The sequence below is a fragment of the Pseudomonas sp. ML2-2023-6 genome, from assembly GCF_037055265.1.
GTDB lineage: Bacteria > Pseudomonadota > Gammaproteobacteria > Pseudomonadales > Pseudomonadaceae > Aquipseudomonas > Aquipseudomonas kulmbachensis.
Genome location: NZ_CP146347.1, coordinates 921,649 through 979,091, shown reverse-complemented (window position 1 = coordinate 979,091; position 57,443 = coordinate 921,649). Strand labels below are relative to the sequence as shown.

Sequence of the window (57,443 nt, the reverse complement as noted above, 5' to 3'; positions counted from 1 at the left end):
CGAGCACAAGCTGCAATCCTTGGCCGAACTCGACGGCAAGGCGCCCAGCCATCGTGAGCTGGACGTACAGACCTGGAAAACCGCCGAAGGCTCCAAAGTACTGTTTGTCGAAGCCAGGCAACTGCCGATGTTCGACCTGCAACTGACCTTCGCAGCAGGCAGCAGCCAAGACGACTCCACCCCCGGCCTGGCCCTGCTAACCAATGCCATGCTCAATGAAGGCGTGGCCGGCAAGGATGTCGGCGCCATCGCCCAGGGTTTTGAAGGCCTGGGCGCGGAATTCGGCAATGGTGCTTATCGCGATATGGCCATAGTTTCGTTGCGCAGCCTGAGTGACGCCGACAAACGCACCCCGGCGCTCAATCTGTTCTCTGAGGTTGTGGGCAAGCCTGCGTTCCCGGCCGACTCATTGGATCGGATCAAAAACCAGTTGCTGGCCAGCTTTGAATTCCAGAAGCAAAACCCCGGCAAACTGGCCAGCATCGAGCTGTTCAAGCACCTGTACGGCGACCACCCGTACGCCCACGCCAGCGATGGTAATGCCCAAAGCATCTCTTCAATTACCATCGACCAGCTCAAGGCCTTCCACAACAAGGCTTACACAGCAGGCAACGCGGTGATCGCGATTGTTGGCGACTTGTCTCGCGCTGAAGCCGAAGCCATCGCGGCCCAGGTCTCTGCCGCCCTGCCAAAAGGCCCGGCCGTCACCAAGACTCTGCAGCCTGGCGAACCAAAAGCGGGCCAGACTCATATCGAGTTCCCGTCCAAGCAAACCCACCTGCTGCTGTCTCAGCTGGGTATAGACCGTGCTGATCCGGACTACGCCGCGCTCGCACTGGGTAACAGCATCCTCGGTGGTGGCGGTTTCGGTACACGCCTAATGACTGAAGTCCGTGAAAAACGCGGTCTGACTTACGGCGTATACTCCAGCTTCACACCCATGCAGGCCCGTGGTCCGTTTCTGATCAACCTGCAAACACGTGCCGAATTGAGCGAAGGCACGCTCAAACTGGTGCAAGACATTTTGGCTGACTACCTGAAAAACGGTCCGACGCAAAAAGAACTCGACGATGCCAAGCGTGAATTGGCGGGCAGCTTCCCGCTGTCCACTGCCAGCAACGCGGCCATCGTCGGCCAACTGGGCGCAATGGGCTTCTATGATTTGCCTTTGGACTATCTGGAAACCTTCATGCAGAAGTCCCAGGACCTGACCACCGAGCAGGTCAAGGACGCCATGAACAAGCACCTGAGCGCCGACAAAATGGTCGTAGTGACCGCCGGCCCTACCGTGCCGCAAAAACCACTGCCACCTCCTACCGACAAACCTTCAGAGCAACCTCTTGGGGTTCCGGAGCATTAATGGCAAAGCCAAAAAACACATCGCACTCGGGTGCGGGTCAGTTACGCATCATCGGCGGGGAATGGCGCAGCCGCAAGCTGGACTTCCCCCATGTAGAGGGCCTGCGCCCTACGCCGGATCGCGTGCGTGAAACCCTGTTCAACTGGTTGGCCCCGCATATCGGCGGCGCCAAAGTACTGGACGTATTCGCCGGTAGCGGCGCGCTGTTCCTCGAAGCCATGTCCCGCGGCGCGGCCAAAGGCGTGGCGCTGGACAGCAACCGCGATGCGATCTCCAACATTCGCGAGAACATGGGCATCTTGCGTTGCACTGTTGGCGAAGTGCAGCAAACCGACGCCCTGCGCTACCTGGACGCGACCCCGAGTGACACCTTCGACGTGGTGTTCCTCGACCCGCCGTTCAACAAGGACCTGCTCAAGCCTGCCTGCGACCTGCTGGAGCAGCGCGGCTGGCTGGCCGAGGACGCCTGGGTTTACACCGAAAGCGAGTTGCGCCCGTCCGAACTGGGCCTGCCCGCCAACTGGCGTCTGCACCGCGAGCAAAAAGCCGGAGGCGTGAACTACGCCCTGTGGCAGCGCGAGGCAATCGCACAGTAACAGCTAAACCTGTAGATACTCTGTAGCCGCTGCCGCAGGCTGCGATAAGGGCCGAAGGACCTTCGCTTTTGAAAAAGAGCGACCCCTACGGGCTCAATCGCAGCCTGCGGCAGCGGCTACAGATTTTGGACGATTCATTAAACGCGCCTTAGTACACAAGATACCTGTGTAACGCCCTCACCTGCCCTCCCAAGCCCAACCTGTTCTAACGATCAGAAGACCATCGCGCAGCCGTGGTTCACTCGCAGCTCTGGTATCGCGTCGGCTCGAGCTATGAGCCTGCGGGCCAATCCGGGCTGTCCCATGCCCTGGCTGTCGCACTTGAAGTGATGGCCGACCAGATGAGCACTGCGCAACTGGACGACATCAAGCAGTACCTGCCGCGGGCACTGCCAGAGGTTATAGCGCCTGATCCGATACTGGCGAACATTTGTATGTCAGCCATCAGTTGAACACGCAGCACTTGGGTGCAAAGCTCTGATGTGGCAATTTAGAAACCCGCCGTACCTGTAATCCGATGAGAACCACCGTGCCTTTTTCAGCCAGCCATGCTCTACCCCTCAAGCCATTCACCCCGGCTTTGGGCCTCGGCAACCCCCATGTACAAACGTTATGGGGACCGTTATGGCGCACCAAACCTGCCATTGAACATCGGCGTGAACGCTTGTGGTTGAAGGATGGCGACTTTCTCGACCTGGACTGGCACGGCACGCCATCGGCCCATGCACCCGTGGTGTTGGTGCTGCACGGTTTGACCGGCTCATCGGGCTCGCACTATGTACTGGGGTTGCAAAACGCTCTCGCCGCACGTGGCTGGACCAGTGTGGCGCTGAACTGGCGGGGTTGTTCGGGTGAACCCAACCTGCTGACCCGCAGCTACCACTCAGGTGCCAGCGAAGATCTGGCCGAGGCCGTGGCACATCTTCGCGCCAGCCATCCACTGGCACCGTTGTATGCCGCAGGCTATTCGCTTGGGGGCAATGTGCTGCTCAAGTATCTGGGCGAAAGCGGTCCCGACAGCGGCCTGCAAGGTGCCGTCGCCGTATCGGTGCCGTTCCGGCTTGACCAGTGTGCCGACCGAATTGGCCTGGGATTTTCCAGGGTCTATCAAGCGCACTTCATGCGCGAGATGCTGGCCTACGTCAAAGACAAGAAACGCCGGTTCCAGCTCGATTCCCAACACGAAGGTCTGGCCAGACTGGCCCAGTTGGGCTCGGTGAAAGCATTGAGCAAAATGCGCACTTTCTGGGAATTCGATGACCGCGTGACCGCGCCCCTTAACGGCTACCTCAATGTCGATGACTACTACCGCCGCGCCTCCAGTCGTTACTTCCTGGGCGCCATCCAGACCCCAACGCTGATTATCCAGTCCGAAGACGATCCGTTCGTGTTCAGGCACAGTATCCCCGAGGCCAGCGAGCTGTCGGCCTGCACCCAACTGGAATTGCACTCCAAGGGTGGGCATGTCGGGTTTCTGGAGGGCTCGCCAGGCAAACCCGCGTACTACCTTGAACGCCGCATTCCGCAATGGCTGGCCGCGCTTGGGCATGAGTCTGCGTAATGGACGGCGCGCAGGGTGAATCGATCCATTTCTGGCAAGCGCCGCCCCTGAGCGGCGTCGAGTTGCTCACGGCACGCTACATCGAACACCGCTTCGTACCTCACGTTCATGATGGTTTTGTGATTGGCATGATCATCGCGGGTGCCCAGCGGTATCGCTATCGGGGCGCCGAGCACCTGGCCGCCACCGGCACGCTGGTTCTGATCAATCCGGACGAAGTGCACAATGGCCACAAAGGCCACGATGCTGGGTGGCGCTACCGGGCGTTTTACCCGGACAACGCGCAACTGCACCAGTTACTTGACGAACTGGAGCTGCCCACGACGCACTTGCCAACCTTCAGCGACACACTGCTGTATGACTGCGACCTGTTCCACGGGTTGTTCCAGTTGCATCAGTTGCTCGAAGGGCCAGAAACCGCGCTGCACCAGCAAACCGTATGGCGCCAGATGATGCTTGCCTTGCTCAACCGTCATGCCCGCCTGCCGCTACCGGCAAAGCCGGGGATCGAGCATCGCGCCGTGCGCCAGGCCAAGGAACTGCTCCACGCCCGACTGGCGCAGCCGCCATCACTGGAAGAACTTGCGGCGGCGGTCAATCTGTCACCGTTCCACTTTGCCCGAGTGTTTCAACGGGCCACTGGCATGCCGCCGCACACTTGGCTGATGCAACAACGCATTGCCCATGCACGGGCCTTGCTGCAACAGGGTTGCTTGCCGCTGCAGGTCGCGACGCAATTGGGGTTTGCCGACCAGAGCCACCTGAGTCGGCAATTCAAGAAGGTGTACGGCGTTGGCCCCGGGGCGTATCGACTGGCCAGCGCCAATAGGGTGTAGGGGCAACGGCTCAATCCCCTGTAGCAATGCCCCGCGCAGGATCGTTGATCCACTCACTCCAGGAGCCGGCATAGAGCCTGCCCAATGGATAGCCCGCCAACCCCAATGCAAACAGGTTGTGGCACGCCGTCACCCCAGAGCCGCAATAAGCCACCAACTCCTCGGGCGAACGGCCCGCGAGCTTTTCGGCGAAACGCTGCCTGAGCTGCTCGGCAGGCAGAAAGCGCCCGCTGCTGTCGAGGTTTTCGCTGAATGCCGCACATTGCGCACCCGGAATATGCCCGGCGACCGGATCAATCGGCTCGACCTCGCCACGAAAGCGCGGTTGAGCGCGGGCGTCGATCAAGGTCAACTCCGGTTTGGTCAGGCGTTTTTGCAATTGTTCGGCACTCAGCAACATATGACTGTCGGGTTTACCCATCAGCGTGCCACGCAAGGTCGGTGCCGCATCCAGACTCAAAGGGAAACCCGCGCCATGCCAGGCCTTGAGCCCACCATCCAGAATAAACACGCCGTCACGCTTGCCCAGCCAGGTCAGTAACCACCATGCCCGAGCGGCATAAGCGCCCGGGCCATCGTCGTACAACACCACATCGCTATCGGCATTCACACCCCAGCTGCGCAGTCGCTCAAGCAAGGTCTGCGGATCGGGCAGCGGATGACGGCCAGTCACGCCTTTAATCACTGGCCCGCTCAGGTCACGGTCAAGATCGGCAAACTGCGCGCCGGCAATATGCCCTTCGGCATAGCTGCAACGGCCATAGTCAGGGTCTTCAAGGGCAAAGCGACAATCCAGAATAACCAGACCGGGCAGCGCCTGACGTTCATTCAGGGCTTGCGGGCTGATCAGTTGCGCAACGGGCATAGTGAACTCCTGTGAGGGGGTGAAATGCAGTTATTGAGCGTACAGCGCATGTTCCAGAGGCACGTAATATTCCTTGATCAGCTCATCGACCGCTTCACGGGCCTGGTCGGTGACAAAACCCGACTCCAGCACCAGCAGTTGATACACCCCACGCTTGATCGCCTGCTCGCTGAGCTGATCACTGTTCTCACGGGTAGTGCACAAAAAACCGACCCACGAGGTGAGAATAATCCACGCATTCAAGCTCAGGGATTCGATTTGCTGGGGGGTCATGCGCAATATTTCGGCCTCGACAAACCCGGCATAGATCGCCTGCGCCTGCACCAGGCAGTGCTGTGAAAAACGTCGATAGCGGATGGCCAGCTCCGAGTCACTGTGCAATAAATGCTCAATGTCGCGGTACAAAAAACGGTAGCGCCACATCGCATCCAGCAGTTGCTGCAGGTAATGACGCTTGTCGGCCACGCTCGGCAAACGCCCTTCGGGTGGGTGTAAAAAACCCGATACCAGCGCTTCGTACTCACTGAACAAGACCGAGATAATCGCCTGCTTGTTCGGGAAGTGGTAATACAAATTGCCCGGCGAAATCTCCATATGAGCCGCAATGTGGTTGGTGCTCACACTGCGTTCGCCCAGCTGGTTAAAAAGCTCCAGGCTGCTATTGGCGATGCGCTGGCTGGTTTTTAGTCGTATGGCCATAGGCTTGGGCTTAAATTAAAAACGAAAGGCATCTTACGGCCTAACCTTGAATCGATAAACAACACGGCTGTCAGGCCCTTCGATTGACAACTTAGAGCATAGGCTCTAAAAACATTACTGCTCTCCAACGATAAAAACCGATAAAAAAACCGCCTGGAGCAACCATGTCTGTCGACAGTACTCACGTTCACGACACCTCAGCCCTGCAGGGAGATCTCCAGGCCCTGCTCGACAAACAGCGCCTGGCCTACACTTCTCATCCATTCCCGCCACTTGCCCAGCGCCAGCAATGGCTAAAAAGCCTGCGCCAGATGTTAAGCGCCGAGCGTGAAATCCTGATCGATGCCATCAGTCAGGATTTCAGCCACCGCAGTCCCGACGAAACCCTGTTTGCCGAACTGATGCCTTGCCTGCACAGCATCGATTACACCTTGCGACACCTCAAACGCTGGATCAAACCCACGTCACGTAGCGTGGGCATGATGTTTGCGCCCGCCAGCGCCAAGGTCATGTATCAACCGCTCGGCGTGATCGGGATTATCGTGCCGTGGAACTACCCGCTGTATCTGGCGATAGGCCCTTTGGTCGGCGCGCTCGCCGCCGGGAACCGGGTCATGCTCAAACTCAGCGAGTTCACCCCGGCCACAGGGCGCTGGCTCAAGGATTTGCTGGGGCGCATCTTCCCCGAAGACATGGTGGCCGTGGTCCTGGGCGAAGCCGATGTCGCCGTGGCGTTTTCCGGCCTGGCGTTTGACCACTTGTTGTTCACCGGCTCCACCCATGTGGGCAAGCAGGTGATGCGCGCCGCGTCTGAAAACCTGACGCCTGTGACCCTGGAACTGGGTGGTAAATCCCCTGCCATCGTGTCGGCCGATGTACCACTCAAAGATGCCGCACAGCGCATTGCCTGGGGTAAAACCCTGAACGCCGGGCAAACCTGTATCGCACCTGATTACGTGTTGGTGCCGCACGACCGGGTCGACGGTTTTGTCGACGCCTACCGCCAGGCTGTGCACAACTTTTATCCGACGCTTATCGACAACCCGGACTACACCGCAATCATCAATGAACGCCAGCTGGAGCGTCTTGAACGACTGCAGGCCGACGCGACGCTCAAGGGCGCACGCCTGATCCCGCTGTACGAACAGGGCCAGGGACGGCGCATGCCCCACACCTTGGTGCTGGATGTGAACGACGACATGCAGGTCATGCAGGACGAAATATTCGGTCCGCTGTTGCCCGTTGTGGCCTACACCAATCTCGAACAAGCGCTGGCCTACATCAACACTCGACCTCGCCCCTTGGCGCTTTATTATTTTGGCTACAACAAGGCCGAGCAACAGCGCGTCATCCAGCACACCCACTCAGGCGGTGTGAGCATCAACGAAACGCTGCTGCACGTGGCCATCGACGACCTGCCCTTTGGTGGCGTCGGGCCCTCGGGCATGGGCCATTACCACGGCCACGAAGGCTTCTTGACCTTCAGCAAAGCCAAAGGGGTATTGGTCAAGCAGCGCCTGAACAGCTCACTGATGATCTACCCGCCCTACGACCGACAATGGGTGCGGCTGATCCAAAAACTGTTTATCCGCTAGCGGAGCCTTGGCCATGCCCGATTTCAGTATCGAAAGCGCCCTGCTATCACGTCGCGGGGTCTTGAAGGTCAGCGTGTGCGCCAGTGCATTACTGGCCACTGCCGGGCTGACTGCCAGCCTCAGCGGCTGCTCAGCCAGCGCCAGCGCTCGCGGGTTTTCTGTGTTGCGCAGCAGTGACCTGGCTTTTTTGCGGGCACTGATCCCGGTCATGCTCGCTGGCAGCGTGGTCGCAGCATCAATGCCCGACGCGGCGAAGGCCACGCTGAACAAACTGGACAACAACCTCAATCACTTGTCGCCTGCGCTGCTCGGCCTTACCCAACAACTGTTCGACGTATTGGCCATGCCCGTGACACGCGGTCCGTTGACCGGGGTTTGGGGCCGATGGGAAAACGCCAGCCCGGAACACATTCAGCACTTTCTGCAGCGCTGGCAAAACAGCAGTCTGAACCTGTTGAAAATGGGCCATGGCTCGCTGGTGCAACTGGTCATGATGAGTTGGTACGAATGCCCGCAATCATGGGCCGTCTGCGGCTATCCCGGCCCGCCAAAAATCTGAGCAGAGCCTTGTAGCCGCTGCCGCAGGCTGCAATGGGCCGCGTAGCGACCCCGCGCATTCAAGTTAGTACAAAGGTCCTGCGGCCCTTATCGCAGCCTGCGGCAGCGGCTACAAAAACAGAGCTTTTCAACAATAATAATTTCACTCCAGAGCACTCCTTTATGCCCGTAACCGATCCGTTCCGCGAAGGCCTGGCCCGAGGCTGGAAAACCTATGATGGCTCGCAGCTGGAGAACGACCTCACACTGGAGGCAGACGTCGCCATTGTCGGTAGTGGCGCGGGCGGCGGCACCACGGCTGAAATTCTCAGCGCAGCGGGCTACAAGGTTTTGCTGATAGAAGAAGGGCCGCTTAAAACCAGCAGCGATTTCAAACTGCTCGAAGACGAGGCCTACGCCAGCCTGTACCAGGAAGGCGTCGGACGCATGAGCAAGGACGGCGCCATCAGCATTCTGCAAGGCCGGGCGGTGGGTGGCACCACACTGGTCAACTGGACCTCAAGTTTTCGCACCCCGGCGCCGACCCTGGAGCACTGGGCCCGTGAACACGCGGTCGTGGGCCACAGCGAAGCGCAGATGGCTCCTTGGTTCGAACAGATGGAACGGCGCTTGGGTGTTGCGCCCTGGCAAGTCCCGCCCAATGCCAACAACGAAGTGATCCGCAACGGCTGCGAAAAGCTCGGCTACAGCTGGCATGTGATCCCGCGCAATGTGCGCGGCTGCTGGAACCTGGGCTACTGCGGCATGGGCTGCCCGACCAACGCCAAGCAATCGATGCTGGTCACCACCATTCCCGCAACCCTGGAAAAAGGCGGTGAGCTGCTCTATCTGGCCCGCGCCTGGCGGTTATCGATCAGTGGCGATCACGTTACCGGCCTGGAATGCCAGGCCATGGACAGCCGCTGCGTAACCCCTACGGGCCGCAAGATAACGGTCAAGGCGCGGCATTACGTGCTGGCCGGTGGTGGCATCAACACGCCTGGCCTGCTGATGCGCTCCGACGCGCCCGACCCGCACAAGCGACTGGGCAAACGGACGTTTCTGCATCTGGTCAACTTCTCTGCTGCGCAATTCCCTACCGCCATTAATCCTTTTTACGGTGCGCCACAGTCGATTTACTCCGATCACTTTCAATGGAAAGACGGCACCACAGGGCCCATGGGCTACAAACTCGAAGTACCACCGTTGCACCCGGCATTAGCTGCAACCTTGTTTGCCGGTTTTGGCCAAAGCAGTACCGCCCAGATGGCCCAACTGCCTAATACCCACATGATGCTGGCGCTGATGCGCGACGGGTTTCATCCCGACAGCCCCGGCGGCAATGTGCAATTGCGCAGCGATGACAGCCCGGTGCTCGATTACAACCTCACCGACTATGGCTGGGAGGGACTCAAACGCGCTTTTCAGAGCATGGCCGAAATCCAGTTTGCAGCGGGCGCCAGCGCGGTCATGCCGCTGCACTGCGATGCGCGTTACATGAAAAGCCTGAGCGCAACCCGTGAACTGATAGACAGTTTGAGCCTTGAGTTGTATCGAACACGCTTGGCCAGTGCCCATGTAATGGGTGGGTGTGCAATGGGCGAAAATTCTCAAATGGCCGTCACCGACAGCCTCGGACGCCATCATCAATTGCGTAACGTATCGATCCACGACGGCTCGTTATTCCCCACCAGCATTGGTGCCAACCCACAATTGTCGGTGTACGGACTGACGGCAAAACTCGCGACACAATTGGTCGAGCGCCTGAAAAATTCATGAAAAAGCAGTTAATTCGTCGCGTCTATAGTGCTTTCTTCTTCGAATGGCGACTTGGCCGACCGGGAATGCTGCGATACCATCCGATTCCCCAACGGATTCCCGCCAGGACGACGCGATGAACCGAGTGTTGTACCCAGGTACATTCGACCCTATTACCAAGGGCCATGGCGATCTGGTCGAACGCGCCTCGCGCCTGTTCGATCATGTGATCATTGCTGTCGCTGCCAGCACCAAGAAAAACCCGCTATTTCCTTTGGAACAGCGTGTGGAGCTGGCTCGTGAAGTCACCAAACACCTGCCCAATGTTGAGGTGGTCGGTTTCTCGACGCTGCTCGCGCACTTTGCCAAAGAACAGAATGCCAATGTGTTTCTGCGTGGCCTGCGTGCCGTGTCGGACTTCGAATACGAGTTCCAGCTGGCGAACATGAATCGCCAACTGGCCCCTGATGTCGAAAGTCTGTTCCTCACGCCATCAGAGCGCTATTCGTTTATATCGTCGACGCTGGTGCGTGAAATCGCAGCCTTGGGCGGCGATATCAACAAATTTGTACACCCGGTTGTGGCCGAGGCCCTGACCGAGCGTTTTCGCAAGAAATAACCACTGAAGCGGCGCCCGCGTGCACTGCGGGCGCCAATGCGGCACAATTGGCGCATTCGATTTCAGTTGCCCGGGCCAACCGCCCCGGCCGGAGTACCCATGTCCCTGATCATCACCGACGATTGCATTAACTGCGACGTCTGCGAACCCGAGTGTCCGAACGCCGCCATTTCCCAGGGCGAAGAGATCTACGTGATCGACCCGAACCTGTGCACCCAGTGCGTAGGCCACTACGACGAACCGCAATGCCAGCAGGTTTGCCCGGTCGACTGCATCCCTCTGGATGAAGCCCACCCGGAAACCGAAGAACAGCTGATGGAAAAGTACCGGGCAATTACCGGTAAGGCCTGATTCGTGCTTGCACCTCCTGTAGCCGCTGATGAGGCACGAAGGCTGCGGTCGACTGCGCAGCAGTCGTAAACCTGAGCCCTCGATATACCTGTCATATCGAGGTGGCTAATCGCAGCCTTCGTCCCTCGACAGCGGCTACAGAGATACTTCAAGCAGGCTCGCTCCCACTGGGGCTGACCTGGAACAGAGTATCTACAAGTGCATCGTCACGGCTACGTCTGGCAACGCGGGCAGAACACGCTGGCGCGCTGGCCCAACTTGACGTCACGCAGCTCCGTGCCACAGACCTTGCACGGCTCATAACCACGCCCGTATACGAACAGCTCCTGCTGGAAGTAACCGGGCTGGCCGTCACCGCCAATAAAGTCGCGCAAGGTGGTTCCACCACGTTCGATGGCGGCAGCCAAAATCCGCTTGATCTCGATCGCCAGCTTTAAATAGCGTGCCCGCGAAATGCTCTTGGCCTCGCGACGTGGGTCGATCCCGGCAGCAAACAACGCTTCGGTCGCATAAATATTGCCTACCCCCACCACCACGGCGTTGTCCATGATGTACGGTTTTACCGCCATCGAGCGTTTGCGTGACAGCTGGAACAGCCGATCACCGTCAAACAGGTCCGTCAGTGGTTCAGGCCCCAAACGCACCAGCAATTCGTGGTTCAGCGGGTCCAGGCTCCAGAGCATGGCTCCAAAGCGGCGCGGGTCGGTGTAGCGCAAGGCCAGCCCGGACTCCAGTTCGATATCCACGTGCTCGTGCTTGGCGGCGGGCAATCCGGCCTCTACCAACCGCAAATTGCCCGACATGCCCAAATGACTGATTAGCGTGCCGACTTCGGCGTTGATCAGCAAATACTTGGCACGCCGTTCGACCAGCACAATACGTTGCCCGGACAGGCGCACATCAAGGTCTTCGGGGATCGGCCAGCGCAGGCGCCGCTCGCGCACAATTACCCGACTGACCCGCTGCCCTTCAAGGTGCGGGGCGATGCCACGGCGGGTGGTTTCGACTTCAGGTAATTCAGGCATGGAGGCTCCGTACTCTGGGATAGCTGGCGATTCTAGCGGAAATATCCGAGCCGCTGGGTCCGTGATCCGACGCAATGCGGTGAATCAGCCAAGCCTCAAGGTTATGTCTAGGGCTATAATCGCGCCCTTTTCAATACCCGGAGCGACGTCATGTCCCTGCCAAGCCTGCGCCTTAAAGCCAATGCCGATCGACGCCTGCGCGCCGGCCACTTGTGGGTCTACAGCAACGAAATCGATGTAGCCGCCACACCGCTTAACGGTTTTAAGGCCGGCGACCAAGCGGTACTCGAAACCGCCGGCGGCAAGCCGCTGGGCATCGTTGCCATGAGCCCCAACAACCTGATCTGCGCCCGTTTGCTGTCGCGCGACATCAAGCTGCCACTGGATAAATCGCTGCTGGTTCACCGCCTGAATGTGGCCCTGTCCCTGCGCGAACGCCTGTTCGACAAGCCTTACTACCGCTTGGTATTCGGCGATTCCGACCTGCTGCCGGGCCTGGTGGTTGATCGTTTCGGCGACATTCTGGTGGTTCAACTGGCCTCGGCCACCATGGAACAGCATAAAGACGACGTGATCGCGGCACTGGTGCAAGTCATCAAGCCAAGCGGCATCTTGTTCAAGAACGATTCGGCTGCCCGTGATGCCGAAGGCCTTGAGCGTTATGTCGAAACCGTCTTTGGCCTGGTGCCGGAGTGGGTATCGCTGGAAGAGAACGGCGTGAAGTTCGAAGCGCCAGTTATTGGCGGGCAGAAAACCGGCTGGTTCTACGACCACCGCATGAACCGCGCACGCCTGGCCCCGTACGTTCAGGGCAAGCGCGTACTGGACTTGTACAGCTACATCGGTGGCTGGGGCATTCAAGCCGCAGCGTTTGGTGCCAGCGAAGTGTTCTGCGTCGACGCCTCCTCCTTTGCCCTCGATGGTGTTGAGCGTAACGCTGCGCTGAACGGCTTTGCCGAGAAAGTTACCTGCATGGAAGGCGACGTGTTTGAAGCCCTCAAGGAACTTAAAGCCAACGAAGAGCGTTTCGACGTGATCGTGGCCGATCCTCCGGCCTTCATCAAACGCAAAAAAGACCTGAAAAACGGCGAAGGCGCTTACCGTCGCCTGAATGAGCAAGCCATGCGCCTGCTGAACAAGGACGGGATTCTGGTCAGCGCTTCGTGCTCCATGCACTTGCCCGAAGACGACCTGCAAAACATCCTGCTGACCAGCGCCCGTCATCTGGACCGCAACATGCAGTTGCTGGAGCGCGGCGGCCAGGGCCCGGATCATCCGGTTCACCCGGCAATCGCTGAAACCCGCTACATCAAGAGCATCACTTGCCGTTTGCTGCCTAACAGCTAAGACGGACATCGCCCCGTAGCAGCTGCCGTAGGAACGAGGCTGCGTTCGATTGCGAAGCGATCGTAAAATCTGAGCCCACGGTCTAGCTGCTAAACCGCATATTCTGATTTCACGACGGCTGCGCCGCCGAACGCAGCCTTCGTTCCTCGGCAGCGGCTACAGAGTATTCAGGGCTTTTGAGGTTTCTCCAGCTTCGGGCTCAGCTCCACCCCGCCAATCTGCAGCGATTGATAACGTGGCTTCACCACTTTCACGTTGCCCTGGCGTATTTGCTCAATCAGCGCTAACGCGCTTTCATCGCCAGCATAGGTACCGGCTCGCCGCCATTTACCTTGTGTGTCGCGCGTGTAAAAGCTCAGTGGCTCAGACCATTTGTTCTTGGGCAATTGCAGCACCTCAACCTGCCCGTCCTGATCCAGATCCACGGCCCATAGCGCGCAACCCGGAGCCCAGCAAGACGGCCCACCAATTTCCTGCGCGTCAAACTGCTCGCTGCCCTCGACCTTGGGACCGATCCATTCCAGCAGCCGGTCTGACTCTCGAGGACCGTTGCCCGTACTCACTTCCTTGAGACGCCTCAACAACACTTCTCGTCCAGGCTCGGTCAACACCAACCCCTGCTCGACTTGCGCCAATAAAGCCTCGTACGCCTGCTTACCTTGTGGCCCCAGACGATTGCGCAATGTGTCTGCATCAAAGGTGTCTACCGGCGTCTTGCCGCTGAGCACGCGCTGTACCTGATTGTTCGCACTCAGTTGTAACGGACTGAACCACGGCGTATGAATCGCCAGCAACAGCGCCACACACAGCAACGCAATCAGCGGGTTGCTGAGGCGCAACCTGCCCAGCCAGACCGGCTGCGGAACAAGCACCGCCCAAAGCGCCGCCATACTGTGAACAAAAATCACCAACACCAGCAGCATGGCCAGAACCCGCGACGGCGTCAGGCCGTACTGCTCAATGCGCAGCCAGGTTGAATACCCCGCCAATACCACCAGCACCGGCAAACACAGCAGGCACAGGTCAATCACCCGTACCAGCCAGGTCGGATAACCGCTGCCCTGGGTCCCGTCCTGAAACACCCCATTGAGCAAAAACAGATTGACCGCCACCAGCCACAGCATGATCGGCGTCGAATAACCGGTGTCCCAGATCGGTTCCAGCCCGGTAAAGGGCAAGGCAAAGCTGAACACAATGACAATCAGCGCACTCAACGGCAGCAGGAAGCGGCACAGCGCCAGCAAAATCCCGCGCAACAGACCGATGACCCGATCCTTTTCACGGCCCATATGCACGCCCAGGGCAAACACCATCGCCAAGCTGACGCATATAAACCCGTCGGTTGAGAACAGCTTGTTCAGCGCCACTATCCCGAGCATCTTGAACAACCCGCCCCACAGCAACAGCAACGCCCAAAACACTGCGTTCAACAGCACGCCCAGCAAGACGATAAATACGGTATCCCAAGCATGGCGAAACAGATCTTCGTAGCGCGGGAAGCGCCCTTCGCGGGTCGGCCAGCTCAGGATAAACACCGTGCACACGTAGGTAATCACTACGCCAAAGAAGCTCCAGCTACCCACCAGCCAACTACCGGCGCGCCAATACTCATCGCCGTCCAAAAATACCCAGCCACTGATCGCCGCCATCACTGCCGTGAGCCCAAGCACCAACCATGCAACGCCGCGTTGGCGGATGTTCTCGCCCAGCAGCAACAGGTTGATACCGCCCACCAGCACTGCCGTTATCAGCGCATACCTCACCCCGGTATCGCCCATGGAAGTCGCCAGCCACAGCACTAGCCCCTGCACCAGACCGATGGCCAGATATGTTTTGACAGTACGATTGAGGGTTAGCATTCACAGAGCCCATTCAAGAATCATTCCTGCACTTTATAACCTGAAAGCCTTGAACGCCTAGATACCCATTACTGCAAACAACCCTGGAGCAACCTACAGGCCCATTCCCTCCGCCCGCCAGCCGTGTAGAATCGACGTATTCATCGCCAATCATCCCCGGCGGGTTTATGAGCTCAGGCCCAGGCGCGCGGCGATCCCGCAGCGTTAACGGCAGCTAACGGTTACGTAGTCATTTTCTGTGTGATCCGTCAGTCATTAGAAGCTCACTTCCCTGTTTGTTACCTGATTAGCCGCCCGGAGTTGCTCCATGCCTGACTATCGTTCGAAAACCTCCACCCACGGCCGCAACATGGCCGGTGCCCGCGCTTTGTGGCGCGCCACGGGGATGAAAGATGCCGACTTCAAGAAGCCGATCATCGCCATTGCCAACTCCTTTACCCAGTTCGTACCCGGCCACGTCCATCTGAAAGACATGGGCCAGCTGGTTGCCCGCGAGATCGAACGCGCTGGCGGCGTTGCCAAGGAATTCAACACCATTGCCGTAGACGACGGCATCGCCATGGGCCATGACGGCATGCTGTATTCGCTGCCGAGCCGCGAGATCATCGCCGACTCCGTGGAGTACATGGTCAACGCCCACTGCGCCGACGCCATTGTGTGCATCTCCAACTGCGACAAGATCACCCCAGGCATGCTGATGGCCTCGTTGCGCCTCAACATCCCGGTGATTTTCGTTTCGGGCGGGCCAATGGAAGCGGGCAAAACCAAGCTCGCCAGCCACGGCCTGGACCTGGTAGACGCCATGGTCATCGCCGCCGACTCCAGCGCTTCTGACGAGAAGGTTGCCGAGTACGAGCGCAGCGCTTGCCCGACCTGCGGTTCGTGCTCCGGCATGTTCACCGCCAACTCGATGAACTGCCTGACCGAAGCCCTGGGCCTGGCCCTGCCGGGTAACGGCTCGGCACTGGCGACCCACAGCGACCGCGAGCAGTTGTTCCTCCAAGCCGGCCGCACCATTGTCGACCTGTGCCGCCAGTACTACGTCGAGAACGACGAGTCGGTATTGCCGCGCAATATCGCCAACTTCAAGGCGTTCGAAAACGCCATGACGCTGGACATCGCCATGGGCGGTTCGACCAACACCATCCTGCACTTGCTGGCCGCGGCCCAAGAGGCCGAAATCGACTTCGACCTTAAAGACATCGACCGTCTGTCCCGCCACGTGCCGCAGCTGTGCAAAGTGGCGCCGAACATTCAGAAGTACCACATGGAAGATGTGCACCGCGCTGGCGGCATTTTCTCCATCCTCGGCTCGCTGGCCCGTGGCGGCTTGTTGCACACCGACCTGCCGACGGTACACAGCAAGACCCTGGCCGAAGGCATCGCCAAATGGGACATCACCCAGACTGACGACGAAGCCGTGCACACCTTTTTCAAGGCCGGTCCGGCCGGTATCCCGACGCAAACCGCGTTCAGCCAGTCGACCCGCTGGGAAACCCTGGACGACGACCGTGAACACGGCTGCATCCGTAGCGTTGAGCATGCCTACTCGCAAGAAGGCGGCCTGGCCGTGCTGTACGGCAACATCGCGCTGGATGGCTGCGTAGTCAAAACCGCTGGTGTCGACGAATCGATCCACGTGTTTGAAGGTAATGCCAAGATTTTCGAAAGCCAGGACAGCGCCGTACGCGGCATTCTGGCTGACGAAGTGAAAGCCGGTGACATCGTGATCATCCGTTACGAAGGCCCGAAAGGCGGCCCGGGCATGCAAGAAATGCTCTACCCGACTTCCTACCTGAAATCCAAAGGCCTGGGCAAAGCTTGTGCCTTGCTCACTGATGGTCGCTTCTCGGGTGGTACCTCCGGCCTGTCCATCGGCCATGCTTCGCCGGAAGCGGCTGCTGGCGGCGCGATTGGTCTGGTGCAGGACGGCGACAAAGTGCTGATCGACATTCCTAACCGCTCGATCAACCTGTTGATCAGCGACGAAGAGATGGCCGCTCGCCGTGCCGCGCAAGACAAGAAAGGCTGGAAACCGGTAGAAGTGCGTCCGCGCAAAGTCACCACCGCCCTCAAGGCCTACGCCTTGCTGGCCACCAGCGCCGACAAGGGCGCGGTGCGTGATAAAGCACTGCTGGACAAATTGGTGCCATAAGCCAATACGCTGAGCAAAAAAAATCCCGGCCATGTGCCGGGATTTTTTATGGGCAACATAACTGCCCTTGTGGGAGCGGGCTTGCCCGCTCCCACAGGAATTACTGGATCTGATCAGGCTTGACGATCACCCAATTCTTGTCCGCCGTCACCGGCAAACCTTCCTTGGCCTGCGCCGCCGCGTTCTTGGCCATCATGCCTTCCAGCTGCGCCATGTATTTGTCCTTGCGGTTGATCCACAGGTGCACCCCGCCCTTGGCCACGTCTACACCGTGGAACAGCATGTAGCCATCACTGGACGGTGTATCGCCACCCACCAGCACCGGTTTTTTCCACTGATCGATATAGGTCAGGATCGCCGCCTGCTTGCCCGCCATCCAAGTCGCCGGGGTCCATAGATACGGCGTCAGTTCCAGCCCCAGGTTGGCTTTTTCATTGTAAGTACCGGCGCTTATCTGTTTGCGCGCCGTGGTCAGTTCACCGGTTTTACGGTCTTTGAGCAATGTGCTCACGCCAATCACGTTCTGCGGTTTGACGTTGTAGCCGTACTTGGGATCGGCCGCGACCATGCGCACCAATTCTTCCGAGGCAGCGGTCATCACGTAGACCTCGATGCCGTTCTCCATCAGCTTGTTGAACAGCTCGACCTGACCGGTAAACACCTTGGGCGGCTGAATCTCGGAGGTCTTGACCACATCACCCTCGAAGTAAGTGACCGGTACTGGCTTGCCCGACGCCATCAACTCGTCCACATAACCCTTGAGCTCTTGCAGGGTAAAACCGGAAAACACCTGGGCCACCCACGGATAGCAGACCATGTCGTCGACTTCGCACAGGCGATAGTAGTAACTGAACAGGCTTTCCTTGTGCTCGGCAGTGTCTTTGAACGGGATCAGCTTGAGTGACGGGTCGAGGCTGTCGCGGGTGATCAGGCCCTTGTTTTCCATATAAGGCAGCAAGGCCTCTTCCAGATCGTTGCGATAGCTGGTGTTGTCCATGTCAAAGACCGCAAAGTTGCCCTTGTTCGCATTGGCGGCGATCATGGCCTCCAGCTGCTTGGCCTGGTCAGCGGGCCAGTGTTTCAATTCTGTGGCCAACGCTTGGCCCGTAAGGCCCAGGCACAGGGTTGCAGCGATCAACTTGGCGGTCAGTTTCATCAGCTATGCTCCACGTCAAAGGCATCGAAGCTAACAAACCTGTGTGACAGTTTTAATCTGGGCGCGACCGCCAGCGTCTTGAATGCGCCACGCGCCTTATTCCAAAATCCAAGGTAGTCATTCCACATCGGTATATTTGTAGATATATCAACCTGTTAGCATTTCCGGTTCGAAATTGTTACATCCCAAGACTGGTACAAGTCGTCCCTCGGAGCTTTCATGAATTTCCCGCTGATCCTCAATCTGCTGGTGTTCCTCGCGTTGCTGTTCGGCTTGTCGCTGACCCGCCATACCGCGTGGAGCCTGGCGAAAAAAGTCTTGCTGGCACTGGTTCTCGGCGTGGTCTTCGGCCTGTGCCTGCACATGACCTACGGCGCAGACAGCCCGACCCTGAAAACCTCGATCGGCTGGTTCGATCTGGTCGGCAGCGGCTACGTGCAATTGTTGCAAATGATCGTGATCCCGTTGGTATTCGCCTCGATCCTCAGCGCTGTAGCCCGTCTGCATAATGCCTCGTCCCTGGGCAAGATCAGCTTCCTGACCATCGGCACGCTGCTGTTCACCACCATGATCGCGGCGCTGGTAGGTATCGGCCTGACCAACCTGTTTGGCCTGACCGCCGATGGCCTGGTCGCGGGCGCAGCGGAAATGAGCCGCTTGCAAGTGATCCAGAGCGACTACGCGGGTAAGGTTTCAGACCTGAATGTGCCGCAACTGCTGCTGTCGTTTATTCCGCAAAACCCGTTTGCCGATTTGGCCCGAGCCAAGCCAACGTCGATCATCAGCGTGGTGATTTTCGCTGCATTCCTGGGCATAGCCGCACTGCAACTGTTCAAGGACGAGCCGGAAAAAGGCGGCAAGATCCTCAGCGCCATCGACACCCTGCAAGCCTGGGTAATGCGTCTGGTGCGTCTGGTCATGAAGCTGACCCCATACGGTGTACTGGCCCTGATGACCAAAGTGGTTGCCATGTCCAACCTGCAAGACATCATCAAGCTCGGTAGTTTTGTGGTGGTGTCCTACATCGGCCTGGCGCTGATGTTCGTGATTCACGGTGTGATCGTGTCGGTTTCCGGGGTTAACCCGCTGCGCTTTTTCCGCAAGATTTGGCCGGTACTGACCTTTGCCTTCACCAGCCGCTCCAGCGCCGCCAGCATTCCGCTGAGCATCGAAGCACAAACCCGCCGTCTGGGGATTCCGTCTTCCATTGCCAGCTTTGCGGCCTCGTTTGGCGCCACCATTGGCCAGAACGGCTGTGCCGGTTTGTACCCGGCAATGCTGGCGGTGATGGTTGCCCCGACCGTGGGCATCAACCCGCTGGACCCGATGTGGATCGCATCGCTGGTAGCGATTGTGACCTTGAGCTCGGTGGGCGTGGCGGGTGTGGGCGGTGGTGCAACCTTCGCCGCACTGATCGTGCTGCCTGCGATGGGCCTGCCAGTGTCGCTGGTGGCGTTGCTGATTTCGGTCGAGCCGTTGATCGACATGGGCCGTACGGCGCTGAACGTCAGCGGTTCAATGGTGGCCGGTACGGTGACCAGTCAGATTCTGAACCAGACCGACAAGGCCATTTTGGCTGAAGACGATCACGGTGATCTGGCGCACGCTTAATACCTGACTGACCCCGCGCCCACTCATGTGGGAGCGGGATTGCTCGCGATTCAGGCAACGCGGTTTGTCTGTACCAACGCGGTGATGCAATCGCGAGCAAGCCCGCTCCCACAGAGTAATGGCTTGCCTTTAAGCCCTTTCCCACACTTCAAAGCTGAACGCCGGCTTGCCATCCGCCGCCCCGTGCAGCTCTTCTGATACCAACTTCCACTGCGCCTGATCAAACTCAGGGAACCAGGCATCGCCTTCCGGGCTCAGGCCCACCCGCGTCAGGTACAAACGGTCGGCATCCGCCAGCCCCTGGGTGTACAGCTGCGCACCGCCAATCAACATCACTTCACTGACGCCCTGCTCGGCTGCCCACGTCTCGGCGCGCTCAACCGCAGCGTCCAACGATGTAAACACCTCGGCACCTTCGAGCTGCAAACCGGTCTGACGGCTGACCACCAGGTTCAAACGACCCGGCAACGGGCGGCCCAACGAATCCCAGGTTTTACGACCCATGATGATCGGCTTGCCCAAGGTGGTGGCCTTGAAATATTTGAAATCCGCAGGCAAATGCCACGGCATGCTGTTGTCGACGCCGATCACGCGGTTTTCAGCGAGTGCCGCGATCAGGCTAAGGGGGAGTGATTTTTTCATGCCGGCGAGGATACCAGAGCAACCCGAGCCGGCAGTACCCCGTCCGACGTAACAGCGGTTATGCTCTTGGCTCACTTGAATGGAATGTCGCGTGACTCAACTTTCCCCATTACAACGCCTCTGGTTGACCGAAACCGTGCGCCTGCGCGAAGAACACGCAGGCCCGCTGGACGACCTTGAAGCCAATCGCCGTGCTCGCACCACAGCCGGTGACTTGTCCACTCGCCTGCAAAACCGCGCTCTGTGGCTGGCCGAGCGTGACGGTTTGCTCAGTGCCATGCAGCACTGGCTGCAAGGTGCCCGACTGGCGCTGCTGGTATTGGCCGTGCTGGCGGTGATCAGTGGCGCCGGTCTTGCGTTTGCTGCCTTGGGCGACGGGCAAACCCCGGTCAACGTGTTCTGGGCACTGGGCAGCCTGCTCGGGCTCAACCTCATCCTGCTGCTGAGTTGGGCAACGGGCCTGCTGTTTGCCGGTGAACACGGTGCCAGCCTCGGCCGCCTATGGTTGTGGCTCAGCGAAAAGCTCGCCCGTGACGCCAAGGCCGCACAATTGGCCCCGGCTTTATTGCTGTTGCTGCAACGGCGCAAACTCAATCGCTGGGCACTCGGCACGCTGGTCAATGGCCTGTGGCTGCTGGCGATGCTCAGCGCGCTGGTGATGATGCTGTTGCTGATGGCCACCCGCCGCTATGGCTTTATCTGGGAAACCACGATCCTGGGTGCCGACGTGTTTGTCGCCGCCACCCGTGCCCTCGGCGCCCTGCCCAACTGGCTGGGTTTTGGCGTACCGACCGTGGAGATGATCCGCATCAGCAACGACACCCGCCTCTATAACAACGAACTGGTGCGTCAGGCGTGGGCCGTCTGGTTGGTAGGCGTGGTGCTGATCTATGGCGTGATCCCGCGTCTGGTACTGGCAGCTTTGTGCCTGTGGCGCTGGAAAAGCGGGCGCAACGCCCTGCAACTGGACCTTAACCTGCCTGGCTACAGCCAGCTGCGCGAGCGCCTGATGCCCAGCAGCGAACGTCTGGGCGTCAACGACATAGCCCCCGAGCAATTGCACACCGTGCAGGCGGGCCATAGCGATTTGCACACCGATGGCGCATTGCTTGTGGCCATTGAGCTGGATGACCAGCACCCGTGGCCACCCAAGTTGCCCGCCACGGTCAAGGACGCGGGCATTCTCGACAGCCGCGAATCCCGGCAAAAACTGCTGGAGCAAATGACCCGCTTCCCACCGGCCAGGCTCGCCATCGCTTGCGACCCGCGCCGTTCGCCGGATCGCGGCAGCTTGGCGCTGATCGGCGAGCTGGCGCGCAGTGCCCGCGAAACCCGCATTTGGCTGCTACAAGCCCCACCCGGCCAGGCACTGGATGCCGACCGCCTGGGTGATTGGCACGCAGCGCTGGAAAAGCTCGGGCTACCGTTCGCCGCCAGCGCGCCGTTGAACTGGCTGGAGACAGGTCATGACTAAACCACTGACGCTGGCCGTAGTCGGCCACACCAATGTCGGTAAAACCTCGTTGCTGCGTACTCTGACCCGTGATGTCGGCTTTGGCGAAGTGTCCCATCGCCCCAGCACCACGCGCCATGTCGAAGGGGCGCGGCTGTCGGTAGACGGCGAACCACTGCTGGAGCTGTACGACACACCGGGGCTGGAAGATGCCATTGCCCTGCTCGATTATCTTGAGCGCCTCGACCACCCCGGCGAGCGTCTTGATGGCCCAGCGCGGGTGGCCCGCTTTCTCGAAGGCAGCGAGGCGCGCCAGCGCTTTGAGCAAGAAGCCAAGGTGCTGCGCCAATTGCTGGCCTCGGATGCCGGGCTGTATGTGATCGACGCCCGCGAACCGGTACTGGCCAAATACCGCGACGAACTCAGTGTGCTGGCCAGTTGCGGCAAGCCGCTGCTGCCGGTGCTCAACTTTGTCAGCAGCCCGCAGCACCGCGAGCCCGAGTGGCGCGAAGCTCTGGCCCGCCTCGGCTTGCATGCGCTGGTACGGTTTGACAGCGTGGCCCCGCCCGAAGATGGCGAGCGCCGTTTGTACGAAAGCCTGGCACTGCTGCTGGAGCATTCACGGGGGGCACTGCAACGACTAATCACCGATCAAGAGGCCCAGCGCGAAGCCCGCAAGCACAGTGCACTGCGCTTGATCGCCGAACTGTTGATCGACTGCGCTGCGTGCCGACGCAGTGTGGCCAGCGAAAAAATCGCCGAGCAGCAAGCGACCCAACAACTGCGCGAAGTCATCCGCCAACGCGAGCAGCGCTGCGTAGAAGCGATGCTCAAGTTATATGGTTTTCGTAACAGCGACGCCGCCGCCAGCGACTTGCCGTTGCTCGACGGACGCTGGGGCGATGACTTGTTCAACCCTGAAACCCTCAAGCACTTGGGTGTACGGCTAGGAGGCGGGATTGCCGCAGGCGCGGCGGCCGGGGCGGGTGTGGACTTGATGGTCGGCGGCCTGACCTTGGGCGCCGCCGCACTGGCCGGGGCCATTGCCGGTGGCGCACTGCAAACCGCACGCAGCTACGGCAGTCGCTTGTTGGGCAAGCTCAAGGGCCAGCGCGAACTGACCGTGGACGACAGCGTGCTGCGCCTGCTGGCCTTGCGCCAACGGCAATTGCTGCATGCGTTGAATGCGCGAGGGCATGCGGCGGTGGACAGCATCAAGGTCGCCACCCCGCAGGACAAGACCTGGCGCGAAGGCAAATTGCCTGAAGCCCTGAACAAGGCCCGGGCGCACCCGCAATGGTCGTCGCTCAACCCGCATCCGAAGTTGAGTCAGGCTGAGCGCCAGGAGCAGATCGAGGTGTTGGCCCAGCAGATCTGACCTTTTTTGTGGGAGCGGGCTTGCTCGCGATCGGATCGCCGTGGTGTAACAGTTACACCGCGTCGCCTGCATCGCGAGCAAGCCCGCTCCCACAAGAATCGGTGCTTAAGCCTCTAACAGGCGCACAGCCTTGTCCTTGAGAATTTGCAGGTCCATCAGCGGCACATGCTCCTCCTTGGCCTGCTCGTCCCACATGCGCATGCGCAGGCTGAGCTGGCACAGCGGGTCTTGCTCGAACGCATCCGCCTCAACCTCGCTCATCACCCCGCCCTGATACCCCAGCGTTCGAATGCTGGCTTCACTCAGCAAATCGTAATACCCCGGCTGACGCAAGGTCAGGTAGCGCTTGGCCTGTACGTGGTATTCCACCAGTTTGACCAGCCGCTCGCTGAACCCGGCGCGGCGCAAATAACTGGCGCCTACCCGCTCATGGCTGACCACCCCATAGCCATCCATGTTCTTTGCATCATTGACGCAGAAGTGGCCAATATCGTGAAAGAACGCCGCCAACACCACCTCGTCGTCACAGCCCTCATTCAGCGCCAACTGCGCGGCCTGGGACATATGCTCAATTTGCGACACCGGCTCGCCGATGTAATCGTCAGTGCCGTATTGCTGATACAAACCAAAAACCTCTTCAACCACTTGCTGTGCGCGTGTCATCACATCTCCTCCAGCATCCGGGCGATATTGCCCTCGGCCATCGCCGGGCCCACGCTCATGCCCACGCCGGTGTGCATCAGCGCCGCATTCAAGCCGGGCGCCACCTCCAGCCAGGTGAAGGGTTTGGCCCCCTTTGCACCATAGACGCCCTGCCAGCGCTCGACCACTTGGACTTCACAGCCAAGGGTTTCTTCGCATAGCTGTAGCATCCAGTTATCGACCTGTTCGCCATTGAAAGGCGACGGATCACGACTGTAATCGTGAGAATCGCCGACGATCAAATCACCGTAAGGCGTGGGACTGATCAGCAGGTGAATACCGTGCTCATCCAGATTCGGGTGGTTGCGCTGAATTTCGGACAGTACTGCCGCAGCTTCTGGCAAGTCAGCAAAAGCCCCGTAGTGCACACAACTCAGCCCGGTCAGCAGCGCGTGCCGCAGCTTCAAATCGACCGTGGGCCGCACGCGCAGCATTTGCAGACGGCAAACCTGCGGGTCAAGTTTGGCCAGTGGCTCAGCCAGCAAAGTCAGGTAATCATGCCCCGAGCACACAATCACCTGTGAGCCTTTGAAACTGCCCGACGTCGTGTGGACCTGGCCGGGCTCGACCTCGCGCACCAGGGTCGAAAAATGAAACTCGACGCCCAAATCTCGTTGCAGACAAGCGATCAGCGCCGGGATAGCTTCCCGTGAGTAAACCTGCTGATCGTCCAAGCCGTGCAAGGCAGCGCGGTGATGGCTGAATTGGCCGCCATACAGCGTATCCATTGCCGCCCCGCGCAGCAGTTCGGCGCGATAGCCAAATTCCTGCGCCCGGCCTTGGCAGAAGGCTTCGAGCAAGTGCTCTTCGGCTTCGGTGCGAGCGAACAGGTACGAGCCATTGCGCTTGAGATCAAAGCCTGCGCGCTGCGCCCAGTCAGCCCAAATGCTGCGGCTGGCCTGGGCCAGATCGAGCATCACGCCCGGTGGCTGGCCGGTGACCAGCGCTTGGCCAAAGTTGCGCACCGAGGCGCCCAAGGGCGTGGCGGTGCGCTCGAAGACGTGCACCTTGAGCCCGCGTTTTGCGGCGGCGTAGGCGTGGGACAGGCCGAGGATGCCGGCACCGACGATAAGGATGGGTTGAGTCATAATGATGTCCTGAAGGGCAACCTTACTCTCCTGTGGGAGCGAGCCTGCTCGCGCTTGGATCGCTGCGGTGTAACAGATGCACCGCGTCAGTTGCTTCGCGAGCAAGCCCGCTCCCACAGATTTATTCGTAGCGTCGAGAACTACTGCGCCACTTTCTCGGACTTGCCGTCATAGCGCTTGCGCCATTCGGTCAGGATGCTGTCGCGGTTTTTCGAAGCCCAGGCAAAGTCGTTCTTGATCAGACGCTGCTCGTAATCCGCTGGCAGTTCGGTCTGCGGCTTGGCGATACCAGGCTGGGCGAGGACGGCGAAGTTCTCTTTATAAAGCTCCATCGCCGCCGGGCTTGCGGAGAAGTCAGCGAGTTTTTTCGCCGCTTCTTCGTGCGGCGAACCCTTGATTATCGCAGTCGCTTCGATTTCCCAACCCAGGCCTTCTTTTGGCAACACGATGTCCAACGGTGCGCCCTGGCGCTTGAGCTGCACAGCCGGGTATTCAAACGAAATACCAATCGGGAATTCGCCCGCAGCCGCCAGTTTGCAAGGCTTGGAACCAGAGTGAACATACTGGCCGATGTTCTGGTGCAGGTCGTCCATAAATTGCCAGCCCTGCTTCTCGCCGAAGGTCTGCAGCCATGCGCTTACGTCCAGAAAACCAGTACCGGACGAGGCCGGGTTGGGCATCACGATCTTGCCCTTGTACTCGGGCTTGGTCAGGTCTTGCCAGCTCACCGGCTTGGTCAGGCCCTGCTTTTCAGCTTCGATGGTATTGAAGCAAATGGTCGCGGCCCACACGTCCATCCCCACCCAGGCGGGCGGATTGGCTGCATCGCGATAATTGGCGCCGATCTTGGCCAGATCCTTGGGCGCATAGCTTTGCAGCATGCCTTGCTGATCCAGAATCGCTAGGCTGGAAGCGGCCAAACCCCATACCGCATCGGCTTGTGGACGGGCTTTTTCAGCCAACAGCTTGGCAGTGATGATGCCCGTGGAGTCGCGCACCCACTTGATCTCTACGTCCGGGTTGGCCTTTTCAAAGGCTTGCTTGTAGGTCTTGAGCTGTTCGGCTTCCAGGGCCGTGTACACAGTCAACTCGGTTTTGGCAGCAAACGCATTAAAGCTAAACGCGGTGAGGACAGCAGCGGCAAGAGCAAGCGGCTTGAACATGGTGCGGTTCCTTTATTCGTTGTAGGGGCAGGGTTGTGTGGGCACGGGTTATTGAGCAGGAGCGCCCTGGCGCCAGGCCTGGGAGCGGCGCAACAAACCGCGCGAAGCCCAGGCCAGGAGCAGGGACACACCCGCCGAGGTGAACAGGATCAGGGTCGACATGGCCGCCGCACCGCCAACGTTGCCGGCGTCGTCCATGTTCAGCACCGCCACCGCAGCAAGGATGGTGTCGGGGCTGTAGAGGAAGATTGCCGCCGACACGGTGGTCATCGCCGAGACGAACAGGTAACGGATGATGTCCAGCAACGCCGGTAGGCAGATCGGTACGGTGACGCGCCAGTAATGGCGATAAAGCGGCGCTTTCAGCGACAGTGCAGCGGCTTCAAACTCGCCGTCGAGCTGACGCAGTGCGGTGGTGGCGGTCATTTGGGCGGTGGTCAAATAGTGAGCAATGGTGCACACCACCAGCAGGGTCATGGTGCCGTAGAGCACGTGCAGCGGGTTGCCGGGCAGGTTGAAAAAGAACACATAGCCCAGCCCCAGTACCAAACCGGGTACGGCCATCGGCACGAAACTGAGCATGCGCAGGGCCAGGTTGAGGCCTTTCTGGCTTCTGGTCTTTTCCATCAGGTAGGCACCGGTGAAGATCACCGCGCTACCAATCAAGGCGGTACACAGCGCCATCGTCACGCTGTTGCGATAGGCCAGCCAGCCACCGCCTGCGGTGTCGTTGAACTGGTAATGAGCAAGCGACAACGACAGGTTGTACGGCCAGAATTTGACCAACGATGAGTACACCGCCATCCCGAATACCAGCAGCAAGGTGGCGCAAATCAACAGCACAATGGCCAGATAGCAGCGGTCACGCACTTTAGACGGCACCGGTTTGAACACCTGGGCACGGCCGCTCATGGAATCACCATGCTGGCGGCGCAACCAGGCATCGACGCCGAAGCTGAACAGTGCAGGCAGCAGCAGGACCATGCCGATCAAGGCGCCGCGACCGAATTGCTGCTGACCGACTACGGCCTTGTAGGCTTCCAGCGCCAGCACTTGATAGTCGCCCCCCACCACCACGGGCACGCCGAAGTCGGTGATGGTCAGGGTGAACACCAGACAGAACGCAGCGAATACCGCTTGCTTGGTGCCCGGCCAGGTGATGCTGCGAAACGCCTTGAAGGGCCCGGCGCCCATGCTCGAAGCTGCATCAAACAGGCGTGCATCGGCCAACGACAGGGCCGACAGCAAAATCATCAAGGCATGGGGGAAGGTATAAATCGCTTCGCCGAGAACAATGCCCCAGAAACCGTAGATATTGTCCGAAATCAGCCCGCGCAACATGCCCTGGTTGCCGAACAGGTACACCAGTGCGATACCCGGCAACATCGACGGCGCCATCAGCGGCAGCAGTGACAGCCCGCGCCAGATACGCTTGCCGGGGATCATGGTGCGTTGCAGGGCGTAGGCAAACAGGTACGCCAGCGGTACCACAATCGCCGCCACGCTAAGAGAAACCTTAAGGCTATTACCCAGCAGCCAGTGGAAGTTGTCGCTGGTGACCAGTTCCCGCGCAGCAACCCAACCGCCACCCTGACCGTCTTCGGCACTGAAACCGCGCCAGAAGATCGCCAGCAACGGCATCAGCACCGCAACGCTCAACAGCAGCAATAACAGGAGTTTGCCGCCAACCACGAAAATGCGGTCACCGAGTTCCGCTCTGGAAGCTTTGCGCGGCATTTTACCGGGCAATGGCAGGGCCATTTCAGCGGCCATCTTAGGCAAACACCTGCAAGCTGCCCGGCGGCAGGGCGACAAAGATGTCCGGGGCGCCGAGCCGCGGCAGGTCCTGACTGCCGACTTCAGCTGTCAGCGCGTGGCCCGGCAAATGGTTGAGTTCAAAACTCATGCGGCAGCGATTACCGAGAAAGGTGATTTCCCGCACCCGAGCCGGGAACAGATTTTCCTGATGCAGAACCGGGTTCACGCTGATGGCTTCGGGGCGGCAGAACAGGCGGCCCGAGGCGGCACGTCCGGCATCGTCTGCCAAGCGCATGCTCATCCCGCCTACCTGGGCGTGACTGGCGCTGTTGCGCTGGAACGGCAGCCAGTTACCCTGGCCGACAAACTCGGCGACAAACGGGGTGGCGGGTTTATCGTAGATTTCTTGCGGGGTAGCGTATTGCTCGACCTTGCCGTTGTTCATCACGGCGATGCGGTCGGCCATCAGCATGGCTTCGTCCTGATTGTGGGTCACCATCAATGTGGTGATACCCAGGCTGCGCTGCAATTGGCGCAGTTCGGTACACAGGTGCTCGCGAACCCGGGCATCGAGGGCCGACATCGGCTCATCGAGCAACAGCAAGGAGGGCGCTGGCGCCAAGGCTCGGGCCAGTGCAACACGCTGCTGCTGGCCACCGGAAAGCTGGCCCGGGAATTTCTTTTCACTGCCGGTCAAGCCAACCAGTTCCAGCATGTCGCCAACGCGTTTGCGCACCACATCGCGATTGCTGCCCGCCAGTCCGTAGGCGATATTGGCTTCAACAGTCAGATTGGGAAACAGGGCGTAGGACTGGAACAGAATTCCGTAGTCGCGGGCTTGAGGTGCAAGCTCAGACACATCGCGCTCACCCAGATACAAGGCGCCGTTGTCCTGGCGCTCAAGCCCGGCGATGCAACGCAGCAACGTGGTTTTGCCACAACCGGAGGGCCCGAGCAGGCATACCAGTTCACCGGCGGCCACTTCCAGCGAGACGTTGTCCAGCGCGGTAAAAGCGCCAAAGCGCTTGCTCACATTGCGCACCTTCATCGGTACGCCGGGTTGGGTCAAAGCGGTTGCGTTCGAGCGGTTCATGGGTGCACCTCATCAAGCAGATGGGGCTCATCCTAGAGACGCAATGCGTACAAGATGTGGCAGCAAGGCCAAAGCTGCCGATAGTGGTATTGGTGAATTTGGGTGATCCACACTCTGTAGCCGCTGCCGAAGGCTGCGATCAAGCCCGAAGGGCTTGCGCCTGTTCAAAAACCCAAAGTCTCAGGCCGGAGCCATTTCCTGCGCCAGCCCCAGAAATGCTGCTGGCAAACGCGCGGCCTTGCGCTCTTTGAGGCAGTACAGGTACTCGTGGATAACCGGCGCACTTTCCAGGGTCAGCACTCGCAGTTGCGGGTCGTGGGGGACTTCCTGGCGGGCGATGATACTGATGCCGATATTGCGCAACACCGCCTCACGAATCGATTCCCGGCTGCCGATTTCCAGCAGCGGACCAAAACTGACGCCAGCACTGGCAAGCAGTTCTTCGGTCAACTGGCGTGTGGTCGAGCCCTGTTCGCGCATCAACAGACAATGCCCGGCCAGCGCGCTCAACGGCACATGGTCGAGATTGGCCAGCGGGTGATTGCGATGCACCGCCAGCACCAGCGGATCGGCACCCAGTACGCGGCGAATCAGGCGCGGGTCTTCCAGCAACTGCGACGAAGCGGCAATGTCGACCCGATACTCGTCCAGCGCTTCAAGCACCTGCTGGGAGTTGCCGATATCCACCGACACGTCGATCTGCGGCAAGCGCTCGCGAAAGGCTTTAACCAGATCGAGGATGTAATACGGCGCCGTGGCGGCAATGCGCAATGTGCCAGTGCCTTGGCCGCTATTGCGCAAAAAGAACTCAATATCGGCTTCTTGCTGCAGCAGCGCCTTGACCATCGGCAGCAGGCGCACGCCCTCATCGCTCAGGGTCAGGCGCCGTCCGCCACGATAAAACAGCTCCACGGCGTACTGGCTTTCGAGGTTACGGATCTGCGTGGTCACGGTCGGCTGGCTAAGCCCGAGCTTTTTTGCGGCCTGAGTAATGCTGCCCAGTTGGGCCACCCGGTAAAACGCTTTCAGCTCGGCACTCAGCACAGCGGCCTCTCTTGGTCTATTTGCGCAGCAGGCGCAAACCGTTGAACACCACCAACAGGCTGACGCCCATGTCGGCAAATACGGCCATCCACATGGTGGCCAACCCAAGGAAGGTTACCGCAAGAAAGATCGCTTTAATGACCAATGCCAGGGCGATGTTTTGTTTAAGGATGCTGGAAGTTTGACGTGACAGGCGAATGAATGCTGGAATTTTGCGCAGATCGTCGTCCATCAGGGCTACATCTGCAGTCTCTATCGCGGTATCTGTGCCCGCCGCGGCCATCGCAAAACCAATCTCGGCGCGAGCCAAGGCCGGAGCGTCGTTGATCCCGTCACCCACCATGCCAACGTGATGCCCTTTGGCGTACAACGCCTCAATCGCCTTGAGCTTGTCCTCCGGCAACAAGTTGCCTTGCGCTTCGTCGATCCCGACCTGTGCGGCAATAGCGCGGGCGGTGTGCGGGTTGTCGCCGGTCAGCATCAGGGTTTTGATGCCCAGTTCATGCAGCTCGCGAATCGCTTCGCGGCTGGTTTCCTTGACGGTATCTGCCACCGCGAACAACGCCATCGGGCCAGAACTGTCACACAACAAGATGACGGTTTTACCTTGTTCTTCCAGCGCAAAAAGCTTCGCTTCCAGCTCGGGCGAGCACAGGCCCAGCTCTTCAACCAGACGGTGATTGCCCAAATGATAAAGCTTACCGTCGATTTCCCCGCGCACACCACGACCTGCCAGGGCGGCGAAGTTATCCACAGCGCTCAATGCCAGTTTTTTATCCACAGCCGCATTGGCCACGGCCAGTGACACCGGGTGGTCGGAGCGGCTAGCCAGGCTTGCAGCCAGCAACACCGCACTGTCGGCAAACAGCGGATCAAGCGGCAGATAGTCGGTTTGCACCGGCTTGCCGTGGGTGATGGTGCCGGTCTTGTCCAGCGCCAGAAAATCGAGTTTGTGGCCACTCTCGAGATACACCCCACCCTTGACCAGAATCCCCTTGCGGGCCGCTGCGGCCAGGCCACTGACGATGGTTACCGGGGTCGAAATCACCAGCGCACACGGGCACGCCACCACCAGCAACACCAGTGCGCGATAGATCCAGTCGAACCACACACCGCCCATGAACAAGGGCGGGATCACAGCCACTGCCAAGGCGAAAACGAACACCAGCGGGGTATAGATTTTCGCGAAGCTGTCGACGAAGCGCTGGGTCGGTGCCCGTGCACCCTGGGCTTGCTCTACAGCGTGGATGATTCGCGCCAGCGTCGAGTTGTTGGCCGCCGCTGTCACCCGGTACTCCAGGGCACCGGACTGGTTGATGGTACCCGCGAAAACTTTATCGCCCACGGTCTTCTCGATAGGCAGGCTTTCGCCGGTGATCGGCGCCTGATCGATGGTCGAGTTGCCGGACACCACCTCACCGTCCAGGCCAATGCGCTCACCAGGCCGCACCCTTACCAAGGTGCCCAGAGCGATATCCTTGACTTCAAGCTCGACCCAACTGCCATCCGCCTGTTGCACGGTGGCCTTGTCTGGCGCCATTTGCATCAGCCCGCTGATGGCATTGCGGGCGCGGTCGAGGGATTTGGCTTCGATCAACTCGGCCACGGTAAACAGGAACATCACCATGGCCGCTTCGGGCCACTGACCGATCAGCACCGCGCCGGTAACGGCGATGCTCATCAGCGCATTGATGTTCAGGTTGAGGTTTTTCAGGGCAATCCAGCCCTTTTTGTAGGTGGTCAGACCGCCGCTGAGGATCGATACCAGTGCCACCAGCGCGATCACCCACGTAGGCGCGGCATCGGTGAAATGCAGCACTTCGGCGGCCAACGCACCCACCCCGGCTACGGCCAGCGGCCACCAGTGTTTTTTGACGGGCGGCGCAGCCGGGGCTGCATCTGTTCCCGATTCAATGGGATCGGCCTGCATACCCAGGGATTTTATCGCCGCGATAATCGGCTCGGTCGACGGCAGGTCATGGGTCACGCCCAATACCCGGTTGATCAGGTTGAACTCCAGTTGCTGCACACCCGCCAGCTTGCCCAGCTTGTTCTGGATCAGGGTCTGCTCGGTGGGGCAGTCCATCGCTTCGATGCGAAAACTGCTCAGGCGCGCACCCGCAGTGGGAGCAGAGCCGAGCTTGATCACGCTGGGGCCCGCCGCTGCTGAACAGCAGCTATGGGCATGACTGTCGTGGTCGTGCTTCTCGCCATGATCATGTTCGTGATCGTGATCGTGGTGGGGCTTGTGCGGAGTGTGAATGGAGTCGCTCATCAGGTTGCGTCCGGGAAAGGTGCCTATTGCCAAGTAAAGACCCTGTAGCCACTATAGGGTCAAGCAACCTTTCGGAGATAAGTGCGATGAAAATTGGTGAGTTGGCGAAATTGACCGACTGTCAGGTCGAAACCATCCGTTATTACGAGCGCGAAGGGTTGCTGCCGGAGCCTGCACGCAGCGAGGGTAATTACCGTTTGTACACCCAGGCCCACGTCGAGCGGCTAACGTTTATCCGTAATTGCCGCAGCCTGGACATGACCCTCGAAGAGATCCGCAGCCTGCTCAATCTGCGTGACAGCCCGCAGGACCAGTGCGAAAGCGTAAATGCGCTGATCGACGAACATATTCATCACGTCAAGGCACGAGTCGACAGCTTGCTGGTCTTGCAGACACAACTGCTCGAGCTGCGCCAACGCTGTGGCGAAGGGCCGAACGGAGAACATTGCGGGATTTTGCAACAGCTGGAAGTCAGCGGATCGGTCAGCGCGCCGGAAGGCGAGCCAAGCCATGTGGGCAGAAGCCACGGGCATTAAAGCGCCCCCCTTGTGGGAGCGAGCCTGCTCGCGAAGCGCTTGAGGGCTTCGCGAGCAGGCTCGCTCCCACAGGGGGATATCGGGGGTTTTACACCGCCATCGGCGCGGTCATCGGCGCGTGGTGCTGGTAGCCTTCGAGGCTGAAGTCACTCGGCTCAATCAGGCCCAGCCACTCTGGCTGGTACACGCCCGTCTTGGCGAATTCCGGTACGCGGTCCGAGATCACCAGTTTTGGCATCGGGAACGGTTCGCGGGTCAGTTGCTCGTTGAGCATGTCCAGGTGGTTTTCATACACATGGGCATCGCCGATAAAGTAGGTAAACCAACGCGGCGTGTACCCGGTCAGGCGACCGATCAAGCTCAGCAGTGCAGCGCCTTCGGTCAGGTTGAACGGTGTGCCTAGGCCCAAATCGTTGGAGCGGATGTAGAGGGTCAGGGAGATTTCTTTCGTCTCCACATTCGGGTGGAACTGGTACAGCAGATGGCACGGCGGCAGGGCCATTTCGTCGAGCTGGGCGCAGTTCCAGCCGTGGAACAGAATACGTCGGCTGCCCGGGTCGTTGATGATGGTGTCGACACACTGACGCACCTGATCGATGGCCTTGTAGAGCACCACATAAGCCTGACCGTCTTCTTCACCTTCGGCGATCTGACGGTAGCCTTGGCTCAGGCACAACTCGATGGCAGCCTGGTTGCTGCGCTCGATTTGCTTGTAAGCAGGCCATTTGCGCCATTGCACGCCGTAGATTTCGCCAAGGTCGTCTTCACCCTGACGGAACGGGTTGGCCAGCCACTGGGCGTTTTCGTTGGCGTTCTGATCCCACACCTTACAACCCAGCGCGCGGAAATCTGCCGCGCTGTTTACCGGGCGCAAGAAACCGCACATCTCGCCGATGGCAGATTTGAACGCCATGCGCCGGGTCGTGATGGCCGGAAAACCTTCCTTGAGGTCATAGCGCAACATGGCGCCGGGCAGACTGATGGTCTTCACACCGGTACGGTTGGCTTGCAGGGTGCCGTTTTTAATGACGTTGGCAACGAGGTCGAGATATTGCTTCATGGTTTTCCTACCGTTTGAATGCAGGGCGGCGTGCGCCCTGCGATTCGAATTTAAAGCGCAGCTTTGTTAGCCGCTGAATCGCGGTGGTAAGCCCACCAGATCAGGAGCAGGCCGCCCACAATCATCGGGATGCAGAGAATTTGCCCCATCGTCACCCAGCCGAACGCCAGATAGCCTAGCTGGGCATCCGGCACGCGGACGAATTCGACGATAAAGCGGAAGATGCCGTAGAACAGGGCGAACATCCCGGACACCGCCATGGTTGGCCGAGGTTTGCGCGAATACAGCCAAAGAATCAGGAACAGTGCCACACCTTCCAGCGCAAACTGGTAAAGCTGCGACGGATGGCGGGCCAACTGCTGCGGGTCGGTGGGAAAGATCATCGCCCACGGCACATCACTGGCCTTGCCCCACAATTCGGCATTGATGAAGTTGCCGATGCGCCCTGCCCCCAGACCAATCGGCACCACAGGGGCGATAAAGTCCATGATCTGGAAGAACGACTTGCCATTGCGTTTGCCGAACCACCAGACAGCCAGCATTACGCCAATCAACCCACCGTGGAACGCCATGCCGCCTTTCCACACTTCGAAAATCAGCAGCGGGTTGGCGATGTAGGCGCTCAGGTCGTAGAACAGCACGTAACCCAAACGACCACCGACAATCACGCCCATGGCCACCCAAAACACCAGGTCAGAGAGTTTCTCTTTGGTCCAGGTCGGGTCGAAACGGTTGAGGCGGCGCGACAGGATCAACCAAGCGGCACCAATGCCGATCAGGTACATCAAACCGTACCAATGGATTTTCAGCGGTCCGATGGCCAGTGCCACCGGGTCAATCTGCGGGTAAGGCAGCATTGCGACTCCTTGTTAGATCAGGAAACTCAAACCGACACAGAACAACAGTGCGGCAAACAGCCGTTTCAGCAGGCGTGGCGAAAGCTTGTGAGCCAGTCGCGCACCAAAACGGGCGAAAAACATACTGGTCAGGGCAATCCCGAGCAGCGCCGGCAAGTAGATAAAACCGAGACTATGCGCGGGCAGGTCGGGGTTATGCCAGCCAATGATCATGAAACTTAATGCACCCACCAGCGCAATCGGCAAACCGCAGGCCGCCGAAGTCGCTACGGCTTGCTGCATCGGCACGCTGCGCCAACTGAGGAACGGCACGGTCAATGAGCCGCCACCGATACCGAAAATTGCCGAAGCCCAGCCAATCACTGTGCCAGCGATCGTCAGGCCCACTTTGCCCGGCACCGTGCCGCTGGCCTTGGGTTGCAACCCCAAGGCCATTTGTACGGCGATCACCAGGGCGAACACGCCGATGATTTTCTGCAGGTGGGGACCGGCAATGGCTTCTGCCGTGATTGCACCGATACCCGCGCCGATCAGGATGCCCAGTGTCATCCAGACAAACAGCGGCCAGCGTACGGCGCCTTTGCGGTGGTGCTCACGGATCGAGTTGATCGAGGTAAAAATGATCGTGGCCAATGACGTGCCGACGGCCAAATGGGTCAGCACCTCACTGTTAAAACCCTGCAGGGTGAAACTGAACACCAGCACCGGCACGATGATAATTCCGCCACCGACCCCGAACAGCCCGGCCAATACGCCCGCAAAGCCTCCCAACACCAGATAGAGCAGAAATTCCATTACTCGCCCCCCAAATTTGACCCGCATGGTAACGGAGCAAGGGCTTGGGCTCCACTGCGCTGCACGGTATGGCGCGAGCCGCCTGAGCAATCTATAAGTAGTGTGGTTAAAAAAACATTAAGGACTGCCCATGTGTCTGATTGTCTTCGCTTGGCGCCCCGGCCACGCACAGCCTTTGGTCGTTGCGGCCAACCGCGATGAGTTTTATGCGCGCCCCGCCAAATCCCTTGCACAGTGGACCGATTCGCCGCAGGTGTACGCTGGCCGCGACCTTGAAGCTGGCGGAACCTGGCTGGGGGTTGGTGCCGATGGGCGCTTTGCCGCCCTGACCAATATCCGTGAACCGCACAAGCCGCCTTCACGACGCTCACGTGGCGAGCTGGTGGCGGACTTTTTGACCTCAAACCTGCCAATTTCCGAGTATTTCGCACACGTTGGCCGACGTTCAGTCGACTATGCCGGGTTTAATCTTCTGCTGGGAACCCGTGATCAACTCTGGCATTTCAACTCCAGAGACTTGGCGCCACAACCGTTGAGTGCGGGAATTTATGGTTTGTCGAATGCCGGGCTGGACACCCCCTGGCCCAAACTGCTGAAGGCCAAGGCGGCGCTGGCCGAAGTGCTCGACGATCCGCAACCGCAGGCGCTGCTGGCCTTGCTCAAGGATACGCAAACCGCACCGTTCAGCGAGCTGCCCGATACAGGCGTGGGGCTGGCCACGGAGAGTTTGTTGTCGAGTGTGTTTATCGCCAGCCCCAGTTACGGCACCCGCGCCAGCACGGCGTTGATCGTCAATGCTGACGGCTCAAGGTTGATGGTAGAACACAGCTTCGGGCCGCTTGGAGGGCGTTTGGGCGAGGTACAAGTACAAGCTTGAAGGCGAAAAACCTGTGTAACCGCTGTCGAGGTACTTCACGCGTGGGAGCGAGCCTGCTCGCGAAGATCATTCGCGAGCAGGCTCGCTCCCACTGGGGGCTTGACCTGGAACAGAGTATCTACACAGCTCTCGCCTCAATACGGCTTGATCGCCGCCGGATTCATCATGCGGGTCAGGCCCATGTTCTTCAGGGCCAGCTGTATGGTGCTGCGAATGACCTGCGGGTTGTCGATGGTCATCACTTCGGCCAGCAGTTCCTTGGCGCGGCTCAGGCTGACCTGGCGCAGCATCCATTTCACTTTCGGCAAGTTGGTGGCGTTCATCGACAGGCTGTCAAAACCCATCGCCATCAGCAGGATCGCCGCCGCCGGATCACCGGCCATTTCACCGCAGATACTCGCCGGTTTGCCTTCCGCATGGGCGTCGCGTACCACCGATTGCAGGGCTTGCAGCACCGCCGGGTGCAGGTAGTCGTACAAATCGGCCACCCGCGGGTTATTGCGGTCCACGGCCAACAGGTACTGGGTCAGGTCGTTGGAGCCCACCGACAGGAAGTCCACCTGGCGCGCCAGTTCTTTGGTCTGGTACACCGCCGCCGGGATTTCGATCATTACGCCAATCGGCGGCATCGGCACATCGGTGCCTTCGTCACGCACTTCACCCCAGGCACGGTGCAACAGGTGCAGGGCCTCTTCAAGTTCGTGGGTGCCAGAGATCATCGGCAGCAAAATACGCAGATTGTTCAGGCCTTCACTGGCCTTGAGCATGGCCCGGGCCTGAACCAGAAAGATTTCGGGGTGGTCGAGGGTGACGCGAATCCCGCGCCAGCCAAGGAACGGGTTCTCTTCCTTGATCGGGAAATACGACAGTGACTTGTCGCCGCCAATGTCCAGGCTGCGCATGGTCACCGGTTGCGGGTGGAAGGCGGAAAGTTGCTCGCGATAAATCGCTAGCTGCTCCTTTTCGCTCGGAAAGCGCTGGTTGATCATGAACGGCACTTCGGTGCGGTACAGACCCACGCCTTCGGCCCCACGCTGTTGCGCACGCGCTACATCGGCCAGCAGGCCGGTGTTGACCCACAACGGCATGCGATGCCCGTCCGGGGTGATGCACGGCAGCTCACGCAGGGCATCGAGCCCTTCGGACAGCTGGCGTTCTTCTTCGACAACCTCGGCGTATTGCTTGCGCAGCACTTCGCTGGGGTTGGTGTAGACCTCGCCGTGGTAGCCGTCGACGATCATCTGGATGCCGTCGACCTTCGAGTACGGCAGGTCGACCAAGCCCATTACCGTCGGAATACCCATGGCCCGGGCCAGAATCGCCACGTGGGAGTTGCCCGAACCCAGTACCGATACCAGACCTATCAGTTTGCCCTCGGGTACTTCGCCGAGCATGGTAGCGGTCAGTTCTTCGCTGACCAGAATGGTGTTGTCGGGGTAGACCATGCTTTGCTGGCGGTCATGCTGCAAATAAGCCAGCAGGCGGCGACCGAGGTCGCGTACATCCGACGCCCGCTCACGCAGGTAGTCGTCGTCCATCAATTCAAAACGGTTGACGTGATCAGTCACCACCTGGCGCAGGGCACCCTGAGCCCACTGCCCGGTCTTGATCACATTTTTGACTTCGCTGCCCAGCGACGCATCGTCGAGCATCATCAGGTACACGTCGAACAGCGCCTGCTCTTCGGGACGCAGCTGCGTAGCGAGTTTTTTAGAAACCGCACGCATGTCGTTGCGTACGCCTTCGAGAGCGGTCTTGAACAGCGCAATTTCGGCCGGGATATCGGTGATGGCCTTGTCGGGCACCACGTCCAGATCCGCCGGTGGCAGCATGACCACCGCAGTACCCACCGCCGCGCCTGGAGAACCCGGCACACCGACGAACTTGGCTTCCTGGATACCCTTGCCCTGACGCCCCAGACCACGAATCGAACCTGTGGCTTCGGCATGGGCAATAACCCCGGCCAACTGGGCGCTCATGGTTACCAGAAAGGCTTCTTCACCTTCGTCGAACTGACGGCGTTCCTTTTGCTGGATGACCAGAACCCCGACCACACGGCGGTGGTGGATGATCGGCGCCCCCAGGAAAGAGGCATAGCGCTCCTCTCCGGTTTCGGCAAAGTAGCGATAGCGCGGGTGATCGGCGGCGTTTTCGAGGTTCAGAGGCTCTTCACGGGTGCCCACAAGGCCCACAAGGCCTTCGTTGGGCGCCATGCTGACTTTACCGATCGAGCGCTTGTTCAAGCCCTCGGTGGCCATCAGGACAAAACGGTTGGTCTCTGGATCAAGCAAATAGACCGAGCAGACCTGGCTGCTCATGGCTTCTTTGACGCGCAACACAATAATCCCCAACGCCGCCTTGAGATCCTTGGCGGAGTTAACTTCCTGGACGATCTTGCGCAGCGTATTGAGCATGGCTCGGGGTCGAACTCCGTGTCAGGCGCGCGTTAAAAGGCGCGGGGCAAGCTCTTTGAGAGCGCGACGGTAGACCTCGCGCTTGAATGTCACCACCTGGCCCAACGGGTACCAATAACTGACCCAACGCCAGCCATCGAACTCCGGTTTACCGGTCAAATCCATCCGCACCCGCTGCTCGTTAGAGACCAGGCGCAGCAAAAACCACTTTTGCTTCTGACCGATGCACAGCGGTTGGCTGTGGGTACGCACCAGTCGTTGCGGCAAACGATAACGCAACCAGCCTCGCGTGCAGGCGAGTATTTCTACATCTTCGCGTTCAAGGCCAACTTCTTCGTTCAGCTCACGGTACAAGGCGTCTTCCGGCGTCTCATCAGGGTTGATACCTCCCTGTGGAAACTGCCAGGCGTCTTGATTGATACGGCGAGCCCAAAGTACCTGACCAGCGTCATTTGTCAGAATAATCCCGACATTAGGGCGGAAACCATCGGGGTCGATCACGGCAACAACCTCGCAAACGCATGTCGCCGCATTGTTCCACAAAGGTTGTGAAAGCAGCAACGCGCCTTCCTGCCTTATGTGCACTCTTATTAAAAGACCGTATTCTTGTGGCCTTTCCTCAGACAACTCAACGGGTAACCTCAATGCGTCTGGCTTTATTCGACTTGGACAACACCCTTCTGGGCGGTGACAGCGATCACGCCTGGGGCGATTACCTGTGCCAACGGGGCATTCTCGATGGCGATGCCTACAAGGCGCGCAACGACGAGTTCTACCAGGATTACCTGGCCGGCAAGCTCGACAACGCCGCGTACCTTAACTTCAGCATGGAAATTTTTGGCCGCCATGACATGGCGCAACTGGATCAGTGGCATCGCGAATTCATGCGCGACTGCATTGAGCCACTGATGCTACCCAAGGCTCTGGCCCTGCTGGCCAAGCACCGTGATGCGGGTGACACACTGGTGATCATCACCGCCACCAACCGTGTGGTTACTGCACCCATTGCCAAAAAACTTGGCGTGGAACATCTGATTGCCACCGAGTGTGAAATCGTCGATGGCCGCTATACCGGTCGCAGCACCGACGTGCCGTGCTTCCGTGAAGGCAAAGTGACACGCCTGAACCGCTGGATCGCAGAAAACGGCTACAGCCTTGCAGACAGCTACTTCTACAGCGATTCGATGAACGACTTGCCGTTGCTGGAACAGGTTGACCATCCGGTGGCGGTAGATCCTGATCCAAACTTGCGGGCTGAAGCCATCAAGCGCGGCTGGGAAATCATCTCGCTACGCGACTGACACACAACCTGTGGGAGCAGGCTTGCTCGCGATAAGATCGCCGCGTTTTTTCTGCAAGACCGCAGTGATGCCATCGCGAGCAAGTCGAATCGTCGCACCGCCGCTCCCACACAAGCAATTGTGCTTAAACCGGCTTGGCGCCCATCAACCCCGCAATGGCGATAAAGCAGACTGCACAAAAAATCGCCAGCACCAGCGTAAACCACGGATACCTTGCCATTCGCCCCAACCGCAGGCGATTGAGGCGCACCACCAGCCACAACCAGCTCAAGCTACCCAGCAGATACAAGCAGCTGCCCATCAGCAACCATAATTGGCTCAACGGCCAACCGGCCAGGTGCACCAGAAACCAGCCACTGACCGGCAATGCCAACAAGCACAGCCCCATCAGCCCCCAAACAAAGCTCCAGGGCCGCTGCACCACACCGCCCGACAGGTTTTTATCGCCTGCCCGCCAACGCCGAATCACCAAGACCAGCAAGGCAATGGCGCTGACAAACAACAGCAGTGTCGACACGCCATGCAGCAGTTTTAACGCGGTGAACGTTTCCATTTGATTAATCCCTTGAGCCGTTCAATCAGCGTAGCGGCTATCAGCCAAGAAACAGTTGATAGGCCGGGTTATCGCTCTCATCCCAATACGGGTAACCGATTTCAGCCAGCGCCGCAGGCACCAGATGGCGTTCGTCGGCAGGAACTTGCAGACCGGCCATTACCCGACCATCAGCCGCACCGTGATTACGGTAATGGAACATCGAAATATTCCAGCGCCCACCCAGCTTGTTCAGGAAGTTGAACAGCGCACCCGGGCGCTCCGGGAACTCGAAGCGGAACAGCAATTCATCGCTGACCTTGGCCGCACGCCCACCCACCATGTGCCGAATGTGCAACTTGGCCAGTTCGTTTTCGGTCAGGTCGACCACCGGAAAGCCCTGTTCAGTCAGGCTGGCCAGCAGTGCGCTGCGCGGATCGTTTTCGGGGTGGGTCTGCACGCCGACAAAAATGTGGGCCTCGCTGCCGGTGTGGTAGCGGTAGTTGAATTCCGTGATCTGGCGCTTGCCGATCGCTTCGCAAAACGCCTTGAAGCTGCCTGGCTCTTCGGGAATGGTCACTGCAATGATGGCTTCGCGACCTTCGCCCAACTCGGCGCGCTCAGCCACATGGCGCAAGCGGTCGAAGTTGACGTTGGCGCCTGAGTCGATTGCCACCAGGGTCTGGCCGCGAACGCCGCGCTGCTCAACGTACTTCTTGATCCCGGCCACGCCCAATGCACCAGCAGGTTCGGTGATCGAGCGGGTATCGTCGAAGATATCCTTGATGGCTGCGCAGATTTCGTCGGTACTGACGGTGATAACTTCATCTACATAGTCTTTGCAGATATCGAAGGTGTGCTGACCAATCTGCCCCACCGCCACGCCGTCGGCAAAAATTCCCACCGTTGGCAGCACCACGCGCTCACCTGCCGCCATCGCGGCTTGCAGGCAGTTTGAATCATCGGGCTCGACGCCAATGATCTTGATGTCCGGACGCAGGTACTTCACGTACGCCGCAATACCGGCAATCAGCCCGCCACCGCCCACCGGGACGAAAATCGCATCCAGCGGCGCCGGGTGCTGGCGCAGAATTTCCATCGCCACGGTGCCCTGCCCGGCAATGGTGTGCGGGTCATCGTAGGGGTGAACGTAAACGTAGCCTTCCTGTTCGACCAACTTGAGCGAATAGGCCAGTGCCTCAGGGAACGAGTCGCCATGCAGAACCACAATACCGCCACGGGAGCGCACACCTTCAATCTTGATCTCGGGGGTGGTTTTAGGCATGACGATGGTGGCTTTGACACCCAGTACCTTGGCCGCAAGCGCCAGGCCTTGGGCGTGGTTGCCAGCAGAAGCCGTCACCACACCGCAAGCACGTTCGGCGTCCGTCAGGTGCATGAGCTTGTTGTAAGCGCCACGAATCTTGAACGAGTACACCGGCTGCAAGTCTTCGCGCTTGAGCAAAATCTGGTTGCCAAGGCGCAGGGTCAGCTGGTTGGCAGCTTGCAATGGGGTTTCTACGGCAACGTCATAAACGCGCGAGGTGAGGATCTTCTTAACGTACTGTTCGAGCATCGGAAAGCTTCACTGGGCGGGTGGGCAGGGACCAAGGAGTCTAACCCAGCGTTTGCGCGGGCGACCATACGAATCCAAAGGTTTTAAGTGCTTGGGTTATACTTATGCCCTTTTACCCTTCCCGCCCCGGAGCCCGCATGACCCAGGATCAACTCAAACAGGCCGTAGCCCAGGCTGCTGTCGACTTCATCCTTCCAAAACTGGATGACAAGAGCATCGTTGGGGTCGGCACCGGCTCCACGGCCAACTGCTTTATCGACGCGCTGGCTCAACACAAAGGCGCATTCGACGGCGCAGTAGCCAGCTCCGAAGCTACTGCCGCTCGCCTCAAGGGCCACGGTATTCCGGTGTATGAACTAAACACGGTCAGCGACCTGGAGTTCTACGTTGATGGCGCCGATGAAAGCGACGAAAACCTGAACCTGATCAAAGGCGGTGGCGCAGCCCTGACCCGCGAAAAGATCGTTGCGGCCGTGGCCAAGACCTTTATCTGCATCGCCGATGCCAGCAAGCTGGTGCCGGTACTGGGCGCGTTCCCGCTGCCAGTTGAAGTAATCCCGATGGCCCGCAGCCACGTAGCCCGCGAGCTGGTCAAGCTCGGCGGCGACCCGGTTTACCGCGAAGGCGTGGTGACAGACAACGGCAATATCATCATCGACGTGTTCAACATGCAGATCACCAACCCGGTTGAGCTGGAGCGTCAGATCAACGCCATTGTCGGCGTCGTGACCAACGGCCTGTTCGCTGCCCGCCCGGCAGACCTGCTGTTGCTGGGCACCCCTGAAGGCGTGAAAACCCTCAGCAAGTAACCGCAAATCCTGTAGCCGCTGCAGCAGGCTGCGATAAGGGCCGCAGGGCCTTCGCTCTTCAAAAGAGCGACCCCTTCGGGCTCGATCGCAGCCTGCGGCAGCGGCTACAGAGATACTTCAAGCGTGGGAGCGAGCCTGCTCGCGAAGATCATTCGAGAGCAGGCTCGGCTTGACCTGGAACAGAGAATCTACAAGGCTGCATAGCTACGGCTTTTTGAACACGTAGAACAGATTCGGCTCACTCACCACGTACACCGTACCCTCGTCGTCCATGGTGATGCCTTCTGCTTGTGGCACTGACCGGGTCAAACCATGTTTGCCCTTTTTCAGCGACAGCGTGCTGATCGGCCGCCCTTCCAGATCCAGTTCGAGCAATAACTTCGATTCATCCGACAGCGCCAGTAAATGCCCGGTGCGTTCGTCGAACTGCAGGCTCGACAAATCCCGTACAAATATTCGCGCATCACGTCGCGGGTTAGTCACCACATGGGTGGCATAGGGTTGCTGCGGATTGTCCTGAGGAAAACCCCGGACCTCGTAGATCAGCATCGGATCGCGCTCTTTGGCCACAAACAGACGCTTGCCGACCGAGTCGTAGGCCAGGCCTTCAAAGCCCTTGTTACCTGATCGATTGAGTCCCAGCGTCAGTTGCTGCGCATCGCGGGCATCCAGCACCTGCGTATTGTCATCAACCTTTACTTTGATCAACCGTTGCTGGTGCTCATCGGTAATGACGTAGGTGTTCTCGCCAATAAACTCGACCGCTTCGGCATCGCCAAACCCGACCAGTGCAATACGCCGCAGGACTCGGCCATCGAGGGACAACTCAACCAGTTCGGCGTGTTTGTTGGTCACTGTGAACAGGGTTTTGCGCAGCGGATCGTAGGTCAGTGCCGACACGTTGTCTTCAAGCCCCTCAATCACCTTGCCTTGCACCACGGCACGGTACTCGCCCAGGTTGATCGCGTTGGGGTCGGCGGTTTGCCACAGCTGGCTTAGCTGAAACCAGCTGCGCTCAAACAGGCGCAAGTGTTGTGCGCCAAAGCCGGCGGCCACTAGAGCCACCAGCGTTATACAGAGAACAAGAGCGGTAGAACGGTTGACACGGCGCATGGGTCGAACTCTAAACAGATCAGGCGAATGAGATACCACGACTGCATGAATTCAACCTTAATCGGCGGTTTTGTTTACTGGGCCTTCTTCTCGAAGCGATAAAACAGGTTCGGCTCGCTCACCATATACAGCGTGCCGTTCTCATCAATCGCGACCCCTTCGGCCCGCGGAATGGTGTTTTTCAGGCCATTGAAACCGCCGAGCAAGGTGATGAAGCTGACCTGCTCACCCAGCTCATCGAGTTCCAGGAGCATATGCGAATCTGCCGACAGTACCAGCGTATGACCGGTGCGCGGGTCGATACTCAAGGCAGACAGGTTGCGCATGTCCAGCTCATCGCTTGGTACTTTCTGCTTGCTGCCAGTGAGTTTCTGGCTGCCGTCGCTTTTCCAGACAAACAGCTGCGGCGGGCGCTCTTCGCCAAGCAACAGTTGCTGGCGACGGGGGTCCCAGGCAATCGCCTCGAAGGCCTTGTTCTGGTTCTTCGAAGGGCCCAGATCGTACTTGGGGAAGTCGGCGATATTCAGGGTTTTAGTGTCGGCATCGATGTTGATGATGCTCAACATGTGCTCACGCTCGTCAACAATGGCCAGCAGACCGTTCTCCATCACCGTCAGGCCTTCCGGGTTGCTCCAGCCCACCAGCGGGATTTTGCGCAGTACCTCGCCGTCAAGGGTCAATTCCACCAGAAACGGGTTTTTACCCATCACCGAAAACAGCGTTTTGCTCAGAGGGTTATAGGCCAGATCCGAAGCTTCGTCCTTCTCCATCCCCGGCAACACCTTGGCATCAATCACCGCCGTATAGTTGGGCAACCACACACTTTCGTTTTGCTCGGACGAGTTCTCAAACCGCTCCAGCACCCACAACTCGCCGCGGTCATCCCAATGCATGGCCACCGTTAATCCATAGAGCAACACGCCAAGCAGCAAAAGCCAGTAATACCAGCGCAGTCTGAAGCGAGAGAGTCCAGAGACGGGCGGGGTCAACTGAGGGTCTTGGGCCATTTGAATGATCTTCCGAGAAATTTGGCAACGTCTAAATATCACAAACCGGGCAAACCTACTGCCTCGCACGCACTGATTATGCAAATGACCTGTGAAATTAATGGTAAAAAACCACCAACCCGTCATGGCACTGGCCCTTCCTGATTGAACGAGTGATATGACCTGCCCGTTCAAACACGTTTAAAACATTAATCAAACCGCAAGAAAACGCTTCAGTTTCCGTCCCTGACACCTGCAACTTAACTATTGAGATAAAACCGCACACACTCCATATAATTTTACAGACTACTTGCTCACAACCACGCCACTAACACTCTCTAAACACTTATATAAAAGCATCCAACCAGTAGGATATTTCCGAATAACCCAACGACAATTACATTCGTTCCATTCTGCCTTGACACTTATAGCCATAGCCTCTTATCTAATAAAACCGCTCTGGCCCGCATCCAAAGTAATCATTCATCGCACAGCCTCTGTGACATCAGCGTCAGGCCACTGCACCAAAGCCATCACGGGCTCCTTTGGCACTCGCCTCTGCCTGCGAAAACCGTCTGTGCAGACCTGTGCCGTACCCTTACACACTGGAAAGGAATCTTTATATATGCCCTTTACCTCATGCATCAACAAACTGACGGCCCCTGCACTTCCGAACCCCGGCAAGCCTACTATCTGCGCGCGAGCCGCCGAACACTTGCTTATTACAATAGCCCCCTACAAAAACATGGAAGAAGGCGATCTTGTTGAGTTGTTCTGGGACGGCTGCTATGTAACATCACAGCAACTTGTCAAGCTCGATGTCGGCCAGCCCGTTTTATTAAGAGTGCCACAGAGTTTTATTCAAAATGGTGTGGCGCGCCTTTATTATCGGGTCATGCATATCGGCAGCAGCCCGGCACTGTCAGCGCAACTTAAAGTCCTTGTCAAACTTGACTGCCCTGGTGGAGAGGCCATCGGTGAAGAAAATCAGGGACTTGCCCCACTCATGATCCCCGAGCCGATTCAGCGCTACGGGGTTAACCCCAGCCAGATGAAACGCGGCGTACCGGTGATTATCGAGCCTTACCGCAACATGGCCTGTGAAGACGCAATCACTCTGCTCTGGGGCGACGTGCGCCTGGACCTACCCATATTGCGCAAGGCGGATGTCGACAAACCCGTCTGCGTGTTCGTCCCCCCGTACATCATTCAGGAAGCCGGCGAAGACCCCAAACTGGAAGTCACCTACTGCGTGATTGACCGTGTGGGTAACAATTCGCGCTGGGCTCCCGCACGAATGCTCAAGGTGGGCGCCCCAAAACTCTATATTAACCCCGCCCCACGGGAGGTGCTGCGCGCTGCGGAACCCCGACCCAACTGGCGTAGCTGACCCGTGCAGGACTGAAAAAACATCTATTCATATTCCTAAAAGTTAGTTCTTTTAATTTTTATACTCGATTAGGGTATATGAACCGGACCACCGGACTCTCAGCTTTTATCCGCGCCGCTCAAGCGGCGCTCCCATGAAACGTGAGGTAGGTATGGTCCGTAACACAATCACCCTTGTGCATAACGCCAGGGCATTGAGTGCAGCCAAGGAGCGGTACTAATGTCCAATTTGGCCAATGCACACCTGCAGAGTGACCTGGATGTGGCGCCTCTGTTGCTAGCAGCGCATGTTCTGCGCACCGACAACGAAGCCCTTGAAGCCGCCCGTACACTGGCTGCCAACGCCCGAGAGCACGCAGCCAAGCGCGACCGGCAACGTAAACTGCCGTGGTCGCTTATAGAAGAGTTCACCCGTAGCGGCCTGGGCAGTATTTCGATTGCTCGTGAATTTGGCGGGCCACAGGTGTCGTTCGTGACCCTGGCTGAAGTGTTCGCGATCATCTCGGCAGCCGACCCGGCGCTGGGGCAGATTCCGCAGAATCAGGTAGGCATTCTCAGTCTGATTTCGGCCACCGCGACCCAACCGCAAAAAGAGCAGTTGTTCGCCAGCGTGCTGCAAGGTTGGCGCATCGGTAATGCCGGGCCGGAGCGCGGCAACAAAAACACCCTCGAATTGAAGGCTCGCATCACCGCAGATGGCGACGATTTCGTTATTAGCGGTCAGAAGTTTTACTCAACCGGTGCCTTATTTGCCCACTGGATCGCGGTAAAGGCCCTCAACGATGATGGCAAGCAGATCATTGCCTTTGTTCGTCGCGGTACTCCAGGCTTGCGCGTCGTCGATGACTGGTCCGGCTTTGGCCAGCGCACCACCGCCAGCGGCACCGTATTGCTCAACAACGTGCGGGTCGAAGCCGAGCTGGTGGTCGACAACTGGCGCCTGGGCGAAACCCCGCATATTCAAGGCGCCGTGTCGCAGTTGATCCAGGCGGCCATCGACCTGGGCATCGCTCGCGGTGCCATTGCCGACACTATCAGCTTTGTACGCGAACGCTCGCGCCCATGGATCGACGCCAAGGTCGAACGCAACAGCGATGACCCCTACGTGATCGCCGACATCGGCAAGTTGCACATTGAACTGCACGCCGCCGAAGCGTTGCTGCGCAAAGCCGGCCGGGTACTCGATGAAGTCAGTGCCGCGCCGATCGATGCTCCTGCCGCAGCACGTGCCTCGATTGCCGTGGCCGAAGCCAAGGTAGTGACCACCGAGCTGTCATTGCTGGCCAGCGAAAAGCTCTTCGAACTGGCCGGTAGCCGCGCCAGTCTCGCTGAGTTCAACCTCGATCGTCACTGGCGCAATGCCCGGGTGCATACCCTGCACGACCCGGTGCGTTGGAAATACCACGCCATCGGCGCTTTTCGCCTCAACGGCACCCTGCCTGCCCGGCATTCCTGGATCTGACCCTGGAGATACCCATGTCACTGATTTCCAAACAGGTCCCGGTTATCCACAGCGATGCCGAGGCCTTGCGCGTGGCCCGCGAACTGGCGGCGCATTTCAAGCGCGACAGCGCCCTGCGCGACCGCGAACGCCGCCTGCCCTTTGATGAGCTTGAACTGTTTTCCCACACCGGCCTGTGGGGCATCACCGTGCCCAAGGCCTACGGCGGCGCGGGCGTTTCCAACGTTACGCTGGCACAGGTGGTTGCACTGATCGCCGCAGCTGACGCCTCGCTTGGGCAAATCCCGCAAAACCACTTCTATGCTCTCGAAGTCCTGCGGGTGAATGGCAGCCACGAGCAAAAACAGCGCCTTTATGCCGAAGTCCTGGCCGGGCAACGTTTCGGCAATGCCCTGGCTGAAATCGGCACCAAAACCGCCCACGATCGCACCACCCACCTGGCCAGGGCCGAACACGGCTATCGCATCACCGGCCGCAAGTTCTACGCCACCGGCGCACTGTATGCGCAGCGTATTCCTACATCGGTTGTGGACGACGACGGCATCCAGCATCTGGCGTTTGTACACCGTGACAGCGACGGCCTGAGCGTGATCGACGACTGGAGCGGCTTTGGCCAGCGCACCACGGGCAGCGGCTCGGTGGTGTTCGACAACGTTCTGGTCGCAGCCCAGGACGTGATCCCGTTTCAAAGCGCATTTGAGCGCCCGACCCCGGTTGGCCCGCTGGCGCAGATTCTGCACGCAGCCATCGACACCGGTATCGCCCGCGCCGCCTTTGAAGATGCACTGCATTTTGTGCGCACCAAAACCCGGCCCTGGATCGACGCCACCAGCGATATTGCCAGTGAAGACCCACTGACCCTGAAAAGCTTCGGCCACTTGAGTGTGCGTTTGCATGCCGCCGAAGCCTTGCTGGAGCGCGCGGGGGAATTTCTCGACAGTGCCCAGAGCAACCCCACGGCCAGCACGGTGGCCGCCGCATCGATTGCCGTTGCCGAGGCGCGAGCCATCAGCACCGAAATCTCGCTGGCCGCGGGCAGCACCCTGTTTGAACTGGCCGGCAGCCAGGCCACCCTGGCCGAACACGGACTTGACCGCCACTGGCGCAACGCACGCGTCCATACGCTGCATGACCCGGTACGCTGGAAGTACCACGCGGTAGGCAATTACTACCTCAACGATGCCAACCCGCCATTGCGGGGGACCATCTGATGAGCAAAAAGAAAATCCTCATCAATGCCTTCAACATGAACTGCATTGGCCATATCAACCACGGGCTGTGGACGCACCCACGGGACAACTCGACCACCTTCAATACCCTGGAGTACTGGACAGAACTGGCGCAGTTGCTGGAGCGCGGACTGTTTGATGGGCTGTTTATCGCCGACATCGTGGGCGTGTATGACGTTTATCAGCAATCGGTCGATGTTCCGCTAAAAGAGGCGATCCAACTACCGGTCAACGACCCGTTGCTACTGGTTTCGGCCATGGCGGCTGTCACCAAAAACCTCGGCTTTGGCCTAACTGCAAACCTTACTTACGAAGCGCCGTATTTGTTCGCACGCCGCATGTCGACCCTCGATCACCTGACCCGTGGCCGCGTGGGCTGGAACATCGTCACCGGCTACCTCGACAGCGCAGCCAAGGCCATGGGCCTGACCGAGCAGGTCGAGCACGACCGTCGTTACGATCAGGCCGATGAGTACCTGCAGGTGTTGTACAAGCTCTGGGAAGGCAGCTGGGAAAACGGCGCGGTGCTCAATGACCCGGTGCAGCGCATCTACGCCCAGCCCGACAAAGTGCACAAGATCAAGCATGCCGGGGAGTTCTATCAGGTGGAGGGTTATCACCTCTGCGAGCCGTCGCCCCAGCGCACCCCAGTGCTGTTTCAGGCGGGCAGCTCGAATCGCGGCCTGGTGTTTGCCGGGCGCCATGCCGAGTGCGTGTTTATCAGCGGCCAGACCAAGGCGGCGACCAAAGTGCAGGTCGACAAGGTTCGCGCCAGCGCCGTGGCGGCAGGCCGCAACCCGGACGATATCAAGCTGTTTATGGGCCTGAACGTGATCGTTGCACCGACCGAGGCCCAGGCACTGGCCAAGCGTGACGAGTACCTGAGCTATGCCAGCGCCGAAGCCGGAGTGGCGCATTTCTCCAGTTCCACAGGCATCGATTTTGCTGATTACGAACTGGACGAACCGATCCAGTACGTGAAAAACAACGCGATTCAGTCGGCAACCAAAGTGCTGCAAAACAACGACTGGACCCGCCGCAAATTGCTCGAACAGCACGCGCTGGGCGGACGTTACATCACCTTGGTGGGCTCGCCGGAACAAGTCGCCGATGAGCTGGAGTCATGGATCGCTGAAACCGGCCTCGACGGCTTCAACCTGACCCGCATCGTCACCCCTGAGAGCTACGTCGACTTTATCGATCTGGTGGTGCCCGAGCTGCAACGCCGGGGTTCCTACAAGACGGCTTATGACACCGGCAGCCTGCGACAAAAACTGTTTACCGACGGCGCGGCGCATTTGCCCGAGCGCCATACCGGTGCGGTCTTCAGGCATAACCCATAACCCTTCTTTATTTGTATTTGTGGGAGCGGGCTTGCTCGCGATGGCATCACTGCGGTTTGCCTGAAGCACCGCGTTGCCTGAATCGCGAGCAAGCCCGCTCCCACAGAGATACAAAATCCGACACGTTGACAGGACACCTCTTATGAACAAAAAGCACGCACTGGTTCTGGCCCTCGGGCTGTTGAGCGGTATTGCCCACGCCGCCGAAAAACCGCTCAAGGTAGGCACTACCGCCGCCTTTGCAATCCCGCTGGAAACCGCTGTGGCCGAGGCTGACAAGCAAGGGCTCAAGGTCGAGCTGGTGGAGTTCACCGACTGGATCGCGCCCAATGTCAGCCTGGCCAGTGGCGATATCGACGTGAACTACTTCCAGCACATTCCGTTTTTGGAAAACGCCAAGACCGCCGCCGGGTTTGATCTGGTGCCCTACGCCAAAGGCATCATCAACAACGTGGGCCTGTATTCGAAAAAGTACAAAAGCCTCGACGCCCTGCCTGAAGGCGCCACCGTCGCCATTGCCAACGATCCGATCAACAGCGGCCGCGGCCTGCAACTGCTGGCCAAGGCCGGGCTGATCACCCTCAAACCCGGGGTTGGTTACAAGGCCACCGAAGAAGACATCATCGCCAACCCGAAGAAGATCAAAATCCTGCAGGTAGAAGCCGTGCAACTGGTGCGTGCCTACGATGATGCCGACCTGGTGCAGGGCTATCCGGCCTACATTCGCCTGTCCAAAACCTTCGACGCCGAGTCAGCGTTGCTGTTCGATGGCATCGATCACCCCGAGTACGTGATTCAGTTCGTGATCCAGCCCAAGAACAAGGACGACCCGCGTCTGGCCAAGTTCATCGACATTTATCAGCACTCCCCCGTGGTCAAGGCCTCGCTGGATAAAACCTACGGCACCCTGTACCAGCCCGGCTGGGGAGGCTGATCATGAATGTGGCTATTGCTCGCGAACGACTCGAACAACCGCAGCCCAGTGCGAACCATACCGAGCTGCACCCCGAGCTGAGCCACGCCCATGTGCGTTTTATCGGTATCGGCAAAACCTATGACGGCCGCCAGGGCCCGGTTGAGGCCCTCAAAGGTATCGATCTGGCGATTCAACGCGGGGAAATCTTCGGCATTATTGGCCGCAGCGGCGCCGGTAAATCGTCGCTGATTCGCACCATCAACCGCCTGGAGCAACCCAGCAGTGGTCGGATTCTGATTGATCAGGTCGATATCGCTGGTTTTAACGAAGACAAGCTGGTCGCCCTGCGCCGCAAGATCGGCATGATCTTCCAGCACTTCAACCTGATGTCAGCCAAGACCGTGTGGCAAAACGTCGAACTGCCGCTAAAGGTGGCGGGCGTCCCCAAGCTGCAACGCGAACAAAAAGTCCGGGAACTGCTGGAACTGGTAGGCCTGCAAGACAAGCACACGGCCTACCCGGCGCAACTGTCGGGGGGGCAAAAACAGCGCGTCGGCATTGCCCGTGCGCTGGTTCACGACCCAGCGATTTTGCTCTGCGACGAAGCCACTTCGGCCCTGGACCCGGAAACCACGCAGTCGATTCTCGGCTTGCTGCGCGAGATCAATCAGCGCCTGGGCCTGACCATCATTCTGATCACCCACGAAATGGCCGTGATCCGCGATATTTGCCACCGCGTGGTGGTGCTTGAACAAGGTCGGGTGGTCGAGCAAGGGCAGGTGTGGCAAGTGTTCGGCGACCCGCAGCATGAGGTCAGCAAGACCCTGCTCGCCCCCTTGCAAGACACCCTGCCAGAAGCCTTGCAGGGCCGTATCACCGCGCAGCCCCTGTCTGCGCAATCAAGCGTGATCCTGCGACTGCGCTTTACCGGAGGTCAGGAGCCCGATCTTGGTGCATTGTTCAGCGCCCTCGGTGGCCAGGTGCGGTTGCTGCACGGCGGGGTCGAACACATTCAGGGGCATGCCCTGGGCCAACTGCTGCTCAGCGTGACCAGCACCTCACTCGGCGCGGACGAGCTACGCAAGCGCGCCAAACAATGGGCACAACACGTCGAGGTAGTAGGCTATGGGATTTGACCGTTTGTGGCAGGGGGTGATCGACACCTTCCTGATGGTCGGCGTGTCATCGCTGATCGCGCTGATTCTGGGCATTCCGCTGGCGGTGATTCTGGTCACCAGCGGCAAGGGTGGCATTTATGAGGCTCCGACGCTGAACAAGGCATTGGGTGCGTTCGTGAATCTTTTTCGCTCAATCCCATTTCTGATTTTGATGGTAGCGCTAATCCCGTTTACTCGCCTGATTGTGGGTACTACCTACGGCGTATGGGCGGCGGTCGTACCGCTAACCATCGCGGCAACCCCGTTTTTTGCCCGAATTGCCGAAGTCAGCCTGCGTGAGGTCGATCACGGATTGATCGAAGCCGCCCAGGCTATGGGCTGTAAGCGTCATCACATCATCTGGCACGTGCTGTTGCCTGAAGCCTTACCCGGTATCGTCGGCGGTTTCACCATCACCCTGGTAACGATGATCAACTCTTCAGCCATGGCCGGTGCGATTGGCGCAGGCGGTTTGGGCGACATCGCGTACCGCTACGGCTATCAGCGCTTTGATTCACAAGTGATGCTGACAGTGATCGTATTGCTGGTGATTCTGGTGGCCGTGATTCAACTCGGTGGCGACCGCCTGGCCCTGGCACTGAACAAACGCTGAGGTATAGTCGGCGGTCTGAATGCCGCCGACTGAGCCTGCGATGACCCTTGACCCAAAGACCCTCGAACAGATTGCTGCCACCACCCTTGGCCACTATCAACAGAGCGCTGAGGGCTTCCGTGAAGGCACCCGCGACCACGACGTGAGCCAGAATATCGACGCCCTGCTGCGCCATATCCAGGGTACAGCGCCGTTTTCAATTCTGGATTTTGGCTGCGGGCCGGGGCGCGACTTGCAGACCTTTACCCGGCTGGGGCATGTCGCAGTCGGGCTGGATGGCACCGAGCGCTTCACCCAAATGGCCCGCGAAGACAGCGGCTGCGAAGTGTGGCACCAGGACTTTCTCAAGCTCGACTTGCCTGCCGAACGCTTCGACGGCATTTTCGCCAACGCCTCGTTGTTCCACGTCCCAACCCAGGAGTTGGGGCAAGTCCTGGGCAAGCTGCACGCCAGCCTGAAACCCGGCGGCGTACTGCTCAGTTCCAACCCTCGAGGCGACAACCGCGAAGGCTGGAACGGTGAACGCTATGGGGCATATCACGATCTTGAAAACTGGCGAGCAATGCTGACGGCTGCCGGTTTTGCTGAACTGGAGCACTACTATCGCCCGGCGGGCCTGCCCCGCGACCAGCAGCCCTGGCTGGTGAGTGTGTGGCGCAAAGCACCTGCGCAAACTCTGTAGCCGCTGCCGAAGGCTGCGATAAGGGCCGAAGGACCTTAAGCTTCGCAGCCCATCGCAGCCTCGCTACGTTCCTCAGCGGCTACAGGTTTTTTGGGTTAACCAAAGAACCAGTAGCACACCAAAATCGCAGCCACCACACCCGCAAACTCGGCCAGCAAGGCGCAGCCCACCGCATGCCGCGCGCGCTGGATGCCTACGGCGCCAAAGTACACCGCCAGGACATAGAACGTGGTTTCAGTGCTGCCCTGCACCGTGGCCGCCACCAACGCCGGGAAGCTGTCCACACCCTGGGTTTGCATGGTTTCGATCAGCAGTGCCCGCGCAGCACTACCCGAGAACGGCTTGACCATCGCCGTAGGCAATGCGTCGACAAAACGGGTGTCCCAGCCCAGCCACTCGACCACATGGCGAATACCGTCGAGGCCAAAGTCCAGTGCCCCGGAAGCGCGCAATACGCCCACCGCACAAAGCATCGCAACCAGATACGGCAGCAGGTTCTTGGCCACGTCGAAGCCTTCTTTGGCACCTTCGACAAACGCTTCGTAAACCTTGACCTTGCGCAGCGCACCAATCACCAGAAACAGCATGATCAGCCCGAACAGGGTCAAGTTGCCAAGGATCGAGGACAAACTGGCCAACGCCGTGGCCGACAGGGTCGCCAGCAACGCCATGAAGCCACCCAGGATCAACGCGCCCGGCACCAGATACGCCAGCACCACCGGGTCCCACAGCCGCAAGCGCTGCACGACAGCGACCGAAAGCAGCCCGACCAGGGTCGAGGCGCTGGTCGCCAGCAGAATCGGCAGGAACACCAGCGTCGGGTCCGGAGCCCCTTGCTGGGCGCGGTACATAAAGATAGTGACCGGCAATAGAGTCAGGGACGACGCGTTGAGCACCAGAAACAGGATTTGCGCATTGCTCGCGCTGGTCGGGCTTGGATTGAGCTCTTGCAGCGCCCGCATGGCCTTCAGACCAATGGGCGTAGCCGCATTGTCCAAACCCAGGCCATTGGCAGCAAAGTTAAGCGTGATAAACCCCAGCGCCGGGTGACCGGCCGGAACTTCCGGCATCAGGCGCTTGAACAGCGGCCCCAGCGCCCTGCCCAGCCAATCGACGATGCCGGCTTTTTCAGCAATACGCAGAAAACCCAGCCACAAGGTCAGGGTGCCGAACAACAGAACCATCACTTCGACCGACAACTTGGCCATGGCGAAGATGCTTTCCACGATCGCAGAGAAGATCCCGGCATTGCCCCCCACCAGCCATTGGGCGAGCGCCGACACCATCGCGACGACGAAAAAGCTGAGCCATAGGCCGTTGAGCATCGAGAAAACTCCTGGAAGATGGGCGAATGATAGCGGCCAAGCCTCAGAAACAACAAACCCCGGACAAGTCCGGGGTTTGTGGGAGTGCAGCTACCGCGTGGCGATTACTCGCCTTTTGGCAGTGCCTCTTTGCTGCGCCAGTGCGGCAGCGAGTTCCAGTAGCGCTCGCCCTTGGCGTCGTCGTACATGCCTTCCCAACGCGAGATCACCAGTACCGCCAAGGCGTTACCAATCACGTTCAGGGCAGTACGAGCCATGTCCATCACACGGTCGACACCGGCGATAAAGGCCAGGCCTTCCAGCGGGATACCCACGCTGCCCAGGGTGGCCAGCAGCACCACGAAAGACACGCCCGGTACACCGGCGATGCCTTTGGAGGTGACCATCAGGGTCAGTACCAGCAGCAATTGCTGGCTGATCGACAGGTCGATACCGTACAGCTGAGCGATAAAGATCGCCGCGATACTTTGGTACAGCGTCGAACCGTCAAGGTTGAACGAGTAGCCGGTCGGAACCACAAAGCTGCAAATCGCCTTGGGTGCGCCGTAGGCTTCCATCTTCTCGATCACACGCGGCAGCACGGTTTCGGAGCTGGCAGTGGAGTAAGCCAGAACCAGCTCATCCTTGAAGATGCGCATCAGCTTGATCACGGAGAAGCCGAACAGCTTGGCGATCAGGCCCAGTACTGCGAAGGCGAAGAACAGGATGGCGGCGTAAACCAGTACCACCAGCTTGGCCAATGGCACCAGGGAGGCGAAACCGAAGTTGGCAACCGTCACGGCGATCAGCGCGAACACACCGATTGGCGCGTAGTTCATGATCATGTGCGTGACTTTGAACATCGACTCGGACACGCCCTGGAAGGTTTTCACCAGCGGGTCGCGCAGTTCGGCGTTCAGGCTCGACAAGCCGAGACCGAAGAGCACCGAGAAGAAGATGATCGGCAGCATCTCACCGCGAGCCATGGCCGCGAAGATGTTCGAGGGGATCAGGTTGAGGATGGTCTCGATAAACGCATGTTCATGCGTTACTTCAGCAGCAGTGGCTGCATATTTGGAGATATCGACCGTGCCCAGGGTGCTCATGTCGATCCCGGCACCGGGTTGGAACACGTTGGCCAGCACCAGGCCGACCAAAATCGCGATGGTGGTAACCACCTCGAAGTAAAGAATGGTTTTAAGACCGATGCGACCGAGTTTCTTCGCATCTCCCACGCCTGCAATCCCGACAACCAGTGAAGAAATCACGATTGGGATTACGATCATCTTGATCAGACGGATAAAGATATCGCCGGCAGGTTGCAGAACGTTACTGATCCACCAGGCCTTTTCAGCACTGAAATGGTTAAGCAGCGCGCCGATTGCAATCCCGAGGACCAGACCAATCAGGATCTGCCAGGCGAGGCTAAGTTTTGCCTTCTTCATGTCATTACCCTTACTTCAAGTGGACTCGGGCAGAGGCTCAGACTAGAGCGCCGCAAAGCGCAAAAATCTGAAACCTCCACCCCCGTAGAAGGTCGCCCAAACCGAGCCAGAAAGGCTCTTTGGCAGGCGAAAAAAGGCGCAACTATTCCCATGCATGAGGTGGCCGTCTAATGCCGTAAACGCCTACCCTATGCCGAATCGGCATGGGTTTTGTCCGACAAGACCTCAAATCGCCTCTTTTGCGATTCCACAGAATAGACGACATAAGCGCCGTAGACCGGCTGTTTCAAGGTCTTTTTGACGAAGGCGGGGGTGGCATAAAGCCGCATATATCCAAGAAATATCCGACAACACAATTCAGATATAAGGACGGGCTATTTTTCTCTTTGTCGATATACGGTCGACGTTTCGAAGGACGGTTCAGGCCACATTTATTTTTTAAAAAATGAACCCTGATAAGACATTACGTATGACAGAAGAGTTTCTACAGGCACAAAAAACCAAGGTAAACCCTTGGTAAA

General features: G+C 59.0%; 50 protein-coding genes and 1 pseudogene (1 of these 51 running past the window's edge). 27 read left to right on the top strand and 24 right to left on the bottom strand.

Annotated features, from left to right (window positions below):
• The 5 genes and pseudogenes from V6L79_RS04475 to V6L79_RS04455 all read left to right on the top strand — a co-directional run.
• Nucleotides 1–1,360, top strand: partial view of a pitrilysin family protein gene (locus V6L79_RS04475; protein ID WP_261740556.1) — the 3' portion only. Its footprint begins 131 nt before the window's first position; only the last 1,360 of its 1,491 coding nucleotides appear in the window; the start codon falls outside the window, past its left edge; it ends in the stop codon at nt 1,358–1,360.
• Nucleotides 1,360–1,956: a 16S rRNA (guanine(966)-N(2))-methyltransferase RsmD gene (rsmD, locus tag V6L79_RS04470; protein ID WP_261740555.1), complete on the top strand. Its 597-nt coding sequence runs from the start codon at nt 1,360–1,362 to the stop codon at nt 1,954–1,956. Before V6L79_RS04475 ends, rsmD begins: the two co-directional genes overlap by 1 nt.
• 215 nt (nt 1,957–2,171) lie before the next feature.
• Nucleotides 2,172–2,267 (top strand): annotated as a pseudogene (locus tag V6L79_RS04465) (hypothetical protein); the annotation flags it as partial.
• 206 nt (nt 2,268–2,473) lie between these two features.
• Entirely contained in the window at nt 2,474–3,517 is a 1,044-nt protein-coding gene (locus tag V6L79_RS04460) for a hydrolase (RefSeq protein WP_261740554.1), read from the top strand.
• On the top strand, nt 3,517–4,353 hold the full coding sequence (locus tag V6L79_RS04455; RefSeq protein ID WP_261740553.1) for an AraC family transcriptional regulator: 837 nt from the start codon (nt 3,517–3,519) through the stop codon (nt 4,351–4,353). The genes V6L79_RS04460 and V6L79_RS04455 overlap by 1 nt, the downstream gene beginning before the upstream one ends.
• A 10-nt stretch (nt 4,354–4,363) precedes the next feature.
• Here the strand turns inward: V6L79_RS04455 and V6L79_RS04450 are convergent, their stop codons facing one another.
• Together V6L79_RS04450 and V6L79_RS04445 are read right to left on the bottom strand one after the other, a co-directional pair.
• A complete protein-coding gene (locus V6L79_RS04450; protein ID WP_261740552.1) occupies nt 4,364–5,218 on the bottom strand; it encodes a sulfurtransferase in 855 nt (284 codons plus the stop codon).
• A 30-nt stretch (nt 5,219–5,248) separates the two neighbouring features.
• Nucleotides 5,249–5,917: a TetR/AcrR family transcriptional regulator gene (locus V6L79_RS04445; protein ID WP_261740551.1), complete on the bottom strand. Its 669-nt coding sequence runs from the start codon at nt 5,915–5,917 to the stop codon at nt 5,249–5,251.
• A 164-nt stretch (nt 5,918–6,081) separates the two neighbouring features.
• On the opposite strand from V6L79_RS04445, the gene V6L79_RS04440 reads away from it, so the two are divergent.
• From V6L79_RS04440 to V6L79_RS04420, 5 genes are all read left to right on the top strand, one after another.
• Nucleotides 6,082–7,512 carry a coniferyl aldehyde dehydrogenase gene (locus tag V6L79_RS04440; protein ID WP_261740550.1) on the top strand — a complete coding sequence of 477 codons (1,431 nt, stop codon included), beginning with the start codon at nt 6,082–6,084 and terminating at the stop codon, nt 7,510–7,512.
• A 13-nt stretch (nt 7,513–7,525) separates the two neighbouring features.
• Complete coding sequence (locus V6L79_RS04435; RefSeq protein ID WP_261740549.1) at nt 7,526–8,071, top strand: twin-arginine translocation pathway signal protein; 546 nt, start codon at nt 7,526–7,528, stop codon at nt 8,069–8,071.
• A gap of 161 nt (nt 8,072–8,232) precedes the next feature.
• Nucleotides 8,233–9,828 (top strand): GMC family oxidoreductase, encoded by a 1,596-nt coding sequence (locus tag V6L79_RS04430; RefSeq protein ID WP_338579870.1) that lies wholly within the window; start codon nt 8,233–8,235, stop codon nt 9,826–9,828.
• A gap of 115 nt (nt 9,829–9,943) precedes the next feature.
• A complete protein-coding gene (gene coaD / locus V6L79_RS04425) occupies nt 9,944–10,426 on the top strand; it encodes a pantetheine-phosphate adenylyltransferase (protein WP_048361282.1) in 483 nt (160 codons plus the stop codon).
• A gap of 99 nt (nt 10,427–10,525) precedes the next feature.
• Nucleotides 10,526–10,777 carry a YfhL family 4Fe-4S dicluster ferredoxin gene (locus tag V6L79_RS04420; RefSeq protein WP_016782613.1) on the top strand — a complete coding sequence of 84 codons (252 nt, stop codon included), beginning with the start codon at nt 10,526–10,528 and terminating at the stop codon, nt 10,775–10,777.
• Nucleotides 10,778–10,989: 212 nt separating this feature from the next.
• On the opposite strand, the gene mutM is transcribed toward V6L79_RS04420, so the two are convergent.
• Nucleotides 10,990–11,802 (bottom strand): bifunctional DNA-formamidopyrimidine glycosylase/DNA-(apurinic or apyrimidinic site) lyase, encoded by an 813-nt coding sequence (gene mutM, locus V6L79_RS04415; RefSeq protein WP_321835391.1) that lies wholly within the window; start codon nt 11,800–11,802, stop codon nt 10,990–10,992.
• 150 nt (nt 11,803–11,952) lie between these two features.
• On the opposite strand from mutM, the gene V6L79_RS04410 reads away from it, so the two are divergent.
• A complete protein-coding gene (locus V6L79_RS04410) occupies nt 11,953–13,149 on the top strand; it encodes a class I SAM-dependent rRNA methyltransferase (RefSeq protein ID WP_261740546.1) in 1,197 nt (398 codons plus the stop codon).
• A gap of 167 nt (nt 13,150–13,316) precedes the next feature.
• Here V6L79_RS04410 and V6L79_RS04405 read toward each other — a convergent pair whose 3' ends face one another.
• Entirely contained in the window at nt 13,317–15,008 is a 1,692-nt protein-coding gene (locus V6L79_RS04405) for a DUF4153 domain-containing protein (protein WP_261740545.1), read from the bottom strand.
• 307 nt (nt 15,009–15,315) lie between these two features.
• Here V6L79_RS04405 and ilvD point away from each other — a divergent pair, with 307 nt between their 5' ends.
• Nucleotides 15,316–17,163, top strand: a complete 1,848-nt coding sequence (gene ilvD, locus V6L79_RS04400) for a dihydroxy-acid dehydratase (protein ID WP_261740544.1) — start codon at nt 15,316–15,318, stop codon at nt 17,161–17,163.
• A 100-nt stretch (nt 17,164–17,263) separates the two neighbouring features.
• Here ilvD and V6L79_RS04395 read toward each other — a convergent pair whose 3' ends face one another.
• Nucleotides 17,264–18,319, bottom strand: coding sequence for a haloacid dehalogenase-like hydrolase (locus V6L79_RS04395; protein ID WP_261740543.1), 1,056 nt, complete (start codon nt 18,317–18,319; stop codon nt 17,264–17,266).
• A gap of 219 nt (nt 18,320–18,538) precedes the next feature.
• Here V6L79_RS04395 and V6L79_RS04390 point away from each other — a divergent pair, with 219 nt between their 5' ends.
• Nucleotides 18,539–19,930, top strand: coding sequence for an L-cystine transporter (locus tag V6L79_RS04390; protein WP_338579869.1), 1,392 nt, complete (start codon nt 18,539–18,541; stop codon nt 19,928–19,930).
• A 129-nt stretch (nt 19,931–20,059) separates the two neighbouring features.
• On the opposite strand, the gene V6L79_RS04385 is transcribed toward V6L79_RS04390, so the two are convergent.
• Nucleotides 20,060–20,572, bottom strand: a complete 513-nt coding sequence (locus V6L79_RS04385) for a dihydrofolate reductase (RefSeq protein WP_338579868.1) — start codon at nt 20,570–20,572, stop codon at nt 20,060–20,062.
• 91 nt (nt 20,573–20,663) lie between these two features.
• Between V6L79_RS04385 and V6L79_RS04380 the strand changes: the two genes are divergently transcribed.
• A complete protein-coding gene (locus V6L79_RS04380) occupies nt 20,664–22,046 on the top strand; it encodes a DUF2868 domain-containing protein (RefSeq protein WP_321835384.1) in 1,383 nt (460 codons plus the stop codon).
• Nucleotides 22,039–23,403 carry a GTPase/DUF3482 domain-containing protein gene (locus V6L79_RS04375; RefSeq protein ID WP_261740539.1) on the top strand — a complete coding sequence of 455 codons (1,365 nt, stop codon included), beginning with the start codon at nt 22,039–22,041 and terminating at the stop codon, nt 23,401–23,403. Before V6L79_RS04380 ends, V6L79_RS04375 begins: the two co-directional genes overlap by 8 nt.
• A 105-nt stretch (nt 23,404–23,508) precedes the next feature.
• Here the strand turns inward: V6L79_RS04375 and V6L79_RS04370 are convergent, their stop codons facing one another.
• The 7 genes from V6L79_RS04370 to V6L79_RS04340 all read right to left on the bottom strand — a co-directional run bounded on the left by V6L79_RS04370 (nt 23,509) and on the right by V6L79_RS04340 (nt 32,526).
• Nucleotides 23,509–24,066, bottom strand: a complete 558-nt coding sequence (locus tag V6L79_RS04370) for a phosphonate degradation HD-domain oxygenase (protein ID WP_338579867.1) — start codon at nt 24,064–24,066, stop codon at nt 23,509–23,511.
• On the bottom strand, nt 24,066–25,193 hold the full coding sequence (locus tag V6L79_RS04365) for a TIGR03364 family FAD-dependent oxidoreductase (protein WP_261740537.1): 1,128 nt from the start codon (nt 25,191–25,193) through the stop codon (nt 24,066–24,068). The genes V6L79_RS04370 and V6L79_RS04365 overlap by 1 nt, the downstream gene beginning before the upstream one ends.
• A gap of 140 nt (nt 25,194–25,333) precedes the next feature.
• Nucleotides 25,334–26,356, bottom strand: a complete 1,023-nt coding sequence (locus tag V6L79_RS04360; protein WP_338579866.1) for a putative 2-aminoethylphosphonate ABC transporter substrate-binding protein — start codon at nt 26,354–26,356, stop codon at nt 25,334–25,336.
• Between the two features lie 48 nt (nt 26,357–26,404).
• Nucleotides 26,405–28,129 carry a putative 2-aminoethylphosphonate ABC transporter permease subunit gene (locus V6L79_RS04355; RefSeq protein WP_261740535.1) on the bottom strand — a complete coding sequence of 575 codons (1,725 nt, stop codon included), beginning with the start codon at nt 28,127–28,129 and terminating at the stop codon, nt 26,405–26,407.
• Nucleotide 28,130: 1 nt separating this feature from the next.
• Nucleotides 28,131–29,207 carry a putative 2-aminoethylphosphonate ABC transporter ATP-binding protein gene (locus tag V6L79_RS04350; RefSeq protein ID WP_261740534.1) on the bottom strand — a complete coding sequence of 359 codons (1,077 nt, stop codon included), beginning with the start codon at nt 29,205–29,207 and terminating at the stop codon, nt 28,131–28,133.
• Nucleotides 29,208–29,387: 180 nt separating this feature from the next.
• On the bottom strand, nt 29,388–30,251 hold the full coding sequence (locus V6L79_RS04345) for a LysR family transcriptional regulator (protein WP_261740533.1): 864 nt from the start codon (nt 30,249–30,251) through the stop codon (nt 29,388–29,390).
• A 16-nt stretch (nt 30,252–30,267) separates the two neighbouring features.
• Nucleotides 30,268–32,526, bottom strand: a complete 2,259-nt coding sequence (locus V6L79_RS04340; protein ID WP_338579865.1) for a heavy metal translocating P-type ATPase — start codon at nt 32,524–32,526, stop codon at nt 30,268–30,270.
• Between the two features lie 86 nt (nt 32,527–32,612).
• Here V6L79_RS04340 and cadR point away from each other — a divergent pair, with 86 nt between their 5' ends.
• Entirely contained in the window at nt 32,613–33,062 is a 450-nt protein-coding gene (gene cadR / locus V6L79_RS04335) for a Cd(II)/Pb(II)-responsive transcriptional regulator (protein ID WP_261740531.1), read from the top strand.
• An 88-nt stretch (nt 33,063–33,150) separates the two neighbouring features.
• Here cadR and V6L79_RS04330 read toward each other — a convergent pair whose 3' ends face one another.
• The 3 genes from V6L79_RS04330 to V6L79_RS04320 are packed head-to-tail and all read right to left on the bottom strand — an operon-like array spanning nt 33,151 to nt 35,774.
• Nucleotides 33,151–34,122: a thymidylate synthase gene (locus V6L79_RS04330; protein ID WP_048361300.1), complete on the bottom strand. Its 972-nt coding sequence runs from the start codon at nt 34,120–34,122 to the stop codon at nt 33,151–33,153.
• Nucleotides 34,123–34,172: 50 nt separating this feature from the next.
• Entirely contained in the window at nt 34,173–34,979 is an 807-nt protein-coding gene (lgt, locus tag V6L79_RS04325) for a prolipoprotein diacylglyceryl transferase (RefSeq protein ID WP_261740530.1), read from the bottom strand.
• 12 nt (nt 34,980–34,991) lie between these two features.
• Nucleotides 34,992–35,774 (bottom strand): sulfite exporter TauE/SafE family protein, encoded by a 783-nt coding sequence (locus V6L79_RS04320; protein ID WP_261740529.1) that lies wholly within the window; start codon nt 35,772–35,774, stop codon nt 34,992–34,994.
• Nucleotides 35,775–35,904: 130 nt separating this feature from the next.
• Here V6L79_RS04320 and V6L79_RS04315 point away from each other — a divergent pair, with 130 nt between their 5' ends.
• Entirely contained in the window at nt 35,905–36,651 is a 747-nt protein-coding gene (locus V6L79_RS04315) for an NRDE family protein (RefSeq protein ID WP_338579864.1), read from the top strand.
• Nucleotides 36,652–36,785: 134 nt separating this feature from the next.
• Here the strand turns inward: V6L79_RS04315 and ptsP are convergent, their stop codons facing one another.
• A complete protein-coding gene (gene ptsP / locus V6L79_RS04310) occupies nt 36,786–39,065 on the bottom strand; it encodes a phosphoenolpyruvate--protein phosphotransferase (protein WP_321835372.1) in 2,280 nt (759 codons plus the stop codon).
• 21 nt (nt 39,066–39,086) lie between these two features.
• Nucleotides 39,087–39,566 carry an RNA pyrophosphohydrolase gene (locus tag V6L79_RS04305; protein ID WP_019828104.1) on the bottom strand — a complete coding sequence of 160 codons (480 nt, stop codon included), beginning with the start codon at nt 39,564–39,566 and terminating at the stop codon, nt 39,087–39,089.
• Nucleotides 39,567–39,709: 143 nt separating this feature from the next.
• On the opposite strand from V6L79_RS04305, the gene V6L79_RS04300 reads away from it, so the two are divergent.
• Nucleotides 39,710–40,366 (top strand): HAD family phosphatase, encoded by a 657-nt coding sequence (locus V6L79_RS04300; protein WP_261740526.1) that lies wholly within the window; start codon nt 39,710–39,712, stop codon nt 40,364–40,366.
• A 124-nt stretch (nt 40,367–40,490) separates the two neighbouring features.
• On the opposite strand, the gene V6L79_RS04295 is transcribed toward V6L79_RS04300, so the two are convergent.
• Both V6L79_RS04295 and ilvA read right to left on the bottom strand, forming a co-directional pair.
• Nucleotides 40,491–40,919, bottom strand: a complete 429-nt coding sequence (locus tag V6L79_RS04295) for a DUF2269 domain-containing protein (RefSeq protein WP_261740525.1) — start codon at nt 40,917–40,919, stop codon at nt 40,491–40,493.
• Between the two features lie 40 nt (nt 40,920–40,959).
• The gene (gene ilvA, locus V6L79_RS04290; protein ID WP_261740524.1) at nt 40,960–42,474 is read right to left on the bottom strand and encodes a threonine ammonia-lyase, biosynthetic; all 1,515 of its coding nucleotides are present in this window, start codon (nt 42,472–42,474) and stop codon (nt 40,960–40,962) included.
• Between the two features lie 137 nt (nt 42,475–42,611).
• On the opposite strand from ilvA, the gene rpiA reads away from it, so the two are divergent.
• A complete protein-coding gene (gene rpiA / locus V6L79_RS04285) occupies nt 42,612–43,283 on the top strand; it encodes a ribose-5-phosphate isomerase RpiA (RefSeq protein ID WP_048361307.1) in 672 nt (223 codons plus the stop codon).
• Between the two features lie 204 nt (nt 43,284–43,487).
• Here rpiA and V6L79_RS04280 read toward each other — a convergent pair whose 3' ends face one another.
• Both V6L79_RS04280 and V6L79_RS04275 read right to left on the bottom strand, forming a co-directional pair.
• Complete coding sequence (locus V6L79_RS04280; protein ID WP_261740522.1) at nt 43,488–44,396, bottom strand: SdiA-regulated domain-containing protein; 909 nt, start codon at nt 44,394–44,396, stop codon at nt 43,488–43,490.
• A gap of 74 nt (nt 44,397–44,470) precedes the next feature.
• A complete protein-coding gene (locus tag V6L79_RS04275; RefSeq protein ID WP_261740521.1) occupies nt 44,471–45,403 on the bottom strand; it encodes an SdiA-regulated domain-containing protein in 933 nt (310 codons plus the stop codon).
• 604 nt (nt 45,404–46,007) lie between these two features.
• On the opposite strand from V6L79_RS04275, the gene V6L79_RS04270 reads away from it, so the two are divergent.
• The 8 genes from V6L79_RS04270 to V6L79_RS04235 all read left to right on the top strand — a co-directional run bounded on the left by V6L79_RS04270 (nt 46,008) and on the right by V6L79_RS04235 (nt 54,173).
• The gene (locus tag V6L79_RS04270) at nt 46,008–46,772 is read left to right on the top strand and encodes a hypothetical protein (protein ID WP_261740520.1); all 765 of its coding nucleotides are present in this window, start codon (nt 46,008–46,010) and stop codon (nt 46,770–46,772) included.
• A gap of 219 nt (nt 46,773–46,991) precedes the next feature.
• A complete protein-coding gene (locus V6L79_RS04265; RefSeq protein WP_321835358.1) occupies nt 46,992–48,233 on the top strand; it encodes an SfnB family sulfur acquisition oxidoreductase in 1,242 nt (413 codons plus the stop codon).
• Nucleotides 48,234–48,247: 14 nt separating this feature from the next.
• A complete protein-coding gene (locus V6L79_RS04260; RefSeq protein WP_321835356.1) occupies nt 48,248–49,444 on the top strand; it encodes an SfnB family sulfur acquisition oxidoreductase in 1,197 nt (398 codons plus the stop codon).
• Nucleotides 49,444–50,805, top strand: a complete 1,362-nt coding sequence (locus V6L79_RS04255) for an LLM class flavin-dependent oxidoreductase (RefSeq protein ID WP_338579863.1) — start codon at nt 49,444–49,446, stop codon at nt 50,803–50,805. Before V6L79_RS04260 ends, V6L79_RS04255 begins: the two co-directional genes overlap by 1 nt.
• 142 nt (nt 50,806–50,947) lie before the next feature.
• Nucleotides 50,948–51,739: a MetQ/NlpA family ABC transporter substrate-binding protein gene (locus tag V6L79_RS04250; RefSeq protein WP_261740516.1), complete on the top strand. Its 792-nt coding sequence runs from the start codon at nt 50,948–50,950 to the stop codon at nt 51,737–51,739.
• A 2-nt stretch (nt 51,740–51,741) separates the two neighbouring features.
• Nucleotides 51,742–52,857, top strand: a complete 1,116-nt coding sequence (locus V6L79_RS04245; RefSeq protein WP_321835352.1) for an ATP-binding cassette domain-containing protein — start codon at nt 51,742–51,744, stop codon at nt 52,855–52,857.
• Nucleotides 52,847–53,491 carry a methionine ABC transporter permease gene (locus tag V6L79_RS04240; RefSeq protein ID WP_261740514.1) on the top strand — a complete coding sequence of 215 codons (645 nt, stop codon included), beginning with the start codon at nt 52,847–52,849 and terminating at the stop codon, nt 53,489–53,491. Before V6L79_RS04245 ends, V6L79_RS04240 begins: the two co-directional genes overlap by 11 nt.
• Nucleotides 53,492–53,531: 40 nt before the next feature.
• Complete coding sequence (locus V6L79_RS04235) at nt 53,532–54,173, top strand: class I SAM-dependent methyltransferase (RefSeq protein ID WP_338579862.1); 642 nt, start codon at nt 53,532–53,534, stop codon at nt 54,171–54,173.
• Between the two features lie 95 nt (nt 54,174–54,268).
• Here the strand turns inward: V6L79_RS04235 and V6L79_RS04230 are convergent, their stop codons facing one another.
• Together V6L79_RS04230 and gltP are read right to left on the bottom strand one after the other, a co-directional pair.
• Nucleotides 54,269–55,498, bottom strand: a complete 1,230-nt coding sequence (locus tag V6L79_RS04230) for a nucleoside recognition domain-containing protein (RefSeq protein WP_261740512.1) — start codon at nt 55,496–55,498, stop codon at nt 54,269–54,271.
• A gap of 104 nt (nt 55,499–55,602) precedes the next feature.
• Entirely contained in the window at nt 55,603–56,922 is a 1,320-nt protein-coding gene (gltP, locus tag V6L79_RS04225) for a glutamate/aspartate:proton symporter GltP (protein ID WP_321835345.1), read from the bottom strand.
• Nucleotides 56,923–57,443 lie beyond the last annotated feature (521 nt).

Excerpts from the sequence above, each read along its gene's own strand:
- V6L79_RS04265 (WP_321835358.1), top strand. The coding sequence starts at position 46,992 with ATGTCCAATTTGGCCAATGCACACCTGCAGAGTGACCTGGATGTGGCG.
- V6L79_RS04455 (WP_261740553.1), top strand. The coding sequence starts at position 3,517 with ATGGACGGCGCGCAGGGTGAATCGATCCATTTCTGGCAAGCGCCGCCC.
- lgt (WP_261740530.1), bottom strand. The coding sequence starts at position 34,979 with ATGCTGCCTTACCCGCAGATTGACCCGGTGGCACTGGCCATCGGACCG.
- V6L79_RS04405 (WP_261740545.1), bottom strand. The coding sequence starts at position 15,008 with ATGCTAACCCTCAATCGTACTGTCAAAACATATCTGGCCATCGGTCTG.
- mutM (WP_321835391.1), bottom strand. The coding sequence starts at position 11,802 with ATGCCTGAATTACCTGAAGTCGAAACCACCCGCCGTGGCATCGCCCCG.
- V6L79_RS04235 (WP_338579862.1), top strand. The coding sequence starts at position 53,532 with ATGACCCTTGACCCAAAGACCCTCGAACAGATTGCTGCCACCACCCTT.
- coaD (WP_048361282.1), top strand. The coding sequence starts at position 9,944 with ATGAACCGAGTGTTGTACCCAGGTACATTCGACCCTATTACCAAGGGC.
- V6L79_RS04440 (WP_261740550.1), top strand. The coding sequence starts at position 6,082 with ATGTCTGTCGACAGTACTCACGTTCACGACACCTCAGCCCTGCAGGGA.
- V6L79_RS04280 (WP_261740522.1), bottom strand. The coding sequence starts at position 44,396 with ATGCGCCGTGTCAACCGTTCTACCGCTCTTGTTCTCTGTATAACGCTG.
- V6L79_RS04430 (WP_338579870.1), top strand. The coding sequence starts at position 8,233 with ATGCCCGTAACCGATCCGTTCCGCGAAGGCCTGGCCCGAGGCTGGAAA.
- rpiA (WP_048361307.1), top strand. The coding sequence starts at position 42,612 with ATGACCCAGGATCAACTCAAACAGGCCGTAGCCCAGGCTGCTGTCGAC.
- V6L79_RS04295 (WP_261740525.1), bottom strand. The coding sequence starts at position 40,919 with ATGGAAACGTTCACCGCGTTAAAACTGCTGCATGGCGTGTCGACACTG.
- V6L79_RS04250 (WP_261740516.1), top strand. The coding sequence starts at position 50,948 with ATGAACAAAAAGCACGCACTGGTTCTGGCCCTCGGGCTGTTGAGCGGT.
- V6L79_RS04375 (WP_261740539.1), top strand. The coding sequence starts at position 22,039 with ATGACTAAACCACTGACGCTGGCCGTAGTCGGCCACACCAATGTCGGT.
- V6L79_RS04365 (WP_261740537.1), bottom strand. The coding sequence starts at position 25,193 with ATGACTCAACCCATCCTTATCGTCGGTGCCGGCATCCTCGGCCTGTCC.
- V6L79_RS04410 (WP_261740546.1), top strand. The coding sequence starts at position 11,953 with ATGTCCCTGCCAAGCCTGCGCCTTAAAGCCAATGCCGATCGACGCCTG.
- V6L79_RS04340 (WP_338579865.1), bottom strand. The coding sequence starts at position 32,526 with ATGAGCGACTCCATTCACACTCCGCACAAGCCCCACCACGATCACGAT.
- V6L79_RS04450 (WP_261740552.1), bottom strand. The coding sequence starts at position 5,218 with ATGCCCGTTGCGCAACTGATCAGCCCGCAAGCCCTGAATGAACGTCAG.
- V6L79_RS04230 (WP_261740512.1), bottom strand. The coding sequence starts at position 55,498 with ATGCTCAACGGCCTATGGCTCAGCTTTTTCGTCGTCGCGATGGTGTCG.
- V6L79_RS04370 (WP_338579867.1), bottom strand. The coding sequence starts at position 24,066 with ATGACACGCGCACAGCAAGTGGTTGAAGAGGTTTTTGGTTTGTATCAG.
- V6L79_RS04330 (WP_048361300.1), bottom strand. The coding sequence starts at position 34,122 with ATGAAGCAATATCTCGACCTCGTTGCCAACGTCATTAAAAACGGCACC.
- gltP (WP_321835345.1), bottom strand. The coding sequence starts at position 56,922 with ATGAAGAAGGCAAAACTTAGCCTCGCCTGGCAGATCCTGATTGGTCTG.
- V6L79_RS04390 (WP_338579869.1), top strand. The coding sequence starts at position 18,539 with ATGAATTTCCCGCTGATCCTCAATCTGCTGGTGTTCCTCGCGTTGCTG.
- V6L79_RS04240 (WP_261740514.1), top strand. The coding sequence starts at position 52,847 with ATGGGATTTGACCGTTTGTGGCAGGGGGTGATCGACACCTTCCTGATG.
- V6L79_RS04395 (WP_261740543.1), bottom strand. The coding sequence starts at position 18,319 with ATGAAACTGACCGCCAAGTTGATCGCTGCAACCCTGTGCCTGGGCCTT.
- V6L79_RS04315 (WP_338579864.1), top strand. The coding sequence starts at position 35,905 with ATGTGTCTGATTGTCTTCGCTTGGCGCCCCGGCCACGCACAGCCTTTG.
- V6L79_RS04445 (WP_261740551.1), bottom strand. The coding sequence starts at position 5,917 with ATGGCCATACGACTAAAAACCAGCCAGCGCATCGCCAATAGCAGCCTG.
- V6L79_RS04385 (WP_338579868.1), bottom strand. The coding sequence starts at position 20,572 with ATGAAAAAATCACTCCCCCTTAGCCTGATCGCGGCACTCGCTGAAAAC.
- V6L79_RS04260 (WP_321835356.1), top strand. The coding sequence starts at position 48,248 with ATGTCACTGATTTCCAAACAGGTCCCGGTTATCCACAGCGATGCCGAG.
- V6L79_RS04245 (WP_321835352.1), top strand. The coding sequence starts at position 51,742 with ATGAATGTGGCTATTGCTCGCGAACGACTCGAACAACCGCAGCCCAGT.
- V6L79_RS04275 (WP_261740521.1), bottom strand. The coding sequence starts at position 45,403 with ATGGCCCAAGACCCTCAGTTGACCCCGCCCGTCTCTGGACTCTCTCGC.
- ptsP (WP_321835372.1), bottom strand. The coding sequence starts at position 39,065 with ATGCTCAATACGCTGCGCAAGATCGTCCAGGAAGTTAACTCCGCCAAG.
- ilvA (WP_261740524.1), bottom strand. The coding sequence starts at position 42,474 with ATGCTCGAACAGTACGTTAAGAAGATCCTCACCTCGCGCGTTTATGAC.
- V6L79_RS04350 (WP_261740534.1), bottom strand. The coding sequence starts at position 29,207 with ATGAACCGCTCGAACGCAACCGCTTTGACCCAACCCGGCGTACCGATG.
- V6L79_RS04360 (WP_338579866.1), bottom strand. The coding sequence starts at position 26,356 with ATGTTCAAGCCGCTTGCTCTTGCCGCTGCTGTCCTCACCGCGTTTAGC.
- V6L79_RS04300 (WP_261740526.1), top strand. The coding sequence starts at position 39,710 with ATGCGTCTGGCTTTATTCGACTTGGACAACACCCTTCTGGGCGGTGAC.
- V6L79_RS04420 (WP_016782613.1), top strand. The coding sequence starts at position 10,526 with ATGTCCCTGATCATCACCGACGATTGCATTAACTGCGACGTCTGCGAA.
- V6L79_RS04460 (WP_261740554.1), top strand. The coding sequence starts at position 2,474 with ATGAGAACCACCGTGCCTTTTTCAGCCAGCCATGCTCTACCCCTCAAG.
- V6L79_RS04320 (WP_261740529.1), bottom strand. The coding sequence starts at position 35,774 with ATGGAATTTCTGCTCTATCTGGTGTTGGGAGGCTTTGCGGGCGTATTG.
- cadR (WP_261740531.1), top strand. The coding sequence starts at position 32,613 with ATGAAAATTGGTGAGTTGGCGAAATTGACCGACTGTCAGGTCGAAACC.
- V6L79_RS04355 (WP_261740535.1), bottom strand. The coding sequence starts at position 28,129 with ATGGCCGCTGAAATGGCCCTGCCATTGCCCGGTAAAATGCCGCGCAAA.
- ilvD (WP_261740544.1), top strand. The coding sequence starts at position 15,316 with ATGCCTGACTATCGTTCGAAAACCTCCACCCACGGCCGCAACATGGCC.
- V6L79_RS04255 (WP_338579863.1), top strand. The coding sequence starts at position 49,444 with ATGAGCAAAAAGAAAATCCTCATCAATGCCTTCAACATGAACTGCATT.
- rsmD (WP_261740555.1), top strand. The coding sequence starts at position 1,360 with ATGGCAAAGCCAAAAAACACATCGCACTCGGGTGCGGGTCAGTTACGC.
- V6L79_RS04435 (WP_261740549.1), top strand. The coding sequence starts at position 7,526 with ATGCCCGATTTCAGTATCGAAAGCGCCCTGCTATCACGTCGCGGGGTC.
- V6L79_RS04270 (WP_261740520.1), top strand. The coding sequence starts at position 46,008 with ATGCCCTTTACCTCATGCATCAACAAACTGACGGCCCCTGCACTTCCG.